Below are 57076 nucleotides of genomic sequence, written 5' to 3' on the forward strand. Positions count from 1 at the left end.
GCGTTCGCGGCGGGGCTGGCGGCCTCGGGGGTCGTCGTCCCTGCCGGCCTGGCGGTGCTGCGCGCCAATCAGAACCCGATCCAGCCGATCACGCCGGGTACCGGGTTACGGGTGATCGTCGGCTACGCGGCGCTGGCCGCGGCCGCGGCCGTGCTGGCCCTGGGCCTCGCCGCGCTGGTCGAGCGGGCCGTCGTCGCCGTCGGGCTGGCCGTCGGGCTGGTCGTCGTGCCCTCCCTACTGGCGACCGCGGGTTCGGCGCCGTGGCTGCTGGCGGCCACTCCCGCCGCCGGGTTCGCGATCACGCAGAGCGTCCCCGCGTTCGCGCACGTGGAGGCGGGTCCGTCGCCGCTGGGGGGCCATTACCCGCTCCCGCCATGGGCGGGCCTCGCCGTGACCTGCGGATACGCCGCTCTCACCCTCGGGGCGGCGATGGCCGTGCACCGCAGGAGAGCGCCGGGCGGGTTCGGCTGACCCGAAGGGGCGGAACCCGTCCTGCGCGTTGGCGGCCGTGCCCCGGAGCACGGCTCGCGCGAGCCGGAGACCCGCCGTCCCGGACCGGCGCCCGGCCGCCGCGCCCGGTGCGGCTCACTGCCGGATCGTCGAGCCGTGCCGCTCCTTCCGGATGTGGAGCCGGGCGGGGATCCGGACACGCAGCTCGCCGACGTGGCTGACGATGCCGACGGCCCGGCCGCCGTCGCGCAGGCCGTCCAGGATGTCGAGGACCCCGTCCAGGGTGTCCTCGTCGAGCGTGCCGAACCCCTCGTCGACGAAGAGCGTGCCGAGCTCCACTCCCCCGGCCTCGGCGGTGACCACGTCGGCCAGGCCGAGGGCGAGCGCCAGCGAGGTGATGAAGCCCTCGCCGCCCGACAGGGTGGCGGGGTCGCGGGCCACCCCGGTCCAGCCGTCCAGGATCCGCAGACCGAGCCCGCCGCCGGACCGGCTGCGGTCGCCCGCCGCGCGCCCGAGGTCGTGGTCGAGGAGGTAGCGCCCGCCCGACATGTGGTCCAGCCGCTCGTTGGCCGAGGCGACGACCTGGCGGAGCCGCTCGCCGAGGACGTAGGACGACAGCCGCATCCGCCACCGGTTGTCGGTGGAGTTGCCACCGGTCAGGGCGGCGAGCCGGTCGGCCAGGCGGTGCCGTTCCGCGGCGGGCGACCAGCGGTCCAGGCAGCCGGCCAGCTCCGCTCGGAGCGCGGCCAGCCGGTCGCGGCGGTCCTCGGCCCGGTTCCGGGTGGCGAGGAAGGCGGCGTGGGCGGACTCGGCGGCGTCCCGGGCCGCCTCCAGCGCGGCCAGGTCGGGTCCGGGCTCCGCCGCGGCGGCGATCAGCTCCGGGTCGGCCAGCGAGGCGTCGACGGCGGCGCGCTCCTGGTCGAGCGCGCGGAGCCGTCCGGCCTTCTCCGCCTGCTCGGCGGCCGGGCGGACCGCCGCACGGGCGTCGTCGAGCCCGAGGAAGCCCGCCTCGGCCACCGCCGCCACGGCCCGTACCTCCGCCGCCTCCAGCTCGGCCTCGGCGGCCCGCTCCTGCCGGGTGGCCTCGACGGCCTCCCCGAGCAGGTCGGCCTCCTCGGCCAGCCGCTCCAGCCGGGCGGCCAGTGTGGGGTCCCCGCCCCGCGCCTCGTCGAGGCGCACGGCCAGCCGGTCGGCGTCGGCGGCGAGCAGCCGGGCGTCCGTACGGCGGGCGGACAGCTCCACCGCGAGCTCGCGCGAGCGCTCCCCGAGCTCCCCGAGCTCGGCGGTGACCTGCTCCATCCGGGCGGTGAGCGCGGGGACCGCGGCGGCCGACTCCCGCAGCGCGGCCAGGACCCGGTCGGCCTCCCGCAGGTCCTCGGCGGCCCGGGCGGCGGTCAGCGCGGGAGGCTCCCGCCCGGCCTCGCCGGTCGCCGGGGCGTCGCCGCCGGCGTCCGCGGCCCGGGCGTCACCGCCGGAGTTCCCCGCGGTGACGCCGTCCGCGCTCCCCGCGAGGCCCTCGTGCCCGCCGCCGCGGGTGTCCCGGTCGATGCCGTGCCGGGTGGCGGCCTCCTCGTGCCGGGCGGCCGCCTCCGCCACCCGGGCGACGGCGGCCAGGGCGTCCGCGAGGGCGGCGGCCTCGGCGGTGAGCCGCTCGCGACGCGCCCCGACGGTGGGGTCGGCTCCGCGCGCCCCGCCGAGGCGGGCCGCCAGCCGCTCCTGTTCGGCCAGCGCGCCGGTGCGGCGGGCGCGGTCCTCGGCCAGGCGGCGGGAGACCTCCCCGGCCTGCTGCCTGGCCGCGTCCAGTTCGGCGGCGACCCGGTCCGCCTCGGCGGCGAGCTCCTGCTCCGTCCCGGCCGCGGCGGTGAGGGCGGCCAGTTCCCGGCCGGCCCCGGCGAGCGCCTCCTCCGCCTCCGCGACGGCGAGGTCGCCGGCGAGGGCGAAGACCTCCTCCAGTTGGGTGGCGAGGGCGGCGACCCCGCTCTCGGCGTCCCGGCGCAGTTCCAGGGCCGTGTCGTAGGCGCGCTGGGCCGCGCGCTCGTCGTCGGCGGTGGGCGCCTCGTCGGCCGGGGCGGCCGGGGCGGGGTGCTCGGGTGAGCCGCAGACCGCGCACGGCTCGCCGGAGACGAGCCCCGCGGCGAGTTCGGCAGCCATCCCGTCGATCCGGGCCTGGCGGAGCTCCTGGAGCCGGTCGCGGAGCTCCTGGGCCCGGTCGACGGCCCCGGCCTGGGCGGCGCGGGCCGTGTCGAGTCCGGCGCGGAGCGCGTCGCGGCGGCGGGCGGCGTCCAGCACGGCGGAGGCGGAGGCGGCCGCCGCCTCGGCGGCCGGGATCCTGGCGGCCTCGGCCCTGGCCGCGGAGAGCCGGGCCGATACCCCGGCGAGAGCGGCGGGCAGCTCGCCCAGGGGTCCGGCGAGCGCGGCCTCCCGCCCTTCCAGATCGCTCAGGCCGGCGTCGAGGGCGGCGAGCTCCGCCTCCAGCTCCGCGAGCCGCGCCTCGTCACCGCGGACCCCTTCCAGGGCGGCGAGCGCGTCGCGGCGCTCGCGCTCGGCGGCGGCCAGCAGTTCCCTGAGCCCGGGCGTACCGGCGGTGAGGCTCCCGCCGGGCGCGGGCGGATCCTGCCCGGTCCCGGCCGGTCCGCCGGCTCCGGGAGTCCCGGAGGGCCGGGAGGGTTCCGGGGGGAGGGCGGAGAGCACGGCCGCCAGTTCCCGGCGGGCGGCGTCCAGCTCGGCTGCGAGGCGGTCGCGCTCCTCGGTGGCCCGGAGCCGGGCGGCGGCCGTCTGCCTGGCCGACTCGGCGGCGGGGATCCGGGCCGAGTCCAGGCGTGCCTCGGTGAGGCGGGCCTCCGCTTCGCCGCGGAGGCCGGGCAGGACCTCCAGGCGGGCGTCGGTCCCGGCCTGTTCCCCGGCCAGCCGCTCGATCTCCCGCTCCGCCTCCGCGCGGTCCTGGAGGATCCGCGTCAGCCGTGCCTCCTCCGACCGCAGCTCGCCCAGCCGGGTGATCTCGTCCCGCCGGTCGCGCTCCAGCGCGGCGAGGCGGTCGGGGCCCCTGAGCAGCGGGAGGGCCCGGGTGAGGGCGTCCGCGGCCAGGCCGCGCGCCTTGGCCGCGGCCTCGGTCCGCTGCCGGACCTCCTTCAGGAGGGGGAGGACCCGGTCGGCCCTGGCCGCCTCGGCGAGGACGGCCTCCAGGTCGGCCCGCTCCTCGGCCCGCTCCTCCAGCGCCCGGCTCCGGGCCAGGGCCTCGGCGTGACGGCGCTGCCGGTCGGCCAGCGCCAGGCCGTCCTCCAGTCTCCTGCGGGCCTGCGGCACGGCCGCCTCTCCCTCGGCCCCGCCGCCGGCCACCGCGGCGACCGCCTCGCCGGCCAGTTTCACGAGCGCGTCCGCCCACCCCAGCGGGTCCTCCTCCGCCGGGACCGCCGGGAGGCCCCCGCCGTGGAGGCCGTCCTGCGGCGCGGGGATCACGGCGAGCGCGGGGATCACGGCGAGCGCGGCGAGGAGGCCGGGGCCGGCGGCCTCCTGCAGGCGGTTGACCACGGAGTCGACCTCCCTGCGGAGGGCCTGCTGGTCGCGGAAGGCCTCGGTGCGGCGGTCGGCCAGCCAGGACTCGGCGGCGGCGTAGATCCTGACGGAGAACAGGCGCTCCAGGACCTTGCGGCGCTCCTCGCCGTCGGCGCGCAGGAACCGGGCGAAGTCGCCCTGGGGCAGCATGGCGACCTGGCAGAACTGGGCGGCGTTCATGCCGAGCAGCCCGCCGACCAGCTCCCCCGCCTCGTCGGCGCGGGTGCTCAGGCCGGTCCACTCGCCGGAGGCGAGCAGCTCCTCGACGACGACCTTGGCCTTCTCCTCCGTGGTGCCGGTCCCGCGCTGCTTGGGGCGCTGCCAGGCGGGCGAGCGGGTGATCCTGAAGCGGCGGCCCCGGATCGTGACCTCCAGGACCACGCGGGGGCCCCGGCCCGGTGGGGCGTGGTCGCAGCGCAGGCTCCTGGCGCTGTCGCGCTGTCCGGGCACACGGCCGTACAGGGCGTAGCAGAGGGCGTCCAGCACCGTGGTCTTGCCCGCGCCGGTGGGGCCGTGGATCAGGAAGAGCCCGGCCTCGGAGAGGGCGTCGAAGTCGACCTCCTCCTCGCCGGGGAACGAGCCGAACGCGGTGATCTGCAGCCGGTGCGGGCGCATCTACGCCATCGCCTCCTTGGTACGGCACTCCTCGATGGCCCTGCGGAGCATGCCGATCTCGTCGGCGTCGGCGGCCTCGCCGCGCACCTCCCGGACGAAGTCGAGCGCGACCTCGATCTCGGGGCGCCCCGCCGCCCGGGGGCGGATCACGGCCTCGGGGCCGCCGCCCTCGGGTTCGAAGGAGAGGGCGAGCGTGTGCGGGAAGCGGGTCCGCAGGCGCTCCATCGCCCCCTTGGGCCGGATCGGGTCGGTCAGCGTCACCTGGAGCCAGCGGTCCTCGTGGCCGGCGTGGGCGGCGGAGGTGAGCAGGTCGTCGAGGCGGCCGGTGAGGCGCCCGAGCCGCCGGGGCACCGGTGCCTCGGCGAACTCGGCCCCGGCGAACCCGTCAGGCCCGATCTCCACCAGCCAGGAGCCCTTCACGTGGTCGGTCTCGGAGAAGGAGTAGGCGATCGGTGATCCGGAGTAGCGCACGGTCTCGGTCATCCGCTGGCGGCCGTGCAGGTGGCCCAGGGCGACATAGCCGGCGCCGTCGAAGGCCGTGACCGGCACGTGCGCGACGCCGCCGACGCTGATGTCGCGCTCGCTGTCGCTGCCCCGCCCCCCGGTCACGAACGCGTGGGCCAGGACGACCGAGCGGGCGCCGCGCTCCGCGATGTCGGCCCTGATCAGGGACATGGCGTGCCCGATCGCGGCGGTGTGGGTGCGCTCGGGCAGTTCCCAGGGCCCGCGGACCAGCTCGGGCTCCAGGTAGGGGATGCCGTAGAACGCCACCTCCCCGGCCCCGTCTCCGGCCAGCACGGGCTCGGCGACCCGGGCGGGGTCGGTGCGCAGGTGCACGCCCGCGGCGTCGATCAGGTCGGCGCCGAAGCCGAGGCGGCGCGCGGAGTCGTGGTTCCCGCTGATCAGGACGGCGCGCGCGCCCTCGGCGACCAGCCGCCGCAGCGCCTGGTTGCACAGCTCCACCGCGTCGACCGAGGGCAGCGCCCGGTCGTAGACGTCGCCGGAGACGACGACCACGTCGACGCGCTCGGACCTGACCGTCTCGATCAGGTGGTCGACGAAGACCCCCTGCGCGGACAGGAGGCTCTCACGGTGGAAGGACCGGCCCAGATGCCAGTCCGATGTGTGCAGCACCCGCATCCGCCTGAAGCTAACAGTCCTCAGCGACAAGTGCTGCCACTCTCTCCACTCCGCTCTCGCCCACGACATATCGGAATGCCGGAAAACCGCCGCTCCGAGTAGGCTTGAAGATCTAGAGAAGCTTTTGAGGAAAACGGACCGAACGGACGACCGGCACAGAGCAGAGCGGCGATCGGGGAGCGGATCGGCATGTGGACGGGCCGTGGCAGGTTGAGCGTGGCCGCCGGTTTGGTCATGGTGGCCCTGGCCACGCTGGGCTACACCCTGCCTCCGCCGTTCGACCCGTCGCCGCTCCGGGCGGACCCGGTCTTCCGGACCCTGCCCGCCCAGCCCGCGGCCGAGGTCAGGCCCGTCGCCGCGACCGGGCGGATCCGCACGGAGGACATCACCGTCCAGGCCCGGGGCACCACCCTGGAGGCGACGGTCCGCGCCCCGCTCGCCCCGGGCAGGCATCCCGCGCTGGTCTTCGTGCAGGGGGCGGGTCCCGGGGTGCGCGACGAGTTCACCACCCAGGCCGAGTGGCTGGCCAGGGCCGGGATCGTCACGCTCGTCTACGACAAGAGGACCTCCGGCTACGACTTCCGCCACCGCGACTTCGGGCTGCTCGCCGACGACGCGCTGCGCGTCCTGGCCGAGCTGCGCAGACGCCCCGACGTGGATCCGGCGCGCGCCGGGCTCTGGGGGGTCAGCGAGGGCAGCTGGGTGGTCCCGATCGCGGCGGCTCGCAGCGGCGACGTCTCCTTCGCCGTGCTGGTCTCCGCGCCGAACGTCTCGCCCATGCGGCAGGTCAGCTGGGCGCTGGGCGAGCAGCTGGACCGGCTGCACGCCCCGGCCGGGGTGCGCGAGCTGCTCATCCGGGCGATGGGCGCCGTCGACATGAACTTCCTGCGCCACGACGCCGAGCCGGCGCTGCGCGGGACGCGGCAGCCGGTGCTGGCCCTGTACGGCACGCGCGACCCGTCGATCCCGTTCGTGGAGAGCAGCCAGGCCCTCACCCGCGCGCTCTCCGAGGGCGGCAACCCCGCGTACACGATCCGCTACCTCGACGGGGCCGACCACGGCATGCGCCTGCACGGCGGGCCGTTCGCCCCCGGGTACCTGGAGACGCTCGCCAACTGGGTCACCGGCCTGCCCGGCACGGCCCGGCCCGCGGTGCCCATCGCGGGCGCCACCCCGGTCCAGCGCTTCGAGGCCAGCGAGGTCCCGGCCGCCCCGTGGTACGCGGGGGGCGCGGTGCTCGGGCTCACGCTCTGCCTGGCCGCGGTCGGCTACGTGGCCGGCCCGGTGGCCGCGATGGTGGTGCGGCTGCGCGGCCGGCACCTGCCGGCCGCGGCCAACGCCCGGCTCTGGCCGCCGATCCGGCTCCGGTTCCGCCGGATGGCCTGGACCGGGCTGGGGCTGCTGGTCTCGGTGCTGGCCTTCATCGTGCTGCTGGTGCTGTTCTCGGTGAACCAGGCGGGGGCCTGGCCCGCGGTGCTGGCCGGCTGGCTGGTGATCAAGGTGCTGGCCGTGCTGATGCTCGTGCAGGAGGTCACGGCCACCGCCGCGGTGGTCGCCGCGCTGCGGGAGGGCTGGCGGCCGAGCCGCCCGCAGCACGTCGCGATCGCCGGGGTGCTCGGCGGCACCGGCCTGCTGCTGGTCGCGGCGGCCTACTACAGCCTGTTCGCCTTCCCCTGGTGACGGGCGCCCGCCTCCGGCGTCACAGCCACCCGTTGTCGCGCGCGAGCTGCGCGGCCTCGATGCGGTTGCGGGTGCGGGTCTTGCCGATGGCCGCCGACAGGTGGTTGCGCACGGTGCTCTCCGACAGGTGGAGACGGGCGGCGATGTCCGCGACGGCGGCGCCGTCGAGGGCCGCGGCGAGCACGTCGCGCTCGCGTCCGGTCAGCGGGCTCGGCCCGGCGGTGAGCGCGGCGGCGGCGAGGGCGGGGTCGACGATCCGCTCGCCCGCCACGACCCTGCGGATCGCGGCGGCCAGTTCCTCGACGGGGCCGTCCTTCACCAGGAATCCCGCCGCGCCCGACTCCATCGCCCTGCGCAGGTAGCCGGGCCTGGCGAAGGTGGTGAGGACGAGCACGGCGACGCCGCCCCGGCGCAGTTCGGCGACGGCGTCCAGGCCGCTGCGCCCCGGCAGCTCGACGTCGAGCAGGGCGATGTCGGGGCGGGCCTCGCGGGCGACGCCCAGGATCGCCTCGCCGTCGCCGGTCTGGGCGACGACCTCGATGTCGTCCTCCATGCCCAGGAGCAGCGCCAGGGCGTCGCGCATCATGCCCTGGTCCTCGGCGATCATCACCCGGATCACGCCGTCCTCCCCGGACGGCCCGCCGCGTCCTCTCCCGCCACGGGCACCGCCACCCTCAGGCGGAACCCCCCTCCGCCGACGGGCCCGGCCTCCAGCAGCGCTCCCGCCGCGGCGGCCCGCTCGGCCAGCCCGTTCAGCCCGTGGCCCCGCTCGCCCCGCCCGCCGGACCCGTCGTTCTCGATCTCCAGTACGACCTCCTCCTCACCGGCCCGGACCCCTATCCGGCACGCGGCGGCCCCGGCGTGGCGGATCACGTTGGTGACCCCCTCCCGTACGGCCCAGCCGAGCAGGGCGTCGGTGTGCGGCGCGAGCCGTACCTCGTCGGCGGTGACGGTCGCGCGCACTCCGGCCTCGCGCAGGGCCGCGCCCGCGGCGGCCAGCTCTCCGGCCAGCCCGCGCCCCCGGTAGCCGGACACGGCCGCGCGCACCTCGGTCAGCGCCCGGCGGCCGATCTCCTCGATCTCGGCGGCCTGGCGGGCGGCCGAGGAGGGGTCGCGGGGGGCCAGCCGGCGCACGGCCTCGGCCTTGACCACCATCAGCGAGAGCGTGTGCCCGAGCAGGTCGTGCAGGTCGCGGGAGAACCGCTCGCGCTCGGCGCCCACCGCGGCCTCGGCCAGCTCCCGCCGTGTCCGGTACAGCTCGAGCGTGACGTGCACGGCGACGCCCGCGGCGGCGGTGCCCCAGGCCACGGCGCCGGCCGCGTCCTGGCCGCCGCCCGTGGCGAAGGCGACCGCCATCGAGGCGGCGGTGACCGCGGAGAGGGCCGCCGGGACGGCCCTGCCGCGCAGCACCAGGACGCAGGCGATGGAGACGAGCGGGCACAGGTAGAGCCAGGTGCCGCCGTAGGCCGTGCAGCCGGCCAGGACGACGCCGGCCAGCCCCGCCAGCGCGACCCGCGCGGCGGGGGCGGCGGCGGGCCGGCCGAAGGCGGCCCGCACGCTCAGCAGGTAGCAGGCGGTGACGGCGGCCAGTGCGGCGGCCTCCGGCCACCGGGGGTCCTCGGCCAGGTCGGCGGCCGGGAAGAAGACCAGCGCCACCCAGAAGGAGAACGCCGCGGGACCTTTCACCCGGTCCACGTTAGTTCCAGAAGTCCAGCCGGTGCCCGGCCGCGTAGTCGACCGGCCGGACCGCGCCGGGGGCCAGCGACTGCACGCCCCCGTCCACGCGCGGCCAGGCGGGCAGGCCGGGGCCGTTGGGATCGCCGGCGCGGGCGAAGTTCGTCCAGTAGGCGATCATCTGCCGCGACAGCTCCCGCTGGCCGGGGTCGAGCCGCGCCGCCTTCTCCGGAAACAGGTACGGCAGGTCGCCCGCGTGGTAGGCGCCCCAGTCGAAGTCCGTCTTCAGCGGCAGGAACATCGGGGCGTCGCGGTCGGCGAACTCGTAGCCGTAGACCGGTGCGTACCGGGCGAGCAGGGTGTTCTGCTCGTGGGTGGCCCGGGCCCACATGCGGTCGGTCAGGACCGTCGCCCAGGCGATGCCCGGGGAGGGGAAGCTCCGGGCCGGATACCGGCGCAGGATCCGCCCGGCGTCCTCGCCGAACGCCTCCGCCACCAGCTCCCGGTACCGCCGCCCGATGAGGGGCCTGCCCTGCGCGTCGTGGTTCATCCCGACGAAGAGGCGGTGCTCGTCCCGGGTCGCGCCGGCCAGGACCGGCACGCGGTGGTGGCGTCCCGCGCGGATCGCCTCCGAGGGGATCTCCGGGAGCACCCTGTTGCCGTAGGCGTACGCCTGGAAGGCGTTCATGATCTGCGGTTCCCGGAGGATCCGCTCCACCGGCAGGGCACGCAGGCAGGCCAGGTCGCGGCAGCCGAGCCGCCCGGCGTAGTGGACGCCCAGCGCCTCGGTCTCGCGCGTGCCGCGCCAGCCCATGGAGGGCTGCGCGGGCAGGCCGGGGACCAGGCTGCCGGCGGGCATGTCCATCATGGTCTCGCCGCTCTGCATGATCGCCCGGTGGAAGAGGCCCTTCGCCCCGGGCGAGGTGAGGTGCCCGCCGATGGACAGCGCGCCGTAGGAGAGGCCGAAGACAGTCACGTTGCCCGGGTCCCCGCCGAAGGCCCGGATGTTGCGCCGTACCCAGGCGAGCGCCGCCTGCTGGTCCTGCAGGCCGTAGGTGCCGGAGTCCTTCAGCCCCGGGTAGCCGAAGGCGCCGAAGACGCCGAGCCGGTAGTTGATCGTGACGACGACCGTCCCCCGCGCGGCGAGCGGGCGGGCGTCGGAGAAGTGCCCCGCCCCGAGCGCGCCGTCGCCGTGCAGCCAGACCATGACCGGCAGCCCGGCGTCCCGCCCGCGCGGCGCGGTGACGTTGAGCACCAGGCAGTCCTCCGCGGTGCTGGCGACGGGGGCGTAGTCGGAGCCGACCTGCGGGCACATGTTCCCGGGCGCAGTGGCGTCCCGCACCCCCGTCCAGGGGCCGGCCCGCCGCGGCGACTCCCATCGTCCGGCGGCGGCGTACGGAATGCCGTGGAAGGTCCGGTGCCCGGGGGTCACCGTGCCGCGTACGGCCCCCGTCTCGGTCCTGACGACCGCGGGGTCGGCCTGCGCCGGTGTCCCGGCGCAGGCGGTGAGGAGGAGCGCGGCGGGCAGGACGGCCCGCCGGACGGACCGGCGGACGTGCGGGAGAACTCTCATGGGTTCAACGCTGCCGGGACCGGCTCCCGCCCGGAAGGTCCGCCGATCCGGGTTTTCCCATGACAAATGTCCTGGTTCCACGCGGGCCTGTCATGCCGCCTCCCCCCGCCCGAGCAACGATCATGCGTTCGACGTGCGGCCGGGCTCCTTCCCGGTGTGCCCGGTCCGCCCCTTCCGTCAGGCGACCGCCGGCGGACGGGACACCGGTGCGGTGGCGTATCCGCACGTCGCCTCGATGAGGTCGGCCGCCGCCCGGGCCCCGCCGCACTGACGGATCTCCTCGCGCATGGCCGCGATGTTGGCCGCGATGTCCGGGTCCGCGACGACGTCCTCGACCGCCTGCCGCAGGGCGGACCCGTTCGCGCGGTCCCGGGGAAGGTGCCGCCCCAGGCCGAGCAGGTCTATCTGGTCGGCGTTGACCCGCTGCTCGGCCATCTGCGGGATCGCGACCATCGGGACGCCGTGGGCGATCGCCTCCATGGTGCTGCCCATTCCCGCGTGGGTGATGAACGCCCGTGCGTGGGCGAGGACCCGGAGCTGCGGAACGCTGCGATGGACCTCGATGTTCGGCGGGATCGGGGGGAGCGCGCGGAGATCGAGCCCCTCGCCCACGGCCATGACCACCTGCCATGGGCCGTCGGCGAACGCCTCCACGCATTCGGTGAAGAACGCGGGCCGGTTGGTGTAGAGCGACCCGAGGGAGATCAGCAGGACCGGTGCGGCTCCGTCGCGCGGCCTCCAGTCGCCCTGGTGCGGACGCTCGTCGATGACCGGCCCGACGAAGGCGTGCTCATCGCCCAGGCTCTCCGGCCGGCGCTGGAAGCTCCGCGGCAGGAAGACCAGGCTGCGGGTGGCGCGGAGAAGGAAGTCCAGGGCGGGCACTCCGGGCGCGTGCTCGGCCGCGAACGCGCCGAAGGCGGGGAACAGGGCGTGCCGGGTGAGGTCGCTCGTGCCGTGCAGCTCGTCCTGCCATCCCGGGTAGAGGGCGTGGCTGGGGTTGAGCTGGATGGCCGGCCTCCCCCAGCGGCGGGCCAGGACGGGGCCGGCGAAGGCCTGCAGGTCGTGCAGTACGGCGTCGGGCGGCTCACCGTCGAAGGCCGCGGTCAGGCCGGGGAGGGCGAGACGGGCGTCCTGGAGGGCCAGCATCGCTCCTTCGGCGAGACTCTCCGGCGCGTCATCGGCGCGGCAGTGCGCCGACGGGAGGAGGACGGGGGCGGCACCGGCGGCGGTGATCTGCGGAGCGAAGGCCTCCGTGGTGACGTAGCTGACCCGGTGGCCGCGCCCGGTCAGCTCCCCCACGACGCCGAGGGTGGGATTCACGTGCCCGTGCTGCGGCAGGTTGACCACGAGCAGGTGCAGCGGGCACCCACCGGGGTCGTTGACGGTGTGCCGGCTCTGCGGCTGGTGATAGGCGGGCATCTGCGGTCCTTGTTCTCGTCCTCGGCATGTCGGGCCCGGCCCGGTCCGCCGGGATGATCGAGGTCAGGCGGCGGACCCGGCCAATGTCACTTGGAGTAATCATTACACAACTTTCAGTAGCCAGAGGTTGCCGGATCCCCTAGGCTTCCGGGCCATGCCCACCAGCAGTGATCACGCGCTTTCCGTCGGTGCGCAGGCGGCGCGCCTGTCTGCTGCCGCAGCGCAGGCAGCGGATCCCTTCCCGGCCTACCGCAGGTTGCGCGCGCTGGGAGAGGTGATCGAGACGCCGGAGGGCGTGCTCCTGGCCACCTCCCACGCGGCCTGCGGGGAAGTACTCCGCGACGCCGGGCAGTGGCTCGTCCCGAGGCCGCTCCGGGAAAGGGACGTTCCCGCGCACCGGAGGATGGCCTACGGGGTGCAGGAGCTCTACCGGATGATGGTCAGCCTGAACGCCCCGGCGCACGCGGCGCAGCGGCAGCCCGCGGTCCGGCTCATGACCAGGCGGGCGTTGTCGGGGTTCGAGCCGGTCGTCCGGCGACTGGCAGGTGAGCACGTCGACTCCTTCGAAACCGAGATCGGCCTTCGCGGCCGGGGTGACTTCGCGGCGACCGTGGCCTCTCCCATCGCGGGGAAGGCACTGTGCGGTTTCCTCGGCCTGCCGCAGAGCGACGCGGCCGCCCTGGTGGAACCCAGCCGGGCGGCGCTGGCCCTGCAGGAGATCAGCCCCGGCCGCGCCGCGCTCAGCGAGGCGGGTGAGGCCGTCGCCTTCCTCCTGGAGCATCTGCGGCGCCGGCTGGCCGAGCCTTCACCTGCTCCCCGGTTCATCGACGCGCTGGCCCGGGCCGAGACGGAGGGCGGCCTTCCCGGCGGCTACGCGGCCCGCGTCTCGGTGATGCTCCTGGTCGGCGGCACCAGCATCTCGGCCGACCATCTGTCCGGCGCCGTACTCGCCCTGGTCGAACACCCGCAGCAGGCCCGGATCGTCCGCCAGGAGCGCACGCTCACCGACAGCGTGGTCGACGAGCTCCTGCGGTACGCCCCTCCGATCCATGTCCTGCAGCGCCAGGCCGCGCGTGACGGCGTACTGCGCGGACATCCCGTGCGTGCCGGGCAGGTGGTGCGGCTCATGGTCGCAGCCGCGTCCCGCGACCCCGCACTGACCGGTGATCCGGAACGCCTGGACGTGACCCGCCCGCGCCCTCGCCATCTGGTCTTCGGTCTCGGCTCCCACTACTGCCTCGGCGCGGCTCTGGCCCGGATGGAGTCGGCGGTCCTGCTGCCGCGCCTGCTGGCCGGGACGCCCCGGCTCACCCTGGCAGGCGAAGTGGCCTGGCGGCTCGGCTCCGCCCATCGGGGCATCGACCGCCTTCCACTGGCCGCGGGGCCGCCCGGACCGCCCGGGCCGCCCGGCCCGCCGAGCGACGTCGTCCTGGCGGGCGGCATCACCGCGCCAGGCGCGGAGGCACGGCGATGACCGCCGCATGCGACGGCGTTCTCCGAGGTCGCGTCGACGCCGCGGGAACCAGGTTCGCGGCGCTGCTCGCCGGCCCGCCGCCGCAGCAGCACCGGCGCGGCACCGTGATCTTCGTCAACGGCCTCTTCGGCTCGAAGGAGGACTTCGAGCCTCTGCTCACGGTGCCGGCCCTGCGCGGCTACCGGCTCTGCTCCTACGATCAGCGAGGACAGCACGAGACGCCCGGACCCGACGAAGCGGCGGCCTACACGCTCCAGTCCCTGTCGTCCGATCTGCTCGCCGTCACCGCCGCGGTCGGTGACGGCCGGCCCACGCACCTGGTGGGGCACTGCGCGGGCGGGATCATCGCGAGTCAGGCGGTCCTTTCCGCTCCCGGTGCCGTCACCAGCCTGGCGCTCCTCGGCTGCCCGCTGCGCGTCCCGCGCGATGCCGCCGCCGATCTGGTGAACGCCGCAGAGATGATCGACCGGCTCGGGATGCGGGCACTGGAGCCGATCGTGAGCCAGTGGGCGCGTGCCGAGCCCGAGCGCCGCCCGCTGCTGGAGACCCGGATGCGCACCACACGGGCCGCGCACCTGTCCGGCTTGGCCCGCGCCCTGGCGGCCGGAACCGGCGACCTGGTCGCCCCCCTGATCCGCACCGGGACTCCGACGCTCGTCGTGCACGGCGCGGGCGACGGCCGCACCGCCTCCCGCGAAGAGTTCCGGCAACTGGCAGAGCGCTTCGGGCGATCGGCGGTGCGCGTCCCGGGCGCCCGGCACAACGTCCAGGTCGACCGGCCGGACGCGACGGCCGCCGCACTCACTGCCTTCTGGGCGGAGTGCGGATCAGCGGGCCACACGCCCCCTGCGCCCGCCTGACGATCGCCCTGCCCGTCCTCCCGCCGCTGATCGACCGGCCGCCGCCCGCCTGCCGTGGACGGTACGGCAGGCCACCGGATCCAGACCTCTCCGGCCACCGGACCAACAGAAGGATCGGAAATGCACGCCGCACACAACACCGCGGGAACGACCGGGCGCACCCCGGTGCTCCGCGTCGACGACGTCCACACGTCCTACGGCCGGCACCCCGTGCTCCGCGGAGCCTCCCTGTCGCTCGCCGCGGGTCACCTCGGCGGCGTGGTCGGAGAGAACGGATCGGGCAAGTCCACGCTGCTGCAGTTGCTCGCCGGCCGGCTCGCACCCGACCGCGGCGCGATCCGCCGCCCCGCGGACTTCGGCTACTGCCCCCAGCGCACGATCCTCCACCCGGCTTTCACCGTCCAGCAGCACCTGCGCTTCTTCCAGGTCGCCTACGGCCTGCGGAATCTCGACCGCGCCGACCACCTCATGGACGTCCTCGGCTTCGCCGGCCATCGGCACCGGCAGGTCTCCACCCTGAGCGGAGGAACACAGCAGAAGCTCAACCTCACCCTGGCGCTCATGCACGATCCGCCGCTGCTTCTCCTGGATGAGCCCTACCAGGGGTTCGACTGGGAGACCTACGAACGTTTCTGGGAACTGGCGTCCGACCTCAAAGAACGCGGCAGCTCCGTCCTGATCGTCTCCCACCTCGCCTTCGACCTCACCCGCTTCGATCAGCTGTGGCGGCTGAGAGGCGGGCGGCTGCTCGACGACACGCGCGCGGAGCGCACCGCCGCGAACGGGGAGAGCCGGTGACCCGGACCCGGGCCTCCTCCGCCCACTACCTCACCGCCACGCGCTTCGCCCTCCTGGAACACCTCCGCAACCGCTTCGCCATGGTCCTGGCCGTCCTCTTCATCCCCGGCTGGACATCGCTGGTGTACCGGATCGTCAGCGAGCGCGATGTCACCTTCCTGCTGCGGGCGTCCGGTGAATGGGTGACCGCACCCGGTGACCGGCTCAGCTTCCTTCCCGCCGCGCTCAACACCGTCACGGCCATCATCGGCTTCATGATGTTCACCGTCACCTTCCGGTCCAGCCGGTTCGACCAGCGGTTGACGATGGCGGGCTATCCGCGCGGCGCGCTGATCGCGGCCAAGCTCACTGCGCTCCTGGTCGTCGCCGCCTTGATCTGCGCCTACACCACGGCCCTGATCTGCCTGCACTGGACGCCGAAGCAGCCGATCGCCCTGTGGCTCTCCCTTTTCTGCGCCGCCATGGCGTACGGAGGAATCGGCGTCATGCTCGGGGCGGTGCTCCGCGGAGAGCTGGAAGGCATGTTCTCCATGATCATGATCAGCATCGTCGACACCACGCTGCAGAGTCCTTTCGTCAACCCCGCCGGCGACAACGATCTCATCCGCTACCTGCCGTCGTACGGCACCATGCAGTCCGGCATGAGCGCGGCGTTCCTCTCCTCCTCCCCCCTGCCGCACCTCCTCCTGGAAGCGCTGTGGTTCATCGGTGCGATCACGGCGGCCGGAGTCGCCTTCAAGATCAACACTCGGGACCGCAGCGGGGCGCGGGTGGGACCGGTCCGAACCAGGTTCGGAACCACCGCGGGAGACCGTACCCGACGAGCGTGAAGAGGCGGTCCTTCGAGGAGCCCGCGCGTCGGCGTCCGGTCGGTGCGGCGCCGGAAGCCGAGCCGTGCGAAGGGCCGCTCGCCCACGGCCGGCCCGGCGGACGCCCGCCACCGTCGACCCGCTCGGGCCGCCTCGGGGCCGAGACCGCGGGACTCACCCGGCGGCGGGCGGGAGGTGGCAGGCCAGCCAGCGGTCCATCTCGGCGAAGACCTGCTTGCGCGCGGGCTCGGGCGAGAGCACCAGGTCGTGCATGCCGCCGGGCACCCGCACGCACGTGACGTGCCGGCCGACCCTGGTCGACCAGCGGGCGATCTGCTCGGGGTCGAGCACGGTGTCGGCGCCCTGCGCCTCGGGGGCGAAGTCGCGCAGCTGCAGGCCCTTCTCCGCGCAGAGCACCAGGACGGGCGCGTCCACCCGGAGGCCGCCGTGCAGGCGCCGCTGGGCGCGGCGGACGGCGGCCAGCCAGACCGCGTGCACCGGGAAGCCTCCGACCGGCTTCCACTCCAGGTCGAAGTCCCACTCGCCGTGGTGCTCGCGGTGCAGGCTGGTGCCGTACGCGGTGGACAGGCCCAGGGGCAGTACGGCGCGCGCCGGCAGCCGGGAGAGCGGGCCGTGCAGGAGGTCGGCGGCGAGCCGGAGCCCGGCGGGGACGTTGAGGTCGAAGAAGGGGCTGTTGAGCACCAGGCCCTGCACGAGGCCCCGGCCGCGGACCCGGTCGGCCCAGAGGGCGGCGATGAGGCCGCCGGTGGAGTGGGCGTTGAGGACCACCGTGTCGTGGCCGTCGCGTTCCCGGATGATCCGGACGGCCTCGTCGATCTCCGGGAAGTACTCGGTCACGCTGCGCACGAACCCGCGGGTCTGGTGCGGCAGCAGCGACCGGCCGTACTTGCGCAGGTCGAGGCCGTAGAAGTCGATCCCCTGGGCGGCGAAGTGGTCGGCCAGATGGGTCTGGAAGAAGTAGTCGGTGAAGCCGTGCACGTAGAGCACGGCCCTGCCGGTCGCCGGGATGTCGGCGCGGCGCCGTACGAGGGAGGCGATGACCTTGCCCTCGTAGTCGTCGGCCATGGGCAGGACCGTGAGCTCGTAGCCGGGCCCGAGGAGGTCTGACACACCGAGAACGTCTGACATGGGGTTCAGGGTAGTTCGTAGGGGTTGACGGGCCAGGAGGGGATCGCCTCGGGGAGGTCCTGGCTCACCTTCATGGGGAAGTTCGCCGGGCGCTTCTCCAGGAAGGAGGTGACGCCCTCGGCCGCGTCGGGGGCGGCGCCGAGGGCGTGCATCAGCTTGGAGTCGGCGCGGTGGGCCTCCCAGGGGGAGGCCGCCGACAGTCCGGACCACATGAGCCGGCGGATCGCGGCGACCGAGACGGCGGAGGTGTTGTCGGCGATCTCCCGGGCCAGCGCGCGGGCGGCCGGGAGCAGGTCCCCGGGGGCGAGGACCCTGGAGACCAGGCGGCCTTCGAGCGCCTCGGCGGCGGGGAAGACGCGGCCCGTCGCGGCCCACTCCATCGCCTGCGAGATGCCGACGATGCGGGGCAGGAACCAGCTGGAGGCGGCCTCGGTGACGATGCCGCGGCGGGCGAAGACGAAACCGAACTTCGCGGTGTCGGAGGCGAGCCTGACGTCCATCGGGAGCGTCATGGTCACCCCGACGCCGACGGCCGGGCCGTTGATCGCGCCGATGACCGGCTTGAGCGAGCGGGCGATGCGCAGCACGACCGTGCCGCCGCCGTCGCGCGGCGAGCCGTCGACGGTGTCGGCGCCGCCGAACATCTCCTCGGACCTGCGGTGGTTGAAGGTGTCGCCGCCGCCGCCGAGGTCGGCTCCGGCGCAGAAGGCGCGGCCCTGCCCGGTGACGATCACCGCGCGGACGTCGTCGTCGGCGTCGGCGAGGTCGAACGCCTCGATCAGCTCGGCGCGCATCACGTAGGTGAAGGCGTTGAGGCGCTCGGGCCGGTTGAGCGTGATGGTGGCGACGCCGTCGGCCACGCCGTACTGGATCTCCGCGAAAGACATGACCGAATCTTATTCCAGTACGGCGGGCCCGGAACACCCGGGAAGCTTTTCCCAAGTTGTTCACGCGCATGTCGCTTCCCTGTCCGAACGATCGCCTTACCATCACCCTCTGTGACGCACAAGTGGGTATGAAGGCTCGCAAGCGTGGGGAAACGGGGAAAAGGTGCGGAACACGTCAAAACCGTCCGGAGTCGGGGCGGTCATCGGATGGACGGCCCTGTCGGCCGTCGCGCCCGGCGCCGCCCATCTGCGGGCCGGCTGGCGCCGTACCGGACTGGCGCTGCTCTCGGTCTACGCCGTGGCGCTGCTCGCCCTGCTCTGGGTGGGGCTCACCTCCGACCTGGCCGCGCTCATCGGGCAGCTGCTGGCCCCCTCCTGGCTGACCGCCGTCACCGTCGGCTCCCTCGCGCTCGGCACCGCCTGGTTCGCCCTGGTCGTGCACTCCTTCACGGTGCTGAACCCCCGCACGCTGCCCGCCGCCGGGCAGGCCGCCACCGGGACCTTCGCGGGCATGCTCGCGGTGGCCGTGCTGCTCCCGTTCGGGCTGGTCGGCCAGTACGCCGCGATCTCCCAGACCGCCCTGGACGACGTCTTCACCGCCCCGGCCACGCCGCTGCCCACCGAGCACGAGCAGGACCCGTGGGCGGGACGGAGCCGGGTGAACATCCTGCTGCTCGGCGGCGACGCCGACGACCACCGGCCCGGCGTGCGGACCGACAGCATCAACGTGGCCAGCATCGACGTCAGGACCGGCAACACCGTCCTGCTCAGCCTCCCCCGCAACCTGGAGAACGTGCGGTTCCCGCCCGGCACCCCGATGGCCAGGCGCTTCCCCGGCGGCTTCCGGCTCCCCACCGGCCCGGGCGGCGGCCGCGACGACCTGCTCTTCGGGGTCTGGGAGTACGCCGACGCCCACCCGGAGATCTTCGCCGGCAAGCGGGAGCAGGGCGCCCGGGCCCTGATCGACGCCGTCGGCTACACCCTCGGCCTGAAGATCGACTGGTACGCCCTGGTGAACATGTGGGGCTTCGCCCGCCTCATCGACGCCATCGGCGGGGTCACGGTGACCGTGCCGCAGGACGTGGTCTTCGGTAAATACGACGAGGGCCTGGTCAAGGCGGGAACCCGCCGACTGGGCGGCGCCGACGCGATGTGGTTCGCCCGCTCGCGCACCAACAGCGACGACTACACCCGGATGGGCCGCCAGCGCTGCGTCCTGGGCGCCCTGCTCCAGCAGGCCGACCCGGCGACCGTGCTCTCCCGCTTCAACCGGGTCGCGCTGGCGGCCAAGGAGCTCATCAGGACCGACATCCCGCGTCCGATGCTGGAGCACCTGGTCCCGCTGGCGCTGAAGGTGAAGGGCGCCCAGGTGACCAGCGTGCAGTTCGTCCCGCCGCTGATCAACACCGGCTACCCCGACTGGACGAAGATCCGCACCATCACCGCCAGGGCCATCCGCGCCTCGGTCGCCGCGCCCCCGCAGGCCGCCGCCTCCCCCCGGCCGTCCGCCACCCCGACCGCCGTGACCGCGCAGGCGGCCGTGAAGGACAGGCCCGACCCCTCCGCGCCCAAGGAGATCACCGAAGGCTGCGGCTGACCGCCGGGCCGACCGTCACCGGCCGCGGGCTCCCGGAGCCGGACGTCCCGGTCACGCCCGGTAGGAGTCCTTGGCGAGCCGGCGGACCCGGTCCTCGTCGATGCCGTGGCCGAGACCGGGCTGGGTGAGCGGGACGGCCACGACGCCGCCGGTGGCGCCGACCGGCGGGGTGACGATCTGGGCGCTGCGCGGCGGCTCGGCCACGTCGCACGGGAGCGTGCAGCCGGGCAGGCTGGCGGCGGCGACGGTGGCCGCCCTGGCCAGGCCGGTCCCCTGCCCCCCGGAGCAGGCGATCTCCCAGCCCGCCGCCGCGGCGCTGTCGTGCGCCCGCCGCACCTCTCGCAGGGAGCCCAGCACGGCCGGGCGGAGCAGCAGCGCGCGGCCCGCGCCCGCGGCGATCGCCTCGTCCAGCTCCGCCACCGAGGCCACCTCCAGCAGGACCGGCGCGGCGACGCGCTCCTGCAGATCGGCGTGGTCGGCCAGGCCGCCGGAGCCGGCGAACGGGCGCTCGATGGCGGACGGGGCGTAGGCGTCCAGCGCCTCCAGGGCCTCGATGTCGGTGTAGGCACCGCGGGCGTCCAGGCCGATGCCGAGCGCCGGGTAGGCCTGCCGGACGGCGCGCAGCGGCTCGACGTCCCAGCCGGGGTGCACGTCCATGGTGACGTGCGCGTATCCGGCGCAGACGTGCCGGTTCACCCGGGCGACCAGGCTGTCCAGGTTGCGCTCGGCGCCGATGCGCACGGTGGCCATCAGCGAGGTGCGGCTCCCGCCGAGGGCGTGCGCGAGCGGGACGCCGCGCATCCGGGCCCACAGGTCCCAGCAGGCCATGTCGGCGGCCGGGCCGCCGGGAACGGCGCCCAGCTCGTCGGGGTGCTCCCAGTCGACGCCGATCAGCGCCTGGGCGAGCCGCTCCTGCAGGATCGACCACGTCTTGGGATCGGGGTCGACGACCTCGCCCCAGCCGGTCATGCCCCCGTAGTCGGTGAGCCTGACGAGGATGCTCTCCGGCCGCCTGCCGTACGGAAGAACCAGCCGGGACACCTCGAGCCCGCACACACGCGGCATGAACTCCCCTTGATCTCTATCACCCCGTGAAAGCGCGAATCCCGCCCGGAGGCGGGACCCACCCCTGAACGCGCCCGAGGGGTGCACTGCTTCCCCCATGGTGCCACGGCCGGCGGGGGACCGAGGTCAGACCCTCACCCGGCCCGCCACCGGCGCACCCGCGGCCGCCACCAGCGCGGTCAGCGCGAAGCACGCCAGGTAGACCGGGCCGGTGGCGCCGAAGGCCGCGACGACCGCTCCGACGGCGACGACCGTCGTCACCGTGAACACCGACTCCCCGACGCCCAGCGAGGCGCTGTTCTCGCCCTCCTCCCCCGGGCTCGACAGCTCCAGGACGAGCACCGACAGCAGCGGGTACACCAGGCCGATGCCGAAGCCCATGAGCATCTCGCCCAGGAAGGCCGCGGCCACCGGGACCCCGGGCAGGACGGCCAGGGCCACCAGCAGCAGGCCCCCGGCCATCAGCAGCGGCCCGGTGCGCAGGATCGCCACCCGGTCGTACGGCCTGCGCCCCGCGATCCACGAGGCGAGCGACCACGCCAGCGCGCCGCCGGTGAGAACCAGGCCGGCCTGGGCGGGCGAGAGTCCCCGCTCGGCGCTGAGCATGAGCGGCAGGAACAGTTCCCCGCCGAAGAAGGCGCCGGCCACGATCCCGCGCAGGACGATCACCGAGGGCAGGCCCCTGCGGACCCGGACGGTGCCGGGCGGGAGCAGCCGGGGCAGCGCCGCGGCCAGCACGGCCAGGCCGGCCAGGAGCAGGACCGGGCCGCCGCCGTCGCGGGCCGCGCCGCCGTACTGCATGAGCGCCGCGCCGCCCGCCGTCAGCACCGCCCAGCCGAGCCTGCGCCCGATCGGCGTGCGCCCGGAGGCCGCCCCGCCGGAGGCCGTGTGCTCACCCGGCGGGGTGCGGTCGCCGGAGGAGGTCCCCGCGGCGGCGGTGCGCCCGGCCGCCGAGGCGGCGGCCAGACCGCGCCAGAGCAGCAGCGCGGCGGGGACGACCAGCAGCGGCACGCCGAGGAAGACCCAGCGCCAGCCGGGCCCCTCCACCACGACGCCGGTGATCACCGGCCCGATCATGGACGGCACCACCCAGGCCGCGGCGAAGACCGAGAAGACCTTGGGGTGCAGCCCCGCGGGGTAGACCCGCGAGACGAGCACGTACAGCGCGACCTGGAAGACCCCGCCGCCGAAGCCCTGCACGAACCGGCCCGCGACGAACACGTCCATGGTCGGCGCGGTCCCGCTGACCACCAGGCCCGCCGCGAAGACGGCCACGCCCGCCCAGAGCGGGACGACCGGCCCGTACAGGTCGCCCCAGCGGCCGCCCAGCACGGTGGCGATCATCCCCGCCGCCAGCGCCCCGCTGAAGGCCAGCGCGTACAGGCCCAGCCCGTCGAGCTCCCGCCCGACCACCGGCATGGCGGTCGCCACCGCCAGCGCCTCGAAGGCCACCAGCATGATGAGCGCCACCATGCCGACCGTCAGCGCACGGTGGCGCTGCGCGAATATCCCCGGCGTCTCCCGGGAGGTCTCTGCAACCGTCGTCATGATCGGACCGTACGGCCGCCGCCCCGGCGGGCGCATCGGCCCGGTGGATCAGTCCTTGGACGTAGGACCCGCCTCAGCCGCGTAGGACGCCAGGCCGCGCAGCATCAGGTCGAGCCCGAACGCGAACCGCTCCCGGTCGTCCGCGGCCACCAGGTCGTCCACGTGCGCGACGAGGGTGGGGAAGCGGTCGGCGGGCAGAGCGCGGTAGAAGGCGCCGATCTGGCCGAAGGTCTCCTCCAGGAAGCTCGCCACGTCCTTGCCGCTGGCCCGCTGCCGATTCATGTAGAGCGAGCTCTCGAAGGCGTCGGCGCAGACGTAGAGGCCGAGCCGGTCGACCATCAGTGAGGCGATCTTCGGTGGCACACCGCCCGCGATCATAATGGCGAGCTGGCCCTCGGCGACGCGCAGCGCGTTGGGGGTGGTCGGGATGTTCGCGAGGCCGACCCTGGCGATGTCGGCGTGCGCGCCGAACACCCGGATCGCCTCCAGGAGCAGCTCCCTGAGCTGCTCCAGCCAGCGCTCCGGCTCCGGCTCGGGTATCCGGATCTCGCCGATGACCTCGTCGTAGATCAGGTCGAGCAGTTCCTCCTTGTTCGCCACGTGGGCGTAGAGGGAGGCGGGACCGGTGCCGAGCTCCTGGGCGACCCGGCGCATGCTCAGCGCGTCCAGCCCTTCGGCATCGAGGATCCGCAGCCCCGTGGAGACGATGAGATCCCTGCTCAGGACGGTTCTCGGCGCGCTGGGTCGGCGGGTCTTGCGCCACGGCGGGACGGGGATCTCGGTCATGCGGGGATGGTATACCGCCCGAAATTCTTTCTGCGAACACCGTACCGGCGACGAACGCCGTACGTCTCACGAACGTCGTACGTCTCACGAACACCGTACTTGACACGAACGTCGTACTTGACGCGAACACTGTTCGTCTATACAACGGTGTTCGTAGACGACGAACGCCGTTCGTCCGGGATGGCGCCTTCCCCTCTCCCCGAGAGCGCAAGGAAACGCGCCGGAACAGCCCCCCAGACCTGAGACCCGGAACGGAGTCCCCATGACCCCCACCGTCGACACCGGCCCTCCGGCCATCACCGCCGAGCCGTACCGGTGGCGCTGGCCCGCGCTCTTCGTGATCCTCGCCGCCGAGGTCATGGACCTGGTCGACGCGGTGATCACCAACATCGCGGCGCCGTCGATCCACGCCGGCCTGGGCGGGTCGACCAGCATGATCCAGTGGCTCGGCGCCGCGTACACCCTGGCGATGGCCGTCGGCCTGCTCACCGGCGGGCGTCTGGGCGACGTCTACGGCCGCAGACGCATGTTCGCGGTCGGCGTGGCCGGCTTCACCGCCGCCTCGCTCCTGTGCGGCCTGGCCGTCTCCCCCGAACTGCTGATCGGCTCGCGGGCGCTGCAGGGCCTGTTCGGGGCCATGATGATCCCCCAGGGACTCGGCCTGATCAAGGAGATGTTCCCGCCGAAGGAGACGGCCGCCGCGTTCGGCGTCTTCGGCCCCGTCATGGCTCTGTCCCTGGTGGGCGGACCGGTGCTCGCGGGCTGGCTGGTCGACGCCGACCTGTTCGGCACCGGCTGGCGCATGATCTTGCTGATCAACCTCCCGGTGGGCCTGCTCGCCCTCGCCGGAGCGGCCTTCCTCCTACCCGGGACGAGGCTCGGGCACGCCTCCCGCCTCGACCTGACGGGCGTGTTCCTGGCCTCGGCCGCCTCCTTCCTGCTGATCTACCCGCTGGTGCAGGGGCGCGACCTCGACTGGCCCGCCTGGACCTTCGCCTCGATGGCGGCCTCCGCCGCGCTCTTCGCGCTCTTCGCCCGCCACCAGGCGGCCAAACGGCGGACGGGCGGCGACCCGCTCCTGGTGACCGGGCTGTTCCGCAAGCGCGCCTTCACCGGCGGTCTGGTGACCGGCCTGGTCTTCTTCACCGCGCTGATCGGCTTCTCGATGGTGCTCGGCCTGTACTTCCAGATCGGCCTGGGCTACGACCCTCTGAAAGCGGGCCTGGCGAACCTGCCCAACGCGATCGGCTCGCTGATCGGCTTCGCCGGCGTCAACGCCGCCGGTCTGGCGCAGAAGGTGGGCCGCAAGCTCATCCACCTCGGTGCGATCGTGATGGCGGCCGGTCTCGCCGGAATCGCCGTCACCCTGAACCTGGCCGGTGCGGACGTCACCCCGTGGCAGCTCGCCCCGGCGCTGTTCGTCACGGGGGCCGGGATGAGCATGATCATGGCGCCCTTCTTCGACATCGTGCTGGCCGGGGTCGAGCCGCACGAGTCGGGCTCGGCCAACGGCACCCTCACCGCCGTCCAGCAGCTCGGCGGCGCGCTCGGCTCCGCCGCGATCGGCACGCTCTTCTTCGGCATGCTGGAGCGCGGCCGGACCTTCTCCGAGACGATGCAGACGACGATCTGGGTCACGGCCGGGTTGATCGCCGTCACCTTCGCCGCCGCCTTCCTCCTCCCGCTCCGCGCCCGTCCCGAGGAGCACGGCGCGGGTCACTGAGCGGCCGCCGCCGCTCTCCTCGCGTCTCCCTCCGTCCCGGCACGGGCGGGCCTCCGTGCCGCCCGCGCCGGGACGCGTCTCAGCCGGCCGGGCGGTCCAGGTGCCGCTCGGCCCACTGGCCGATGTCGCGGCGCTCGATCGCGGCGGCCATCAGGCCGGGGAAGGCGTCGGGGGTGCAGGCGAAGGCGGGCACCCCCATCGCGGCGAGCGCGGCGGCGTTCTCCCGGTCGTAGAAGGGCGCGCCCTCGTCCGACAGCGCGAGCAGCACGATCACCTGCACCCCGGCCGCGGTCATCTGGGCCACCCGGCGGAGCATCTCCTGCCGGACCCCGCCCTCGTACAGGTCGCTGATCAGGATGAAGATGGAGTCGCCTGGCCGGGTGATGAGGCCCTGACCGTAGGCGATGGCCCGGTTGATGTCGGTGCCGCCGCCGAGCTGGGTGCCGAACAGCAGCTCCACCGGGTCGTGGAGCCGGTCGGTGAGGTCGACGACCGCGGTGTCGAAGACCACCAGCGACGTCTTCAGCGAGCGCATCGAGGCGAGCACCGCGCCGAAGACGCTGGAGTAGACGACGGAGGCGGCCATCGAGCCGCTCTGGTCGATGCAGAGCACCACCTCGCGCTGGACCGCCCGCTGGCGCCTGCCGTACCCGACCAGCCGGGAGGGGATCACGGTGTTCTTCTCGGGCAGGTAGTTCTTCAGATTGGCGCGGATCGTCCGGTCCCAGTCGATGTCGGCGACCCGCTTGGGGCGGTGGGTGCGCGCCGAGCGGTCGAGCGCGCCGGTCACCGCGGCCTTGGTCTTCTGGACCAGCCGCCGCTCCAGCTCGGCGACGACCTTGCGGACCAGCGCGCGCGCCGACTCCCTGGCCTTCTCCGGCATCACCCGGTTGAGCGACAGGAGCGTGCCGACCATGTGCACGTCGGGCTCGACCGCCTCGAGCATCTCCGGCTCCAGCAGCAGCCGGGTCAGGTTCAGCCGCTCGACGGCGTCCTTCTGCATCACCTGGACCACGGTCGAGGGGAAGTAGGACCTGATGTCGCCCAGCCAGCGCGCCACCCGCGGCGCGGACGCGCCGAGCCCGGCGCTCCGCTCACCCGACGGCCTGCCGCCGTCCCCGCCGCCGTTGTAGAGCGCGGCCAGCGCACCGTCCATCCGGGCGTCGGTCCCGCCCAGCGCGCACCCGGTGCCGTCGGCGTCCCCGCCGAGCACCAGCCGCCAGCGGCGCAGCCGCTCGCCGCCGTCCGCGGCTCCGGTCGCGGTCCCCGTCACGCTGTCCGTCACGACGCCCTCCCCAGGATCTCCAGCACGGTCCGTACGGCCGCCGCCGCACGCTGATCGTCGATGTCGTCGGCCGCCGCGGCGGCGGTCGTCGCGCCGGTGCCGAGCGAGCGGGCCCGCTCGCCGATCGCGCGGCGCTCCGGAGCGGCGAAGGCGCCGAAGGTCCGCCGCAGCAGCGGCAGCACGTCCACGAACGCCTCCGGGGTCAGCCCGGTCAGCCATCCGTCGATGAGCCCGAGCAGCCGGGCGTCGTGCACCAGCAGCAGCCCGCCGCCGGAGACGAACCCCTCGACCCAGGCCGCCGCCCTGGCCGGCGGGTGCCCGGACGACATCGCCCGCGACATCCGGAGCTCGGCGCGGCCGGCGTCGAGCTCCCCGGTGTCCAGCAGGATCCGGACGATCCGCCCCTCGATCAGCCCGTGCAGGTCCGACCGCCCCGACACCGCGCGCAGCGCGCCCAGCCAGCGCCCCTTCGGCGGCTCGTCGCCCGCGGAGTCGAGCAGCCCGACGGCCGCGTGCACCGCGTCCACGTGGCCGAGCAGGCCGCGGGCGGCGTCGTCGTCCAGGCCGGTGACCGCCCCGCCCAGCCCGACGCAGACCCGGGTGAGCAGCGCGTCGACGATCGAGGCCAGCCCGGCGGCGGGCGTGCCGCGCACGTCGCCGTAGCGCTGCGCCCGGACCATCGCCGGCAGCGCCGCCATCAGGTGCGTCACGTCGCTGTCCAGCGCCGCCCGCGCCGACAGCGCCTCCAGCACGTACGGCAGCGCGTCCGGCAGGTCGGCGAGCAGGCACCGCTCCACCAGCCCCGTGAGGTCGGCGAGCGAGACCCCGCCGCCGGAGCCCGCGGATCCGCCCGCCCCCGCCGTGCCCGGGGCCGGGACTCCGCGGCCCGGTGCTCCCGACCGGCCCCGCCCTGCCGTCCCGCCCCGCGCGAGGTCGCGGACGCGGGCGGCGGCGGCCGACGGGACGGTGGTGCCCCAGGCGCCCGCCTCGATCAGGTCGATGTCGAACTCGGGACGCCAGGCGAGCGTCCACGACTCGCGGAAGGTGCCCTTGCCCCGGCTCTCCTGCGGGCTGCCCCAGTCCACGCCGAGCAGGCGCAGGCGGTGCAGCAGGCGGCTGCGCTCCAGGTCCAGGGGCTTGCGCAGGTCGAGGTCGAGCTCCCGGTCGAGGGCCTCCGGCTTGAGCTTGAGCCGCCGCTGCTCCTCGCGCAGGTGGCGCTGGAGCGGGACCATCGGGGTCGTGTCGGGCACCTGGCCGAGCCGCTCCCCCACGACCATGTGCCGCTGGATCAGCTCCACCGGCAGGTCGTCGCCCTCGCACAGGACCGCCCTGACCGCCTCGGTGACCTCCGCCAGCCCGGCCAGCGGCCGTCCCCGCAGCACCGCCAGGGACTCCGCCAGCCGTACCGCCTCGATGACGTGCGCGGAGGAGACCGGCAGGTCCTCGGCGCGCAGCACCCCGGCGGCCTCGGTCAGCCAGCGCTCCACGGGCCGGTCCGGGGAGGCGAACAGGTGGTGGTACCAGCCCGGGGAGGTGACGCCGGCGCCGTACCCGCTCCAGGCGGCCAGCCGCCCGTAGGTCCACGGCACCCAGGTCAGCTCCACCTTGGCCTTGGGCAGGCCCTTGAGCAGCGCGTCGTCCGCCTTGGCCGGAGGCAGCCCGGCGCCCCAGCCCCGGCGGCCCCGCCCGGCCGGTCCCCCGTCTCCTCCCGATCCCGCCGGATCGGCCGGGTCGGCGAGCGCGGGGACGTGCCAGGCGCCGCAGACCACGGCGACCCGCTCGAACCCGTCCTTGACCGCCTTGCGGACCGTGCGGCGCATGAACGCCTCGCGCCGCGCCTCGTACCCGTCCGGGACGTGGCCCTCGCGGACCGCGGCCATCGCCTCGGCGATCACCTGGAACGGCGTGTCCCCGCGGTGCTCGACCGCGTCCTCCCACCACCGCTCCGGGTCGTCGTATCCGGCGGCGCGGGCGAGCTCCCCGATCGGGTCGATCCGTACGGCCCGCGCCCGCTCCTCCTCCGCCGGGTCGTCCCCGGCCGGCGCCGGACCCGCGTCCCCGTCACCGGCCGCGTCCCCGGGGGAACCGGCCTCCTCGGAGTCCTCCGCCGGGACGGCGAGGCCGTGCGCGGCGGGCAGGTCGCAGAACCGGACCGGCACCCCCGCCCCGACCGCGTAGCGGATCGCCTGCCACTCGGGGGAGAAGACGGCGAACGGCCAGAACGCGGCCCTGGACGGCTCGCCCGGCACGTGCGCCAGCAGCGCCACCGGCGGCTGGAGATCCGGGTCCTGCGCGAGGGCGACGAGCTCGTCGGCCTCGGGCGGGCCCTCGATGAGCACGACGTCCGGCTTGAGCCTTTCCAGCTCCGCGCGCAGGGCCCGCGCCGAGCCGGGCCCGTGGTGCCGGACCCCGAGAACGGACACGCTCATCGCCCGCCTCCTTTCCTGATGCGGCCGGGGACTTCACGGGTACCGCGGGGAGCCGCCCGGCGTTCCCGGGACGGACCGCGGTCGCGGCCGGCACCCGCCCGTCCGGGGCGGACCGCGGCCGGGGAGTGCTCCGGCTCAGCCCGCGTCACGGCAGGCCCGGTAGAAGTCGCGCCAGTCCGCGCGCTCGCGCACCACGGTCTCGAGGTACTCGCGCCAGACGACGCGGTCGGAGACCGGGTCCTGGACCACGGCGCCGACGATCCCGGCGGCCACGTCGGAGGGACGGAGCACCCCGTCGCCGAAGTGCGCGGCCAGCGCGACGCCGTTGGTGATGACGGAGATGGCCTCGGCGGTGCTCAGCGTGCCGCTGGGCGACTTGATCTTGGTGCGGCCGTCCTCGGTCACGCCGGTCCGCAGCTCGCGGAAGACCGTGACGACGCGGCGGATCTCCTCCATCCCGGCCGGGATCTCCGGCAGTTCCAGGGAGCGGCCGAGCTGCTCCACCCGGCGGGAGACGATGTCCACCTCCTCCTCGGGGGTGCCCGGCACCGGGAGCACGACGGTGTTGAACCGGCGGCGCAGCGCGCTGGACAGGTCGTTGACGCCCCGGTCCCGGTCGTTGGCGGTGGCGATGAGGTTGAACCCGCGCGCCGCCTGGACCTCCTCGTTCAGCTCGGGAATCGGCAGCGTCTTCTCCGACAGCACGGTGATCAGCGCGTCCTGCACGTCGGAGGGCATGCGGGTCAGCTCCTCGACCCGGGCGAGGCGGCCCTCGGCCATCGCGCGCATCACCGGGCTCGGGGTCAGCGCCTCCCGGGACGGCCCCTCGGCCAGCAGCCGGGCGTAGTTCCAGCCGTAGCGGACGGCCTCCTCTGCGGTACCCGCCGTGCCCTGCACGAGCAGGGTGGAGTCGCCGCTGACCGCGGCGGCCAGGTGCTCCGACAACCAGGTCTTGGCGGTGCCGGGCACGCCGAGCAGCAGCAGCGCCCGGTCGGTGGCCAGCGTCGCCACGGCCACCTCGACGATGCGGCGGGGGCCGATGTACTTGGGGGTGATCCGGTCGCCGTCGCCCAGGATGTAGGAGGTCACCGCCCACGGGGAGAGCTTCCAGCCCGGCGGCCTGGCCCGGTCGTCGTCCTTGGCCAGGATCGCCAGCTCCTCGGCGTACTGGTCCTCGGCGTGGGCGCGCAGCACCGTCGTCATTGCAGCTCCTTCAGCATGTCGTCACGGAAACGCAGGAGGGCGGCGACCTCCTGGATGGGCGGTTCGAGGGACAGTCGCTCGGCCAGGCCGTACAGACCGGGGTCGATGCGCTCACCGGCCAGCTTGGACAGCTCGCCGAGGTTCCACGGCTGGGTGCCGGCCAGGTCGAGGATCTTGCCGAGCACGGCCCGGGCGAGCTCCGGCCCCCACGGCGCCGCCGCGCCGCCGAGGACCATGATGAGCTGGCCGTCCAGGCCGTGACCGCGGACGAAGGCGGCGGCCAGGGCCTCCTGCTCGTCCCGGGGCAGTACGGCCAGCAGGTCGGCGAGCGGGTCGGAGCCGAACAGCTCCCGCGCCCACTGGGGGTCGCCCTGGAGCACGGCCGCCCTGACCCAGCCGGCCGTGACCTCCCGCCCCCAGTCCACGATCTTCATCCGGACGAGCTCGCGGGGCGGGCGGCCGAGCAGGCCGCTCCAGAGGCCGAGCGGGGTGCGGGCCACGACCTGCTGCAGCCACCAGCTCCGCTCGCCGGTGCCCCGGGGCGGCTTGGCCCGGATGCCGTCGCGCTCCATGGCGGCGTCGCAGGCGTCGGGCGGGTTGACGAGGATCTTGCCGTTCAGCATCGTGAAGCAGCCCGCGGCCCGCTCGGCCATCCGCCGGCCGAGACGCGAACCCGGCAGCCGGGTGAGCAGGTCGGCGGCCTCGTGCCTGACCTCACGGCGGCGGTCGTCGAGCGCGGCCTCCAGGAACGGCTCGTCGTCGAGGGAGAGCCCCTCGGCCAGCAGCTCCAGGAAGGCGGCCCGGTCGTCCGGGCCCTCCTTCTCCCAGGTCGCCGCGAGCAGCTCGCGGGCGGCCGCGGGGTCGGCGGCCCGCAGCGCGCCCAGGTGGGCACGGCGGTCCCCCGAGGTGCCCAGTTCCCACACCTCGGGGCTGGGCCCGGCCACGGTGGCCTCCTCCGCGAGGAAGCCCCAGGCGGGGTTGAGCGCGGCCAGCCAGCGGCCCCGGCGCCCGGCGAGGACGCCGAGGTGCGGCCGGATCGAGCGGTCGCGGGCGGCGTGGTCGAGCAGTTCGGGCAGCAGGTGCGGGGAGAGCCGGTAGCCGCGGTCCGCGGCGGTGCGCAGCCACTCGGCGAGCAGCCTCGGCCGCTCGCCGCCGAGGATCCGGGCCAGCCGGTCGCCCGCGGCGCGCGGGAGCGCGAGCTGCTCCTCGGGCGGAGCCGGCTCCAGCGGCTCACCGGCGCGCAGCCGCTGCCCGGCGCGGGCCCGGACGGTCTGCACGGCGGCCCGTCCGAGCAGCTCCGCCGCGGGGTCGGCGTCACCGGAGGCGCCGGGCAGCGGCCTGCGGTCGGTGCCGACGAGCGCGGTGGAGACGAGGTCCTCCCACGCGGTCGCGGCCTCCGCCGTGGCCGGCGCGGGGGCCTCCACTCCGACCGTCGCGGGGGCCGTCGCGGGGGCCGCCCCCGTGCCCGTTCCGGTGTTCTGCGGAGCGCTGCTCACAGCACCACCACCCGGCCTTCCTCGTCCCAGGTCGACAGGGGGCGCAGGCCCCCGGGGGTCCATTCGGCGGCGACGGTCAGCGGGTGCCCGCCGGAGGCGGCGACCAGCCGCCACGGGGTGCCCGCCGACGGGTGCAGCGGGAGCCCGCCGTCCGCGCCGCCCAGCAGCCACGCGCCGTTCCGCATCGGGACGACCGCGTCGAGGACCACCGGCCAGGAGTCCGTCCACGGGTCCCCCGCCAGGGCCGCCGCGATCTCCCCCAGCACCGCCTCCGGCGTGGAGCCGGGCGGCGGGGCGGCGGGGGCGGCGGCGTGCCGGGCGGCGACCAGGGCGCGCAGCGGGGCCGTACCGGGGTAGAACGCCAGCTCGGCGTCCATGGCGGTGCCGGTGACGAGCGAGGCGTCGAGGGCCTGGCCGGTGGGGGCGAAGGAGAGCACGAGCGCGGCCCGGCCGGTCGTCCTGCCGCGCAGCCAGACCCGGCGCGAGATCAGCCGCTCCTGCTCCTCGTCGCGCCGCCCCAGCACGTCCCACACGTCGCGGACGGTCTCCCCGGCGAGCACCTCCTCCCTGGTGACGGGGAAGCCCACCCGCCCCCGCACGGCCGGCGCCAGCAGCTCGCGGCGGTGGGCGGTGAGCAGGAGGTGGAGGAGGGAGTACTCGGACAGCAGCCGGGCGGGCCAGTCGTCGTCCGCCAGGACGGCGCCCAGGCGGGAGACGGTCCCGGCGACGCCGGGGGCCTGGGCGTCGACGAGGCGCTTGACCAGGCCGTCCCAGTGGTCGTGGCGGCGCGAGCCGGCGATGCCCTGCCGCACCTGGTCGGCCAGCCAGCGCTCCAGCTCCTCCAGCCCGGCCGCGACCCGCTGCTCGCGCTGCTCGGCCCTGCGGGGGTCGGGGGCCGCGCCGGGCTCCGCCGCACGGGGCGCGGCGGCGGGCCTGGCGGCGCGGGCGCGGCGCTGGTCGAGCCACTCGGCCACCCAGTCGGCGGGCTCGTCCGCGCCCGGCACTCCGTCGGCCGACCAGAGCAGCAGCAGGCCGAGCGCGTGCTTGCAGGGGAACTTCCGGCTCGGGCAGCTGCACCGGTAGGCGGGCTCGGACAGGTCCACGCACGCCCGGTAGGGCGTGGAGCCGCTGCCCTTGCACTCTCCCCACACCGCCTCGGCGGCGACACCGGCGTTCGACCACTTGCCGGGAGACGACACTCCTTGGGCCGCTTTCTGGGACGAGGCGTCGGGCGCGAGCGCGAGGACCTGGTCCCGGTTCCACCGTTCGATCACGCGCCGAACGCTAGCCAACCCCGCCGACAAATTCGGGTCATCACCATATATCCCTTATTTCCGCCGCTAGAAGGCCGGGTCCCGGTGCCGGAACGGGCACCGCCCCGGCCCGTGCTCCCGCCGGACCTGATGCGGCCTGCCCTTACCATCGTGCGGTGACCACACCTCCGCGCCCGCCGCTCGCCGAGATCCTGGACCTGCAGCCGCACCCCGAGGGGGGCTGGTTCCGGGAGACCTGGAGGACCTCCCACTCCCTCGCCCCGGACGGGTACGGCGGGGCGCGGGCGACGGCGACCGGGATCTACTTCCTGCTCGGCCCCGGCGAGGAGTCGCGCCCGCACGTGGTCCGCTCCGACGAGGTGTGGCTCTGGCACCGGGGCGGCCCGCTCACCCTGCTCCTGGGCGGCCACGAGGGCCAGCCGGCCCGTGCGGTCACCCTGGGCCCGCTGGTGGAGGAGGGCCAGGTCCCCCAGGCCCTCGTCCCGGCCGGGACCTGGCAGGCGGCCCGCCCCGCCGGGCCCGAGGCCGTACTGGTGAGCTGCGTCGTCTCCCCCGGCTTCGACTTCGCCGACTTCCGCATGATCTGAGAGCCGGAGCCGTCGGCGCGGTGGAGGGACCCGCGGGCCCGCGCCGCGCGGGCGCCCCGACCCGCCCCGCGCCTGACGCGACCTTGTCGCAAGAGCGTGACCTGCGCTGATGTCGAGATGCTGCAATCGGCGCCGTGGGTCATCGTGGGTGGTATGAGCGATCAGCGAGCCGCCGCCGGCCGGACCCCGGAGGGCCGCGGGCACGGCCATGACCACGGGTACGGCCACGGACACGGGCACGACCACGGACATGGGCACGGGCACGGGCACGCGGGTGCGGGGATCCGGGCGAGGCTCGCGCATCTGGTGCGGCCGCATTCGCACGAGGCGGCCGAGAAGGTCGACGCGGCGATGGAGTCCAGCGCCGAGGGCATGCGGGCGCTGTGGATCTCGCTGGGGGCGCTCGGCCTGACCGCGGCCGTCCAGGCCGTCATCGTGGCGCTGTCGGGGTCGGTGGCGCTGCTGGGCGACACCGTGCACAACGCCGCCGACGCGCTGACGGCGGTGCCGCTGGGCATCGCCTTCGTGCTGGGCCGCCGCCCGCCCGACCACCGCTACACCTACGGGTACGGCCGGGCCGAGGATCTGGCCGGGATCGTCATCGTGCTGGCCGTCGCGGCTTCGGCGGTCGCGACCGGCTGGGCGGCGCTGGAGCGGCTGGCCCGTCCGCAGGAGGTCACGCACCTGGGGGCGGTCGCGGCCGCGGGGCTGGCCGGGTTCGCCGGCAACGAGCTGGTGGCCCGCTACCGCATCCGGGTCGGCCGCAGGATCGGGTCGGCGGCGCTGGTCGCCGACGGCCTGCACGCCCGCGCCGACGGGTTCACCTCCCTGGCGGTCCTGGCCGGCGCCGGCGGTGTCGCGGCGGGCTGGGACCGGGCCGACCCGGTGGTCGGCCTGCTGATCACCGCGGCGATCGCGGGCGTGCTGGGGCAGGCGTCCCGGCAGATCTACCACCGGCTGATGGACGCCGTCGATCCCGCCGTGACCGCCCGGGCGCGTGCGGCGCTGCGCGCCACCGGCGGAGTGCTGCAGGTGGGGCGGGTCCGGCTGCGCTGGGTCGGTCACCGGCTGGAGGCCGACTGCCAGATCGTGGTGGACCACACCCTGTCGGTGGTCGCCGCCCACCGGATAGCGGTCGCGGCCGAGCACGCCCTGCTCCATGCCCTGCCCCGGCTGGCCACCGCCACGGTGCACACCGACCCGGGACCGGCCGGCGGCGTCGACCACCACGCCCTCCTCGCCGGCCACCGGCGGACGCCCGCCGGTGGTCCCCCGCACGTCCACGGCGGGGCGGACGCCGTCTGACATGATGCGCCCATGCGCGATCCCCTCAGCGACCTGGCGGCGTTCCGTGCCTCGGCCGCCGTCCGGCTGTCCGCTCACCGGCACACGACGCTGCCCGACGCGCCGGGCGTCCGGCGGGCCGCGGTGGCCCTGTGCGTCGTCGAGCACGCGGGCGCCCCTTCGGTGATCGTCATCAAGCGGGCCCACCGCGGCCGCAACGCGGGCCAGTGGGCGCTGCCGGGCGGGCGCCTGGATCCCGGCGAGACCCCGCTGCAGGCGGCGCTGCGCGAACTGCACGAGGAGATCGGGCTGGCCGCCGCGCCGGGAGCCGTGCTGGGGCGGCTCGACGACTTCCCCGCCGCCTCCAGCTTCACGATCACTCCTCTCGTGGTGGCGGTGACGGATCCGGGACCGCTGGCGCCCAGCGCCGACGAGGTCCACTCGGTGCACCATGTGCCGCTGCGCCGGCTGGCGGCGGAGGACGCGGTGCGGTGGGTGCCGCAGCCGGGCGGCGGACGGCTGCTGCAGATGCGCCTGGGCCCGGAGATGGTGGTGCACGCCCCCACCGGCGCGCTGCTGTGGCAGTTCCGCGAGGTCGTGCTGCTCGGCCGTACCGCACGGGTGGCCGACTTCCTGCAGCCGGAGTGGACGCGGCGCTGACGGCGCCTCGGCGGTGCGGGCATGTGACGGTTCACTGCCGGGCGGAGAGAATGCGGTTACACGCCCTATCTAGGAGGTCAACGGTGACCATCGAGATCGTCTCCGTCATCGGCGGGAAAGAATCGTCCGGCGGCACGGCCTATGACTCGATCAATCCCTCCCGTGTGGACGAGGTCGTCGCACGGGTGCGGCTCGCCGACGCCGCCGCGTTCTCCGCCGCCTGCCGTACGGCCTCCGCCGCCCAGCGCGAGTGGGCGCGGGTCCCGGCTCCGGTGCGCGGGCGGGTGGTCGCCTCGATCGGGCGGCTGGTGGAGGCCAACGCCGAGGCGCTGGCCCGGCTGGTCACCCGGGAGATCGGCAAGCCGTACGCCGAGGCGCTGGGCGAGGTGCGGGAGATCGTCGACACGTGCGACTTCTTCCTCGGCGAGGGGCGGCGGCTGTACGGGCAGACGGTGCCCAGCGAGATGCCGGACAAGAACCTGTTCACCTTCCGGGTGCCGGTCGGCGTGGCGGCGGTGATCACCGCGGGGAACTTCCCGGTCGCGGTGCCGTCGTGGTACCTCGTCCCGGCGCTGCTGTGCGGCAACGCGGTGGTGTGGAAGCCCGCCGAGTACGCCGCGGCCTCCGCGCACGCGCTCTACCGGCTCTTCGCGGCGGCCGGGCTGCCCGAGGGCGTGCTCAACCTGGTGCTCGCCGACGGCCCCGCCACTTCCGCCGGGCTGGAGGAGGCGCTGGGCGAGGGCACGGTGCACAAGGTCGGGTTCACCGGATCCAGCGCGGTCGGCCGGACGGTCGGCGAGCTGTGCGGGCGGCATCTGCAGTCGGCCTGCCTGGAGCTGGGCGGCAAGAACCCGATGGTGGTCATGCCCGACGCCGACCTGGACCTGGCGGTGGAGGGCGCGCTGTTCGCCGGGTTCGGTACGGCGGGGCAGCGCTGCACCTCGCTGGGGACCGTGATCGTGCACGAGAGCGTCCACGGCGAGTTCGTCGCCCGCTACACGCGCGCGGTGGCCGGCGCGGTGATCGGCGACCCGGCGGGCGAGGTGCTCTGCGGCCCGCTGCTGGACCGCAGGTTCGCCGAGCGCTACGAGGAGTACCTCGGCTGGATCGAGCCGCACCACACGGTGGTCTCCGGCCCGACCGGCCGGATCACGGCGGACAACCCCCGGGGCGGGTTCGACGGCGCGGGCGGCCTCTACTACCACCCGGTGGTGGTGGACGGGGTGCGCGGCGGCGACCGGCTGTTCATGGAGGAGACCTTCGGCCCGATCGTGGGCGTGACCGCGTTCGGCACGCTGGAGGAGGCGATCGAGCTGGCGAACCTGCCCGGGTACGGCCTGTCGTCCTCGATCTACACCACCGATCCCAGGGCCGCCTTCCGCTTCCGCGAGGGCATCGGGGCGGGCATGGTCAGCGTCAACAACTCCACCTCCGGCGCCGAGGCGCACCTGCCGTTCGGCGGGAACGGGAAGTCGGGCAACGGCAGCCGCCAGTCGGGGATGTGGGTGCTCGACCAGTTCACCCGCTGGCAGGCGATGAACTGGGACTACTCCGGCCGCCTGCAGAAGGCGCAGATGGACGTGGCCGAGATCGTCCCGGACCTGGGTTACCGGATCTGATCTTTGCCGTCCGGCGGGGTTGCCCGCACCAAGATCGCGGCATCTTCCCCTGCGGGGGCGACCCCGTCCGCGAGGGGGCGCGTGCTGCGGCGCGGCCCCTCGCGGATCCACCGTCCCGGCGGGTCCGCCGTCCCCGATCCGCCGTCCCCGATCCGCCGTCCCCGATCCGCCGTCCCCGATCCGCCGTCCCCGATCCGCCGCCCGGGCGTGCCCGCCGCGGACGGCGCGCCGGGCCCGGCCGGACGCACCGCGCCGCACCGCGGTCAGTAGAGCGGGATGGACGGTCGGGGCTGGACGGGCGAGTACAACCGCTCCACCGGCGGGCGGCCGAGCTCCGCCGCGGGCGCCGGCACGGCCCGGAGCGTGCCGCGCCGCGCGTGCTCGCCCTGGGGGAAGGCGCTCACCCGGTCCACGCCGCAGCCGGGGCAGTTGCTTCCCGCCCACGGGGGCTGGACGGGCACCCCCGACCTCAGCCAGACCACGACGTCGTGGCCGTGCTCGTCGGTCAGACGGCGGACGGTGTACTCCTCCTGCCAGACATGCCTGCAGCCCAGGCACTCCAGCGGCCACGTCTCGCGGACGCTGAACTCCTCGTGCACGAGAACCACCTCCTCGGTGACACCGGCGACCATTCGAGTCTGTTCGCCCTCCACCATGACAACAAGCGGGAAGACGTATTGATTGCGTAATTCTCATATATTAAGACGATCTTTCTCGACTAATGAGACTACTGCTACGGTTCCCCCATCGACCGAAGGAGTGGTCCCGATGACGGCAAAGGACGCCGTGTACACCCATGGCCATCACGAGTCCGTGCTGCGCTCCCACCGGTGGCGCACCGCGGAGAACTCGGCGGCCCACCTCCTGCCGCACCTGGCGCCGGGCATGTCGCTGCTGGACGTGGGGTGCGGTCCGGGCACCATCACCGCCGACCTGGCCGAGCTGGTCGCGCCCGGCGCGGTCACCGCGGCCGAGGTCACCGAGGAGGCGCTCGGGCTGGCCCGCGCGGAGGCGGAGCGGCGGGGGCGGGACGACATCACCTTCGCGGTGGCCGACGTGCACGCGCTGGACTTCCCCGACGACTCCTTCGACGTCGTGCACGCCCACCAGGTGCTGCAGCACGTGGGCGACCCGGTCCTGGCGCTGCGCGAGATGCGGCGGGTCTGCAGGCCGGGCGGGATCGTCGCGGTGCGCGACAGCGACTACGCCGCCTTCACCTGGTTCCCCGAGCCGCCCGGGCTGGACGAGTGGATGGCCCTCTACCAGAAGGTCGCCCGGGCCAACGGCGGCGAGCCGGACGCGGGGCGCCGGCTGCTCTCCTGGGCCCGCGCGGCCGGCTTCTCCGACGTCTCCGCCACCTCCTCGACCTGGTGCTTCGCCACCCCGGAGGACCGGGAGTGGTGGGGCGGGATGTGGGCCGAGCGCATCCTGAAGTCCGACATGGCCCGCCAGGCCCTCGCCTCGGGCGCCGCCACCGAGGAGGAGCTGCACCGCATCTCCGCGGGCTGGCGGGCCTGGGCCGCCGAGCCGGACGGGTGGCTCTCCCTGCTCCACGGCGAGCTGATCTGCCGTGCCTGAGGGCCGCCGCCCGGTCCGGGGCCGGTCCGCCGCGCGGGGTACGGCCGCCGCGCGGCGGCCGTACCCCGCGCGGCGGGTCAGGGCTGCTGGGTGATCTTCACGTCGTCCACCCCGGCCTCGACCAGCGAGGCGCCGGAGGCGTCGGCCGCCTCGATCAGGATGCGGACGCTCTGGCCCGCGAACGCGGAGACGTCCGCCGTGGCCGTGGCCCAGGAGCCGTTGCGGTTGGTGGCCGCGCCGAGCTGCTGGAACACCTGGGTCGTGGTCGAGCCGACGACCTTGACGCGCAGGAAGTCGGCGCTGGAGGAGTTGGAGCCGTGCGCCAGGTACCACGACAGCGACAGGGTCAGCGTCCCGCCCGCCGGCAGGGTGATCGCCGGTGACCGGACGCTGGTGAGGCCGCCGTCGATGTCGTAGGCGCCCGCCGAGGAACCGGCCAGGCGGCCGGTGACCAGGTCGTTGACGCCGCTGACCGTGGTGCCGAGCTGCTTGGCCCCGCTGGAGGAGGTGGCCGCCGGGTCGCCGCGCTCCCACTGCCCGAGGGTGGCGGTGTCGGTGCCGCCCGGGTTCGCCGTCCAGCCGGTCGCCGTCTCGAAGTCGTCGGAGTAGACCGTCACCGGCGGCGTGCCGGTCCCGCAGTACTGCGACTCCTTGCCGATGATCCGGTAGACGCAGTCGGAGTACTCCAGCAAGCGCAGGACCGCCTCCCGGTTGCGGGCGGTCTGCGGGCCGATCTGCTCGTCGGGCGGGTAGAAGCCGGGCGAGCCGGTCGGGTACATCTCGAAGGTGTAGCTGAAGATCTTGTGGACGCCCCACATCCAGTCGTCGATGCTGCCGTCGGTGATGTAGAGGTCGCTGGCCTGCTGCGGGGTGTAGCCGTTGGTCCCGGCCATGTTCTGGCCCAGGGTGGCGTGGGCGTCGCGGTCGTCCTGGGTGAGGCCGGGGGCGGTGTCGTTGTAGGTGTAGCCGTACGGCCACAGGATCAGCTCGCCGTAGGTGTGCCAGTCGATGTGCGCCCTGATCTGCTGCACGCCGCCGACGACCCGGCCGTTGACCCAGTTGGCGACGGCGCTGACCTCGGGCGCCGAGGCGGGCGACGGGCCGCGGTAGGTCTCGCTGGAGGTGGAACCGGAGGAACCGCCGCAGCAGCCCCAGTTGTGGGCCCAGTTCCGGTTCATGTCGGTGCCCACGGCGGAGGAGCCGGGGTTGGGCTGCCGGTTCTTCCGCCAGGAGCGGTAGGAGCCGGTCGCGATGTCGTACTCGCCGCCGTCGGGGTTGAGGTCCGGCATGATCCAGATCTCGCGGCCGTTCACCAGGTTCGTGATGCGGCTGTCGCTCCCGTAGCCGTCGGTGAGGAGGTTCATGATGTACAGGGCCATCTCGACGGTCAGGTGCTCGCGGGCGTGCTGGTGGTGGGTGAACAGCACCTCGGGCTCGTTCTCGTCGGTCGCGGCGTTGTCACTGATCTTGACGGCCATCAGGTCGCGGCCCTCGTAGGAGGTGCCGTAGCTGATCTTCCGGGCGATCGCGGGATGGTCGGCGACGATCTGGTTCACCGCCGCGGTCATCTCCGCGTAGTTGTGGTAGCCGGAGTCGGCGGGCGGGAAGTCGAGGGCGCGGGCGTCGGGGGATAACGATCGGTTGATCTTCGTGACGGTGTAGCCCAGTTTCCTGATGGCCTCGACCTCGGCCTCCGTGGCGGTCACCACGACCGAGGCGGGGTCCACCTGGTCGATCGCGGCGCCCGTGGCCGCGACCGCGCTGCGCTGGCGGGGGTCGCCGGGCCCCTCGACCTTGTACTGGCCGCTGGGCGGCGGCTCGGCCGAGGCTCCCACTCCGGTCATGCCGGTGCACAGCAGCACCAGCACGGCGATTCCGACGATCAGACGGCGTCTCACCGGTGTCCTCCTCAGACGCGTTCTCGGGGGGTCTGTCACGCGTCTGCACTGAGAGTCAGGCACGCCGGTGAATCCGGAAAGGCCCAAATTCCGGTCACCCGTCCCGCACGGAGGGTCCCTGCCGGGCCGTGCTCCGCCCGGCGGGGACCCTCCGCTCAGCGTGCCCGCCCGCCGTCCGGGCCTCCGTCCACGCCCCTGTCGGTGCCACCGGTGCCGCCGCCGTACCCGAGCAGGCGCATGGCGATCTCCGGATCCATCGCGGCGGCCAGCAGCTGGGCCCGCTCCACCGCGTTGTCCCGCTGCGCCTCCGCCCTGGCCCGCGCGGCCTGCACGCCCCGGACCACCGCGAAGGCGATGCCCGCCCCCGCGACGACGGCCACCACGGCCACGAACACCACCAGGAGCGCGCCCTGCCCCGGTGCGCCGGCCGCCCGTCCCCCGGTGAGGGCGAACGCGCCGAGCAGCGTGAACGCGGCCAGCACGACCAGGCTGACGGCGACCGCGGCGACCGTCCGCAGACCTCCCCGCCGCCTCGGCGCGGCGGAGACGGGCTCCACCACGGCCCGGGGAGGCGGCGGCTGGATCACCGGGCCGTTCCCCGTCTCCGGGGGAGGCGGCTGGATCACCGGGCCGTCCTTCGCCCACGACGCGAAGTCGGGGCCGGTGGCGGGAACCGGTTCGAGTACGGCGGAGGCCCCCGCCGGCGCAGCGGCGGGTTTCACCGGAGACGTCACCGTGGGCGTCACGGCGGATATCACGGGGGGCGTCCCGGTGAGGACCGGGGCGCCGTGCCCGTTGCCGGTCACCACCGCGCCCTGGATGACGGCGGCGGGTTCGAGGCGGGGCACGGCCGCCGGAACGGGCAGCTCGCGTGCCACGTGGCTGTGCTCGCGGTGCGCCCTGGCCGCCTCCAGGTGGTACTCCTCGATCTCGGCGTAGAACCCGTCGGAGGCGTAGACCGAGCCGTCGACCAGCGGCCCCTGCCGCCGCTCCAGGACCGCGACCACGTCGTCGCCGTTCAGCGTCTTGTGGGTCTCCAGCGCGTGGGCCAGGCAGAGCACCTCCCGCCGGTGCTCCTTCAGCAGGTCCTCCGTCTCCTTCAGCAGGCGCACCAGGTTGTACTCGATGCGCTCGCCGAGCACGTCGGGCACGGTCGCCTGCCTGCCCGCCCGCGGGGCCGGGCCGCCGGGGCCGCCCGCGCCGGGCATCGACTTGCCGCCGCCCATGATCTCCAGCTCCTGGAGCGCGGGCAGCGAGGTGACCCCGCGCCCCATGCCCCAGTGCGCCTCCATCAGCGCGGTCAGGTAGGTGGCCGAGTAGAGGTCCCCGGAGACGCCGGAGGAGTTGTCCTTGGCGAAGAACATCCGCTCCCCGGCCAGCGAGGCGAGGGAGACCATGATGTCGGCCTCGTGCTCGGACTTCCACCGGGTGAACTGGTCCTCGGGCTTGATGCTGGCGACCATGCCGAGGTAGTCGGCGCCCTTCTCGATCGTGGCGATGTCGATCTCGAGGTGGAAGCGCGTGCGGTAGGCCGCCACCGCGTGGCACGCCTCGTGCACGGCCACCGCGTGCCGCTCGCGCTCGATGTACTCCACGTCCTCGGGCGGGCCGAGCTGCTTGAGCCGCTTGGCGCGGGTCACGTCGGACCAGGTGATGACCTCGCGGCCGTCGCGGATCGCGGTGATCAGCGACTCGTTCACCAGGTCCTTGATCGTGGCGCCGGTGGCGTACGGGGTGATCGTGGCCAGCTTGTCGAGCTGCTCCTCGGTCAGCTCGTGGTTCACCTTGTCGAAGTAGCCCCGGTAGGTGCGGACCCGGCCCGCCTTGGACGGGTAGCCCACCTTGTAGATGCGGTCGATCCGGCCGGGCCGCAGCAGCGCCTCGTCCAGCGAGTTGGGCATGTTGGTGGCCATCATGACCAGGATCCGGTACTTGGGCGGCGGCTTGGGCCGCATGCCGAACAGCCTCCGGACGTGGCGGTTGACGATGCCGCGCGGTTTCTTCAGGCCGGACAGCTCGGTGAGCAGCGCCTGCAGGGTGCCCGGGTCGCCGCCGCCGCCCATGTTCCCGCCCATGAAGAAGCGGTTGCGCGCGGTGTCCGGCCGCTCCCCCGTCCCCGCTCCGCGGGTGAGGAGCCACCGGGAGTCCTCCGACAGGTAGGTGAAGCCGTGGCAGCCGCCGGCGTGCGGGGAGCCGCCGGCGTGCGGGGAGAACCCGGGCCCGCCCCTGGGTCCCTGCTGGGCCAGCGAGCCGCGGCGGCCGAGGGAGTCGGCCTCGTCGAAGAAGACGATCACCCCGCCGTACCGGAGCGCGAGCTTGCGCAGCTTCCGGAAGAGCGACTTGACCTTGAGGATGCCGATGCCCATGAACATGTTGACGAACGCGCCGGGGTCCACGAAGACGTACGGCTTGCCGGTCTCCCCCGCCACGGCCTCGGCCATCAGGGTCTTGCCGGTGCCGGGCGGACCCCACAGCAGCAGTCCGCTGGGGACGTAGCCGCCGCGCTCCTCGATGGCGTCCGGTTTCTCCAGGAAGACGATGTTCTCCTTGACCCGCTCGACCACGTGGTCCTGGCCCCAGACGTCGGTGAAGCGGGTCTTGATGTCGTCGGGGAAGTAGGTCTCGACCCCGCCGCGCGACAGCAGCCAGAACAGGCCGATGAACTGGAAGGCGATGAAGAAGAACGCGAAGGCCAGCTGCGCGACGTACGGCAGCGCCTGCCAGAGCAGCGCCGGCGCCTGGAACAGCGCGAGGGCGGGCGAGGTCTCCAGCACCTGGCCGAGGACCAGCGCGAGCACCGCGATCCAGAACAGCCACTTGATCGCGCGGGCGAGGCGGAAGCGGTTCCAGTCGGAGAAGCGGCGGTGGGTCCAGCGTTCGAAGCCGCCGAACACGCCCCGTGTCCAGAACCCGTGGTACGCGGCGGAGCGCTCGCTGACGAGGAAGTGGATCTGCCGCAGGACCTCGGCACCCAGCAGCCAGAAGATCCAGGGCGCCTCGATCGCGGTGCCGATCATCGCGTCCTGGAAGGAGATGACACCCTCGAAAGATGCCATCTTGTTCCAGACCAGCACGAAGTAGATGATCGTGAGGATGAGGACGAACTTGATCCGGTCCCAGAACGGCATGCGCTTGCGGGTCGACTCGCGCGCGTCGTTCGGGCCGGTGCCCGGCGGGCGGAGGCCCTCGACATGAGGGGGCGGTGGGGGTGACTTCATATGCGGGCCTCTCCTCACCCGATGGGGCGCTTGACCTTCAGGGACTGGGCGATGGTGTCGAACTCCTGCGCACGCTTGCGGTAGCAGGCCGCCGAGCAGCGGATCAGCATCATGGAGAGCCGTTCGCCGTCCGCGTCCAGGTAGGAGGTGAGGTCGAAGGTCTGCGTCCCGGCGCCTTCGACGGCGTAGTTGAACCGCACGCGCACTCCGCGCACCCCGTCGCCGGGATGGAACACCTCGTCGGAGAGCAGTTCGAACCCGGTCAGCGGGTAGCCCGGGATCTGCGCGGTCTGCTCCCGCGTGGCGTCGGTGACGGGGAGGATCGCGTCCCGCATGACGTTCAGGGAGATCATGTCCCGCTGTTCGGGCACCAGCGTGATGACCCGGACGAAGACGAACGGCTCGTCCGCGGTGCCGACGCCGTAGAGATGGCCGACGGAGGGCTCGGCGTGCGCGTCGTACCCGACCGACCAGACGAGTTTCCTGCGCACCTGGGCCGTGGCCGACTCGGGGTCCTGCTCGAAGAAGCCGTCCAGGGCCTGCTGGTCCACCTGGCGCCAGGCCGCCGGGACTTTGAAGTAGGTCTGCCCGCTGTCGTGGCGGACGTAGGTGAACTGCGGGCTCGCGCACCCGGTCAGTCCGGCGGTCATGGCGGTGACGAGCGCCACCGCCACTGCGGTGGGAGCGGTCCCTGGTCGTCTCACGAGGGCTATACCTCCGCTTTACGAGCCAACAGGTGACTTATGCCCCTTTTCCCAGATCTCTCCCCTCACCGAAGAGGGGAATCTTCACCAAATCTTGGCTTTTACTTGTCTGCACTTGTTACAGATCATCAGAACGAATCTGTCAACCCCGTCCGGCCCCCATCGATCCCCGGGCGGAACCGTGGACAGGAGGGGCAGGGAGGGGTTCCGGCGCCGGGGGCCGGCCCCGGCCCGTATGATCTTCGAGGAGCGCGGGAGGGCACGCGGAGGCCCGCCGCCGGAGGACTCCGGAGTGACACCTCCGTACATGTCACGTTTCCTGGGCGAAGAAGCTACGCCGCCCACCGGAACCGGAGAGGATGAAAGGATCGCACCATCCTCGCCGCACTGTGCCGACCGGCAGGCCGACGGACCCGGAGCCGCTTCATGAACGACCACGCGGACGACACCGCTCCCGGCCGCCGAGCCAGGGGATTGGAGATCATGAGACGCGTCAACGGCGGGGCCGGCGCCGGCGACGGCTCCGGAGACTTCTTCGCCATGACCGTCGAGCACCTGTTCGCGGAGGTCTGGTCCCGCGACGGGCTGAGCCTGCGCGACCGCAGGCTGCTCCTGCTCGGCCTGCTCGTCGGCGGGAGCATGCAGGACGAGGTCGCGGTGCAGCTCGACGCCGCGCTACGGACCGGGGAGCTCACCCCCGACGAGCTCCGCGAGGTCGTCGTCTTCCTCACCCACTACGCGGGCTGGCCGCGCGGGTCCAGGCTCAACGCCCAGGTCGAGGAGTTGCTCTCCCGGTTCATGAAGGACTGAGGAGCCCGGGCCCCGCAGGGCCCGGGCGGACGGCTCAGCCCGCGGCCTCCAGGCGGTAGACGGGCCCGCTCAGGCTGAGCGCGTAGAGCTCTCCGTCGTGGTCCTCCCCGAAGGACGACAGCTGCTCCACCCTGCCCAGGTCCTTCCCCTCGCCGGGCCGGTCGGCCGGGGCCGACCTGACCCAGCCCGCGCAGAAGTCGCCGTAGAGGAACCGGCCGGCCAGCGACGGGATCTTCGTGCCCCGGTAGACGTACCCGGCGATGACCGAGCAGGTGCCGTCCTGGCCCAGGGGGTACTCGATGACCGGGTCGACCAGCCCGCCCGCCGCGCCGTTCCCCCGGAACGGATGGCGGCCCTCCCTGAGGTTCCAGCCGTAGTTCCGGCCGCCCTCGCCCTTCGGCTGGTGGTCGACCTCCTCCCACTCGTTCTGGCCGACGTCTCCGATCCACAGGTCGCCGGTCTTCCGGTCGAAGGTGAACCGCCAGGGGTTGCGCAGGCCGTACGCCCAGATCTCGGGTTTCGCGCCCTGCCTGCCGGCGAACGGGTTGTCCTCGGGGACCTTGTACGGCGTGCCGCGCGGGTCGATCCTGAGGATCTTCCCGAGCCAGGTCCCCAGGTTCTGCCCGTTGCCCTGCGGGTCGCCGCCGCTGCCGCCGTCCCCCAGCGCGATGTAGAGGTGGCCGTCCGGCCCGAAGGCGAGCTGCCCTCCGTTGTGGTTGGAGTACGGCTGCGGCTGGGTCAGCACGTCCCTGCGGCCGGTCGCCTCCCTCCCGTCGAAGGCCCACTCCGTGATGTGGGTGGTCCCCTCGCGGTCGGTCCAGTTCAGGTAGAGGAAGTCCTCCTCCGGATGGAACGCCACACCGAGGAGCCCCTGCTCGTTGCCCCGGCTCACCTCGTCCGACAGGTCCACGACGGGATCCTCGGCGACCTTCCCGCCGGAGATCTTCCGCAGCCGCCCGCCCTGCTCGGCGACGTAGAGCGTCTCGTCACCGGGGCGCAGCGCCATCGCCACGGGCATGTCGAGCCGGGCGATCTCGGTGAACTCCGGCCCGGCCCCCGGGTCCGGGGTGCCCGCGGCGGAGGTGGGGGCCGCGGATCCCGTGGCGCCCGGAGCGGTCGCGGCGGAACCGCCGGCGGGCTCACCCGCCGAGCACGCCGCCAGCGCCACGCACAGCAGGGCCGCCCCCGCCCCGGTCCGGTAAGAGATGTGCACGGTCGTCAGCCTCCATCGATCGGTCCTACCCCTTGATGATCCCCTGTACCCGGGTACCGCCGCGAAGGTTCCGGCGTCCTAGACTGCCGTCATGCCTTCCGCACTGATCACGGGCGCGACCGCCGGCATCGGTGCCGCGTTCGCCCGCCGCCTGGCCGCCGACGGCTTCTCCCTCGTCCTCGTCGCCCGCGACGAGAAGCGGCTCGCCTCCCGCGCCGAGGAGCTGCACCTGCGTTACGGGGTCGCGGTCGAGACGCTGCCCGCCGACCTGACCGCCGAGGACGGCCTCGCCGCGGTCGAGGAGCGGCTCCGCGAGGGCGTCGACCTGCTGGTCAACAACGCGGGCTTCGGCCACCCGGGGGCCTTCCTCGACGTGCCGGTCGCCGACGAGCTGCGCATGCTGAAGCTGCACTGCGAGGCGGTGCTGCGGCTGACGCTGGCCGCGCTGCCGGGGATGAGGGAACGCGGCCGGGGCGCGGTGGTCAACGTGGCGTCGGTCGCGGCGTTCTTCACCCGGGGCACCTACAGCGCCTCCAAGGCGTGGGTGGTCAACTTCAGCGAGTCCACGGCCGCCGAGCTGGCCGGGAGCCGCGTACGGATTATGGCGCTCTGCCCGGGGTTCGTCCGGACCGAGTTCCACGACCGCGCCTCGATGGACGTCTCCGGCATCCCCGGCTTCCTGTGGCTGTCGGCCGACTCCGTGGTCGACGAGGCCATGCGCGACCTGGCCCTCGGCAGGCGGGTGAGCGTCCCGGACCTGCGCTACAAGGCCATCGTCGCGGTCGGCAGGCTGATCCCTCGCGGGGTGACCGGCCGGATCTCCCAGCGCCTCGGCCGCCGCTGACGCCGGGCCGCACCCGCCGGATCCCCGGCTCGCCGTACGCCCGGGAGGACTGCGGGCCCGGGAGGACGGCGGGCCCGTACGCGCCGGCGCCGTGCCGTCGCCGCCGTACGGCAGGCGGATACGGAAGGGCCCGCGCCACGGGAGGGGGTCGTGGCGCGGGCCCTACCGGCCTGCGGGGATGGTTCAGACGCGGGCGTTGGCGGCGTGCCCGATCGACAGGCCGGAGGCCGGGTCGAAGAAGTGCAGGTTGTGGGTGTCCACGACCAGCTCGATGTTCTGGCCCGGGCGGACGTGGCTGCGGGAGTTCACGCGGGCGGTCCACAGCGACTTGTCGCCGACCAGCGGGAGGGTGGCGTCCTCGTCGTCACCGGCGTCGGCGGCGGCGACGGTGTCCTGGTGCTGGACCGGCGGGGCGTCGATCAGGAACAGGACGTTGATCTCGGAGCCCAGCTCCTCGGTGACCTCGGCGCGGACCGGCAGGCGGACCCAGCCGCCGGCGTGGCCGTTGGCGGCGACCGAGTCCTCGAAGTCGGAGGGGCGGATGCCCAGGATGATCTTCTTGCCGATGTACTGGTCGAGGCCCGGCTTCTCGGCGAAGGTCGCGTCCGGGACGGGCAGCCGGTAGCCGGCGAAGGCGACGGCGGCGCCGCCTTCGCCGCGGACCAGCTCGGCGTTGACGAAGTTCATCGACGGGGAGCCCATGAAGCCCGCGACGAAGAGGTTGACCGGCTTGTCGAAGAGGTTCTGCGGGGTGTCGACCTGCTGGAGCAGGCCGTCGCGCAGGACGCAGACGCGGTCGCCGAGGGTCATGGCCTCGACCTGGTCGTGGGTGACGTAGACGGTGGTCACGCCGAGGCGCTCGTGCATCGTGTTGAGCGAGGCGCGCATGGAGACGCGGAGCTTGGCGTCCAGGTTGGACAGCGGCTCGTCCATGAGGAAGGCCTGCGGCTCGCGGACGATGGCGCGGCCCATCGCGACACGCTGGCGCTGACCGCCGGAGAGGGCGGCCGGCTTGCGCTTGAGGTACTGCTCCAGGCCGAGCATCTTGGCGGCCTCGCCGACGCGCTTGGAGATCTCCGACTTCGGCATCTTGCGGAGCTTCAGACCGAAGGCGAGGTTCTCCTCGACGGTCATGTGCGGGTAGAGCGCGTAGTTCTGGAAGACCATGGCGATGTCGCGGTCCTTGGGCGGCAGGTGGTTGACCACCTTGTCGCCGATGGCGATCTCGCCCCCGCTGATGTCCTCGAGACCGGCGATCATCCGCAGCGCGGTCGACTTGCCGCAACCGGACGGACCGACCAGCACCATGAACTCGCCGTCCCTGATCTCAAGGTTGAGGCCGTTCACGGCTTTGACGCCACCCGCGTAGATCTTGTCGACGTTGCTGAGAACGATGGATGCCATGGAGGGTCCTTAGCGCTTCGGGCCAACCCCGCGTTCGCCCGATAGTGGATACGTTTTCATGAATCTCACCCGAACCGGACATCCCTGTCAAGAGTTCGGCGAGTTTTCCCTGTCGATTCGGCTCCCGTTACCTCTCCGTGCTGGAGTCGGCACGGAAAGAATGATGGAATCGTTTCCATGAACGCACGCCGGACAACCATCAAGGATGTCGCCGAGGCGGCGGGGGTCGGGGTGGCCACGGTCTCCCGGGTGCTGTCCGGCGGCTCGGCCAGCCCGGAGACCAGGGAGCGGGTGCTGACCGTCGCGGCCCAGCTCGACTACCGGCCCAGCGCGCTCGGGCGCAACCTGCGCCAGCGGCGCTCGGGCGGGATCGGGCTGCTGGTCCCCGACATCACCGACAGCTTCTACGGCCGCCTGGCCGACGGGGTCCTCGCCTGCGCGCGGGCGGCGGGCGAGCCGGTGGTCCTGGGCACGACCGGCGACGACGCCGAGCGCGAGGCGGAGCAGATCGGCATGCTGCTGGAGCAGGGCGTGGACCGGGTGGTGGCGGTTCCCGCGGGAAGTGCGGAGATCTGGGAGCCGACCCTGCGGGCCGGGCTCACCACGGTGTTCGCCCACCGCTCCGCCGCCGGCCGCGACGACGTGCCCGCCGTGCTCGCCGACGACCGGGCGGGCGTGCGGACCGCGGTCGACTACCTGACGGGGCTGGGGCACCGCCGCATCGCCTACCTCGGCGGACCCGGCCAGGAGCAGCGGGTCTCGGTCTTCCGGCAGTCCCTGGGCGCCCTCGTGGACGAGGAGCTCATCGTCTCGGCGCGGGGCAGCCGCGACTCGGCCTACGCGGCGGCGGCCGGGCTCTTCCAGCACCGGCCCGACCTGACCGCCGTGCTGGCCGGCGGGAACCTGCTGGGCGAGGCCGCCGTGCTCGCCGCCGGGGAACTGGACCTGCGGGTGCCCAAGGACCTGTCACTGATCATGTTCGACGACGTGCCCTGGGCCGAGCTGTGCGCTCCCCCGCTGACCGTGATCGCCCAGCCCGCGCAGGACATCGGCTACCGCGCGGCCGAGCTCGTGCTGCGCGGGGGCGGGCGGCGCCCCCGCGGCGTGCTGCTGCCCACCGAGCTGATCGTCCGGGGCAGCTGCGGGCCGCGGCGCACGGCCTGACCCGGCCGGCGCGCACGCCGGGACGGCCGCGCCCACCGGAACGGACCGCCGGGCCGGGGCCGTCCCCCGGCCCCGGCCCGGCGGTCCGGAGTGGCTTCCCGGCTCAGAGTGACTTCTCGATCGCCGCGACGAGGGCGGCGTCCTCGGGCTCGACGTTCGGGCGGAACCGGCCCAGCACCTCGCCGTCCCGGGAGACCAGGAACTTCTCGAAGTTCCACTGCACGTCGCCCGCCTCGCCCCCGGCGTCCGCGGCCCGGGTCAGCTCGGCGTAGAGCGGGTGGCGGCCGGAGCCGTTGACGTCGGTCTTGGCCAGCAGCGGGAAGTCCACGCCGTAGTTGACCGCGCAGAACTCCTGGATCTCCTCGGCGCTGCCCGGCTCCTGACCGAGGAACTGGTTGCAGGGCACGCCGACGACGGTGAACCCGCGTTCGGCGTAGGCCTCCTGGAGGCGGACCAGGCCGGCGTACTGCGGGGTGAGGCCGCAGCGGGAGGCCACGTTCACGATGAGGAGGGTCTTGTCGCCCGCGAGGTCCGCCAGCGTGGTGGGGGCTCCGGCGAGGGTGTCCACGGAGATGTCACGAATGCTCATGAACGGAGCCTAGTAGGCCTTTTCCGGCCCCCGACAGGCCGGGCGGCACGCCGCGCCCGACCGCCACCGGCTCCCGGCCAGACGGCCTGCGCCGGTTCAAACCCCATGGCGGGTCGATCTTTTCACCGGTCCGCCGCCTCGGGGAGCGCGCGACCGTCAGCCCGTCCTCCTCGAACCGCCCGGAAGCCGCGAAGATCCGGTAAACAGCCTTCCTCCCCGTGTCGCAGCCGCCGTCCGGAACTACCCCGGCGTACTAGAAACCGCCTAGAGACACCGCCGCGGCGTCGTACCGGGAACATGCCGGCACGACCACGCGGGCGTCCCCCGTCCGAGCCACGGACGCGGGACCGCCAAGCGGGCGCAGGGCCGCCGTGCCCCTGCCCGCCTCCCGCACGCGGCCCGACGGAAGGATGACGATGAACGGCAACCGCGCACTGCGCACCACGGTCGTGACCGTGCTCGCCGCCTCCACCGTGGCCACGTCCACGGCGGCCTGCCAGGCCGAGGCGACCTCCAGACCGGTAGGGGAAGAACCGGTCCAGGCGGTCCACCGGGGCGAGCGGTCCGCGCAGGCGGTCCGTCCCGCGCAGCCGGCCCACCGGAGCGGGCGGCCCGCCAGGACGGTTCACCGGGGCGTGTGGGCGCCCGAGGCCGAACCCCGGCCCAGGCCCCGCACGCGGACCGCCAAAGGCAGGAACAAGGCGATCGCTTTCCGCCTCGTCTCCCGCCGCGCGTGGTCCGACGACCAGTTCCGCTGCCTGGACCGGCTCTGGACCAGGGAGAGCAACTGGAACCACCGGGCGCACAACCGCTACACCGGTGCCTACGGCATCCCGCAGGCGCTGCCGGGCTCGAAGATGAGCGGCAGCGGCGGCGACTGGCGGTCGAACCCGGCCACGCAGATCCACTGGGGCCTGCGCTACATCACGAGCCGCTACGGGACAGCGTGCGGCGCATGGGGTCACTTCCAGTCGAGGCACTGGTATTGACCCGGCGGGAGTGCCCAGGGGAAGGGAGCACTCCCGGCGAACGCCCGGGGCGTCGGGAGCGCCCCGGGCGTCATCCTCCGCGCCGTTCCCGGCGCACGGCGATGGCCTGGACGAGCAGTTCCACGCCGAACTCGAACTCCGACTCGTGGTCGCAGGAGCCCAATTCCGCGGCGAGGGCGTTGGTCTGCGGGAACAGCACCGGATCCACCTTGGCGACGTCCACCTCGGCGTGGTGGACCGGGGCGAAGGTCGGGGTGACGCCGACCTCCCGCAGCAGCGATCCCACGATGTAGGCGATGAACATGCGCAGGATCCGCACCGCCTCCTCGCCGTCGAATCCGGCGCTGCGCAGCGTGGCGAGCGCCCGCTCGACCGGGAGCAGCCCGGCGGTCGACTGCAGCTGGCGGCTGACCACCACCATCGTGCACCGGGGGTAGTGGTGGGCGATCTGCCGGAACGCCCGCGCCTGCATACGCACCCGGTCGGTCCAGTCGGCGTCCGGGTCGTCGGTGAACTCGATCCCCGACAGCACCGTCTCGGCCACCGCGTCGAGCAGGGCCGCCTTGTTGGGCACGTGGTTGTAGAGCGACATGACCCCCACGCCCAGGTCGGCCGCGATCCTGCGCATGGAGACCGCGTCGGCCCCCTCGCGCTCGATCAGGTCGATGGCCGCGGCGACGATGCGCGGACGGGACAGCGGCTCTGCGGACATGTCTTCATTCTCTCCCGGGCCATTGACGTACGTACACCGTACGTGCCACGCTCCAGGCATACGTACGGTGTACGTCTCTGGAGGTCGCATTGTCGACGCACGATCTGTACACGATCCCGGCCGAGCTCTCCACCTGGGACGTGGAGGCGGCGGGCGCCGCCCGCTTCACCTGGGAGTACGACGACGGCAGGGACCGCATGCTCGCCCTCTACCAGAAGGGCAAGGACAAGCAGTGGGACTCCGTCAAGCGCATCGACTGGGACCTCGAGGTCGATCCGTACAACGTGCTCGGCATCCCCGACAACACCATCGCCATCCACGGCACCCCGCTGTGGGACCGGATGGACGAAAAGCAGCGCCAGGACGTCCGGCTGCACGGCGCGGCCTGGCAGTTCTCCCAGTTCCTGCACGGCGAGCAGGGCGCGATGATCTGCTCGGCCCGGATCGTCGAGTCGGTCCCCGACCTCGACTCCAAGTTCTACGCCGCCACCCAGACCATGGACGAGGCCCGGCACGCCGAGACCTACGCCCGGTTCCTGCAGGAGAAGGTGGGCCTGGCCTACCCCATCAACGAACACCTCAAGGCCCTGCTGGACAGCACCCTGAGCGACTCCCGCTGGGACATGCCCTACCTGGGCATGCAGGTGCTCATCGAGGGACTGGCCCTGGCCGCGTTCGGCGTGATGCGCGACATCACCACCAAGCCGCTGCCCAAGCAGATCCTCGCCTACGTGATGCAGGACGAGGCCCGCCACGTCGCCTTCGGCCGGATGGCGCTGCGCGACTACTACGCCCAGCTCAGCGAGAGCGAGCTGCGCGAGCGCGAGGACTTCGTCATCGAGGGCTGCTACCTGATGCGCGACCGCCTGCGCGGCCGGGAGACCTGGGAGACCATCGGCCTGAACAAGGCCGAGGTCGCCGAGGCCATGGAGGCCGTCGACAACTCCGAGTACCTCAGGCTCTTCCGCTCCCTGCTGTTCAGCCGCATCGTCCCCTGCGTCAAGGACATCGGCCTGTGGAGTCCCCGTCTGCAGCAGGCCTACGCCGACATGGGCGTGCTCGACATGGCCGGGCAGAGCCTGGACGCGCTGATGAGGCAGGACGAGGAGATCGCCGAGAAGGTCGACGCCGAGCGCTTCGCCGCCGAGGAGGCCGAACGCCACGCCGAGGTCGCCGAGACCATCGCCCTCGGCGCCGAGTGACGCCGGTCCCGGGGTGGGCTCCGGAGTGGGCCCCGCCGCGCAGCCGGCCGGCTCACCGGCCCGCGCGGACGCCGCCGGGGCGGCGGGCCGGGGGGATGGCCGGGGGGATGGCGTGGCCGAGGCCGAAGGTGCCGTCCGGGTCGTAGGCGGCCTTCACCTCGGTCAGGCGCCGGTGGTCGGCGGCGGTGTAGGCCGTCGCGGTCCGGGTGGTGTCATGCAGGAAGTTCAGGAACGACCCGCCGGTGGCGTACGGGCGCAGGGCGGCGGCCAGGTCCGGTGCCTCGGCGTCGACGATCACCGACAGGGACGTGTCGCGGTGGCCCGCGGGGCCGGCGCCGGGTCCGGGGGACGCCATCGCACCGCCCCAGTGCCGCACCTCCACCGTCGTCACCGGCTCCGACGGGCCTTCGTGGTCCGCGGCGCGCACCAGCGCGTCGATCACCGGGTCCGGCAGGCGGTGGAACAGGTTCACCTGCCGGGGGGCGGTGCCGCCCATCGACGCCTCGGCGTAGGGCACCGTACGGAGGTCGTCGAGCAGCGCCGGACCGGCGGCCCGCCACAGCGGTGCGAGCGCCCGCAGGGCGGGTCCGGCGTCCCCGGCGTACATCGCCTTGACCATGAGGACACGCCGGCCGCGCACCGCACCGGGCGTCCGCGGGGTGTCCGGCATCCGGGTCAGCAGGACCGCGGTGCTCAGCTCGTCGGGAGCGGTGGCGATCCAGTCGCGGTAGAACGCCAGGGTGTCGGCCGCCCGCTCGACCGGGAAGCAGGCGGTTCCCGCGTGGACCCGGGCGACCGGGTGGAGCCGGAACTCCAGGGAGGTGACCACGCCGAAGGAGCCGCCGCCCCCGCGCAGCGCCCAGAACAGGTCGGGGTGGCTGCCGGGGCTCGCCGTCACGAGCCGGCCGTCGGCGGTGACCACCTCGGCGCGGAGCACGCTGTCGGCGGCGAGGCCGTACCGGCGGGCCAGCCAGCCCAGCCCGCCGCCGAGGGTGTAGCCGGTCACGCCGACGTCCGGTGAGGAGCCCGACAGCGGCGCCAGGCCGAACGGCGCGGCGGCGGCCAGCACCCGGCCCCAGCGGGCGCCGGGGGCGACCCGGGCGGTCCGCCGCTCCGGGTCGACCAGCACGCCGGTCATCTCCGAGGTCTTCAGCAGCAGGCCGCCGTCGCAGGGGGCGTGCGTGCCGTGCCCGGTCGCCTGCACCGCCAGCGGGAGCCCCAGCTCGCGGGCGGCGAGCACCGCGGAACGGACGTCCTCGGCTCCGGCGGCCTCGGCCACCAGGGCGGGCCGCGGGTCGAACGCCGGGAACAGCGGCTGCCGCGCCCTGTCGTAACCGGCCTCTCCGGGCAGGTGCACCGCTCCGGCGAACCGGCCGCCGAGGCGACCGGCGGCACGGATCACGGCGGAAGGCACGGCCGGGGACACAGCGGGAGACACGGCGGGAGACACGGCGGGAGACGCAGTCGCGGACATGGTCGCGGACATGGCCATGGTGGTGGTCCTCTCCAGTGGGATCCGGCGGTCGACGCACTCTCACGATATAGTCATAAATCTTGATAATCAAGGATCGTGACTATATTTTCCGCGAAGTGACCGCGGGGCGGGCGCGAACGGCGCGGCCCGCCCGGGGACGCGGACCGGCCGGCCGCCGCCCCCGTGGAGCAGGAGCCGTCCGGGACCCCGGCCGGGCAGGGCCACCCGCGCGTGCGCTCGCCGTTCCCCCTGGCCGGAGCGGCTCCGGACGGTGTTTACCGGCGGGTTCACCGGATAGGCGCATCCCTCGACAGGAGTGCGGCCGACGGAAGGGGACGACCATGGGAGCGGACGACAAGATCGCGAACAAGGCCGAGGAGATCAAGGGCACGGCCAAGGAGAACCTCGGGGACCTCACCGGTGACGAGGACCTCCGGGCGGAGGGCCGGGCAGACCGGATGGAGGGCAGCGTCAAGCAGGCCGGCGAGAAGGTCAAGGACGCCGGGAAGAAGATCAAGGACGCCTTCACGGACTGATACCGCCCGGGCGGGGTGCCGGGGCCGGCCTTGCGGCGGGCCCCGGCCGCGCCTACCGTCGGATGATGACCGTCGTTCACCGGCCCCGGGTGGCCCTGGAAGGCGCGCGGGCCTTCGTCGCCGCGGCGAGCTCAGAGGTCTACTGGTGGCTCACCGACATGACCGGGACGCATCTCGGCGTCCTGTACCAGCTGCGGCTTGCCGAGACACGGCTGCGCCTGCAGCGCGAGGACGCGGAGTTCACCGAGATCGGCGCCTGGCGGGTGCGGCTGGAGGACCTGCTGCACGAGCGACCGGACCTGGCGCCGTTCCTGCTCCGGCTCACCGGGGAGATCTCCGAGCGCCTGCCGCGCTGACCTCCCGGGACGCGGCGGGACCTCTACCGCGACACGACCGGGACCTCTACCGCAGCACGACGAAGACGAGGGAGCCGGTGACGGCGGCGAGGGTGCCGAGCCAGGCGAGGATCGCGTCGGCCCGCTCGTCGAGCGGGCGCCCCTCGTGCAGGGCGTCCTGGACGCGGTGGTAGCGCACGCCGGTGCGCGCCAGCAGGAGCGCGCCGCACAGCGCGGCCAGCGCGAAGGGGACGGCGGCGAGCGGGTGGACGCCGGCGCGCAGCGCGATCCCGCCGGCGCCCAGGCCGCTGGCGGCCAGCATCGTGGCGGAGCGGACCCAGGCCAGCCGGGTGCGCTCGCTCTGCAGCCCCTCGTCCCAGAGCTCGGTCATCGCCCGGCTCGCAGCCCCGTCACCGGCGCCCCCCGCGCGCCCGCCCCCCGCGCGCCAGGACCGGCCGGCCCGCCGGGATCCACCGGTACGGCGGTGCTCATCGGCCCGTCAGGATGAGGACGAGCGCGAGCAGGGCCACCGCCGCCACGCCGTACCCGAACAGCGGGGCCAGGGCGGGCGGCGGGAGCGGGGAGGCCGTGCGCAGGGCGCGCTGGACGTGGCGCCAGCGGGGGTAGGCCATCGCGGCGGCCAGGGCGGACAGGGAGACCAGGACGACCGCGAGCAGGGTCCGCATCCAGGGCACGAAGACGTCCGGGGAGACGGCCGCCATCGCGACGCCGCCCGCGCTCAGCGCCAGCGAGGTGCTCAGCCAGGTCAGGAACGTGCGTTCGTTGGCGAGCGTGAACCGGGGGTCCGGCTCCCTTCCGCGGGCGTCGGCCGGTTCTCTCGGGGTGTCCATGGAATCGACGCTATTTCAGCGACATTTCCCCTAGAGAACCCGGGATTCGGCAAAAACCCCGGCCCTGGTGGGTCCAGGACCGGGGCGGCATGCCTGTCGCGGAGCGTCCGGCTCCGCGCGGCGGCCGGTCTCGGGCGGCCGGTCTCGGGCGTCCGGGACCGCGGCCGTCAGGCGCAGGCGCCGGTGAGCTCCTCGACCCACTTCACGCCGTCGGTGGCGATCTTCTGCGCCGCGTCGACGGCCTCGTTGGCGTTGTTGACGTTGAAGCCCTCCAGGCTGGCGGCCACGCCGTCGGCGGCCTCCTTCAGGGAGGTGTTGGCGGCCTTGTCGGCGAGGTCGCCGAGCTGGGCGGCGCCGTCGTTCAGCGCCTTCTCCATCGCGGCGGGGTCGTTGATCAGCCCGGCCACCTTCGACATGGTCTCGGTAACGATGCCGGCGGCCTGCAGGCACTGCTGGGCCTTGTCGACGCCCTCGCTCACCTGCTGGATCTCGGAGCAGCCGGTGGTCAGGAGCGCCGCGGCCAGCGCGGAGGCGGCCAGGGCGAGGGTGCGTCGCTGAAGAGGTCGCATGCTTCGACACTACCCAACGGCCCGGTACGGCAGGCGGCATCCGCAAGACCGGTTCACCGCCCGCCGCACCGGATCCCGGCGGGATCAGAGCTTGCCGAAGCAGGGGCCGTCCATGGTGTAGGACTGCGCGGTCGGACCGGTGTAGAAGTCCTTGACGATCGTGACGCCGGTGGGCGCCGCGGTGTCGGGCTTGTTGATCAGCGTCTGCCGGAAGGTCGCGGTGTTCGGGTCCCCGGCGAAGTTGCCCGCCTCGGGCGGGAGCATGCCCTCGTAGTCGACCGTGTTCAGCGACTTGACCGCGGCGAGGAGGCCCTTGCGGCTGACGTCCCCGCTCGCGACCATCTTCTCCA

At 74.0% G+C, this 57076-nt stretch carries 49 protein-coding genes (2 of these 49 cut by a window edge); 20 read left to right on the forward strand and 29 right to left on the reverse strand.

Annotation, left to right across the window (positions count from 1 at the left end; translation table 11 throughout):
• A protein-coding gene (locus FHS22_RS20870; protein WP_184943979.1) for a DUF1349 domain-containing protein crosses the window boundary here: on the forward strand, positions 1–471 show its end. 1062 nt of this gene lie to the left of the window's left edge; 471 of the gene's 1533 nt are visible here — the last part of the coding sequence; its start codon lies off the left edge, out of view; the stop codon is at positions 469–471.
• A gap of 114 nt (positions 472–585) precedes the next feature.
• Here FHS22_RS20870 and FHS22_RS20875 read toward each other — a convergent pair whose 3' ends face one another.
• Together FHS22_RS20875 and FHS22_RS20880 are read right to left on the reverse strand one after the other, a co-directional pair.
• On the reverse strand, positions 586–4617 hold the full coding sequence (locus FHS22_RS20875) for an AAA family ATPase (RefSeq protein WP_184943981.1): 4032 nt from the start codon (positions 4615–4617) through the stop codon (positions 586–588).
• The gene (locus FHS22_RS20880; RefSeq protein ID WP_184943983.1) at positions 4618–5757 is read right to left on the reverse strand and encodes an exonuclease SbcCD subunit D; all 1140 of its coding nucleotides are present in this window, start codon (positions 5755–5757) and stop codon (positions 4618–4620) included. It abuts the gene before it with no gap.
• Between the two features lie 216 nt (positions 5758–5973).
• On the opposite strand from FHS22_RS20880, the gene FHS22_RS20885 reads away from it, so the two are divergent.
• A complete protein-coding gene (locus tag FHS22_RS20885; RefSeq protein WP_338047863.1) occupies positions 5974–7437 on the forward strand; it encodes an alpha/beta hydrolase family protein in 1464 nt (487 codons plus the stop codon).
• A 19-nt stretch (positions 7438–7456) separates the two neighbouring features.
• On the opposite strand, the gene FHS22_RS20890 is transcribed toward FHS22_RS20885, so the two are convergent.
• From FHS22_RS20890 to FHS22_RS20905, 4 genes are all read right to left on the reverse strand, one after another.
• The gene (locus tag FHS22_RS20890; RefSeq protein WP_338047864.1) at positions 7457–8056 is read right to left on the reverse strand and encodes a response regulator transcription factor; all 600 of its coding nucleotides are present in this window, start codon (positions 8054–8056) and stop codon (positions 7457–7459) included.
• Positions 8053–9123: a histidine kinase gene (locus FHS22_RS38225; protein ID WP_184943986.1), complete on the reverse strand. Its 1071-nt coding sequence runs from the start codon at positions 9121–9123 to the stop codon at positions 8053–8055. The genes FHS22_RS20890 and FHS22_RS38225 overlap by 4 nt, the downstream gene beginning before the upstream one ends.
• Before the next feature lie 10 nt (positions 9124–9133).
• Positions 9134–10684 carry a carboxylesterase/lipase family protein gene (locus FHS22_RS20900; RefSeq protein ID WP_184943988.1) on the reverse strand — a complete coding sequence of 517 codons (1551 nt, stop codon included), beginning with the start codon at positions 10682–10684 and terminating at the stop codon, positions 9134–9136.
• A gap of 177 nt (positions 10685–10861) precedes the next feature.
• A complete protein-coding gene (locus tag FHS22_RS20905; RefSeq protein ID WP_184943990.1) occupies positions 10862–12103 on the reverse strand; it encodes a macrolide family glycosyltransferase in 1242 nt (413 codons plus the stop codon).
• 274 nt (positions 12104–12377) lie between these two features.
• Between FHS22_RS20905 and FHS22_RS39310 the strand changes: the two genes are divergently transcribed.
• The 4 genes from FHS22_RS39310 (at position 12378) to FHS22_RS20925 (ending at position 16065) form a co-directional block, all read left to right on the forward strand.
• Positions 12378–13577 (forward strand): cytochrome P450, encoded by a 1200-nt coding sequence (locus FHS22_RS39310; RefSeq protein WP_221473904.1) that lies wholly within the window; start codon positions 12378–12380, stop codon positions 13575–13577.
• Positions 13574–14437: an alpha/beta fold hydrolase gene (locus FHS22_RS20915; RefSeq protein WP_184943993.1), complete on the forward strand. Its 864-nt coding sequence runs from the start codon at positions 13574–13576 to the stop codon at positions 14435–14437. Before FHS22_RS39310 ends, FHS22_RS20915 begins: the two co-directional genes overlap by 4 nt.
• 120 nt (positions 14438–14557) lie before the next feature.
• The gene (locus FHS22_RS20920; RefSeq protein ID WP_184943995.1) at positions 14558–15235 is read left to right on the forward strand and encodes an ATP-binding cassette domain-containing protein; all 678 of its coding nucleotides are present in this window, start codon (positions 14558–14560) and stop codon (positions 15233–15235) included.
• Positions 15232–16065, forward strand: coding sequence for an ABC transporter permease (locus FHS22_RS20925; protein WP_184943997.1), 834 nt, complete (start codon positions 15232–15234; stop codon positions 16063–16065). Before FHS22_RS20920 ends, FHS22_RS20925 begins: the two co-directional genes overlap by 4 nt.
• Before the next feature lie 153 nt (positions 16066–16218).
• Here the strand turns inward: FHS22_RS20925 and FHS22_RS20930 are convergent, their stop codons facing one another.
• Together FHS22_RS20930 and FHS22_RS20935 are read right to left on the reverse strand one after the other, a co-directional pair.
• Positions 16219–17193 (reverse strand): alpha/beta hydrolase, encoded by a 975-nt coding sequence (locus FHS22_RS20930; RefSeq protein WP_221473905.1) that lies wholly within the window; start codon positions 17191–17193, stop codon positions 16219–16221.
• 5 nt (positions 17194–17198) lie between these two features.
• Positions 17199–18080 carry an enoyl-CoA hydratase-related protein gene (locus tag FHS22_RS20935; protein ID WP_184943998.1) on the reverse strand — a complete coding sequence of 294 codons (882 nt, stop codon included), beginning with the start codon at positions 18078–18080 and terminating at the stop codon, positions 17199–17201.
• Positions 18081–18243: 163 nt separating this feature from the next.
• On the opposite strand from FHS22_RS20935, the gene FHS22_RS20940 reads away from it, so the two are divergent.
• Positions 18244–19677 (forward strand): LCP family protein, encoded by a 1434-nt coding sequence (locus tag FHS22_RS20940; protein ID WP_184944000.1) that lies wholly within the window; start codon positions 18244–18246, stop codon positions 19675–19677.
• 51 nt (positions 19678–19728) lie between these two features.
• On the opposite strand, the gene FHS22_RS20945 is transcribed toward FHS22_RS20940, so the two are convergent.
• From FHS22_RS20945 to FHS22_RS20955, 3 genes are all read right to left on the reverse strand, one after another.
• Complete coding sequence (locus tag FHS22_RS20945) at positions 19729–20742, reverse strand: enolase C-terminal domain-like protein (protein ID WP_184944001.1); 1014 nt, start codon at positions 20740–20742, stop codon at positions 19729–19731.
• Between the two features lie 126 nt (positions 20743–20868).
• Entirely contained in the window at positions 20869–22290 is a 1422-nt protein-coding gene (locus tag FHS22_RS20950) for an MFS transporter (protein WP_260408129.1), read from the reverse strand.
• A gap of 48 nt (positions 22291–22338) precedes the next feature.
• The gene (locus FHS22_RS20955) at positions 22339–23076 is read right to left on the reverse strand and encodes a TetR/AcrR family transcriptional regulator C-terminal domain-containing protein (protein WP_184944005.1); all 738 of its coding nucleotides are present in this window, start codon (positions 23074–23076) and stop codon (positions 22339–22341) included.
• 262 nt (positions 23077–23338) lie between these two features.
• On the opposite strand from FHS22_RS20955, the gene FHS22_RS20960 reads away from it, so the two are divergent.
• Positions 23339–24799 (forward strand): MFS transporter, encoded by a 1461-nt coding sequence (locus FHS22_RS20960; RefSeq protein ID WP_184944007.1) that lies wholly within the window; start codon positions 23339–23341, stop codon positions 24797–24799.
• A 79-nt stretch (positions 24800–24878) separates the two neighbouring features.
• On the opposite strand, the gene FHS22_RS20965 is transcribed toward FHS22_RS20960, so the two are convergent.
• From FHS22_RS20965 to FHS22_RS20985, 5 genes are all read right to left on the reverse strand, one after another.
• A complete protein-coding gene (locus FHS22_RS20965) occupies positions 24879–26084 on the reverse strand; it encodes a VWA domain-containing protein (protein WP_184944009.1) in 1206 nt (401 codons plus the stop codon).
• Positions 26081–28513, reverse strand: coding sequence for a DUF5682 family protein (locus tag FHS22_RS20970; RefSeq protein ID WP_184944011.1), 2433 nt, complete (start codon positions 28511–28513; stop codon positions 26081–26083). Before FHS22_RS20970 ends, FHS22_RS20965 begins: the two co-directional genes overlap by 4 nt.
• Positions 28514–28648: 135 nt before the next feature.
• Complete coding sequence (locus tag FHS22_RS20975; protein WP_184944013.1) at positions 28649–29716, reverse strand: ATP-binding protein; 1068 nt, start codon at positions 29714–29716, stop codon at positions 28649–28651.
• The gene (locus FHS22_RS20980; RefSeq protein ID WP_338047866.1) at positions 29713–31212 is read right to left on the reverse strand and encodes a DUF5691 domain-containing protein; all 1500 of its coding nucleotides are present in this window, start codon (positions 31210–31212) and stop codon (positions 29713–29715) included. The genes FHS22_RS20975 and FHS22_RS20980 overlap by 4 nt, the downstream gene beginning before the upstream one ends.
• A complete protein-coding gene (locus FHS22_RS20985) occupies positions 31209–32486 on the reverse strand; it encodes an SWIM zinc finger family protein (RefSeq protein WP_184944014.1) in 1278 nt (425 codons plus the stop codon). Before FHS22_RS20985 ends, FHS22_RS20980 begins: the two co-directional genes overlap by 4 nt.
• A gap of 155 nt (positions 32487–32641) precedes the next feature.
• On the opposite strand from FHS22_RS20985, the gene FHS22_RS20990 reads away from it, so the two are divergent.
• The 4 genes from FHS22_RS20990 to FHS22_RS21005 all read left to right on the forward strand — a co-directional run bounded on the left by FHS22_RS20990 (position 32642) and on the right by FHS22_RS21005 (position 36636).
• Positions 32642–33073 (forward strand): cupin domain-containing protein, encoded by a 432-nt coding sequence (locus tag FHS22_RS20990; protein WP_184944016.1) that lies wholly within the window; start codon positions 32642–32644, stop codon positions 33071–33073.
• Positions 33074–33226: 153 nt separating this feature from the next.
• Positions 33227–34378: a cation diffusion facilitator family transporter gene (locus FHS22_RS20995; protein WP_184944019.1), complete on the forward strand. Its 1152-nt coding sequence runs from the start codon at positions 33227–33229 to the stop codon at positions 34376–34378.
• Positions 34379–34390: 12 nt separating this feature from the next.
• The gene (locus FHS22_RS21000) at positions 34391–35017 is read left to right on the forward strand and encodes an NUDIX hydrolase (protein ID WP_184944020.1); all 627 of its coding nucleotides are present in this window, start codon (positions 34391–34393) and stop codon (positions 35015–35017) included.
• A gap of 83 nt (positions 35018–35100) precedes the next feature.
• Positions 35101–36636 (forward strand): aldehyde dehydrogenase family protein, encoded by a 1536-nt coding sequence (locus FHS22_RS21005; protein WP_184944022.1) that lies wholly within the window; start codon positions 35101–35103, stop codon positions 36634–36636.
• A gap of 263 nt (positions 36637–36899) precedes the next feature.
• Here FHS22_RS21005 and FHS22_RS21010 read toward each other — a convergent pair whose 3' ends face one another.
• Entirely contained in the window at positions 36900–37292 is a 393-nt protein-coding gene (locus tag FHS22_RS21010; protein WP_184944024.1) for a hypothetical protein, read from the reverse strand.
• A gap of 112 nt (positions 37293–37404) precedes the next feature.
• On the opposite strand from FHS22_RS21010, the gene FHS22_RS21015 reads away from it, so the two are divergent.
• Positions 37405–38214: a class I SAM-dependent methyltransferase gene (locus FHS22_RS21015; RefSeq protein WP_221473909.1), complete on the forward strand. Its 810-nt coding sequence runs from the start codon at positions 37405–37407 to the stop codon at positions 38212–38214.
• Positions 38215–38291: 77 nt separating this feature from the next.
• Here FHS22_RS21015 and FHS22_RS21020 read toward each other — a convergent pair whose 3' ends face one another.
• From FHS22_RS21020 to FHS22_RS21030, 3 genes are all read right to left on the reverse strand, one after another.
• Positions 38292–40112, reverse strand: coding sequence for a M14 family metallopeptidase (locus FHS22_RS21020; RefSeq protein ID WP_184944025.1), 1821 nt, complete (start codon positions 40110–40112; stop codon positions 38292–38294).
• A 155-nt stretch (positions 40113–40267) separates the two neighbouring features.
• Positions 40268–43330, reverse strand: a complete 3063-nt coding sequence (locus FHS22_RS21025) for an AAA family ATPase (RefSeq protein WP_184944027.1) — start codon at positions 43328–43330, stop codon at positions 40268–40270.
• Between the two features lie 14 nt (positions 43331–43344).
• The gene (locus FHS22_RS21030) at positions 43345–44034 is read right to left on the reverse strand and encodes a hypothetical protein (protein WP_184944028.1); all 690 of its coding nucleotides are present in this window, start codon (positions 44032–44034) and stop codon (positions 43345–43347) included.
• Positions 44035–44460: 426 nt separating this feature from the next.
• On the opposite strand from FHS22_RS21030, the gene FHS22_RS21035 reads away from it, so the two are divergent.
• Positions 44461–44844 carry a carboxymuconolactone decarboxylase family protein gene (locus tag FHS22_RS21035; RefSeq protein WP_184944030.1) on the forward strand — a complete coding sequence of 128 codons (384 nt, stop codon included), beginning with the start codon at positions 44461–44463 and terminating at the stop codon, positions 44842–44844.
• Positions 44845–44878: 34 nt separating this feature from the next.
• Here FHS22_RS21035 and FHS22_RS21040 read toward each other — a convergent pair whose 3' ends face one another.
• A complete protein-coding gene (locus FHS22_RS21040; protein WP_184944032.1) occupies positions 44879–46057 on the reverse strand; it encodes a PQQ-dependent sugar dehydrogenase in 1179 nt (392 codons plus the stop codon).
• Positions 46058–46148: 91 nt separating this feature from the next.
• On the opposite strand from FHS22_RS21040, the gene FHS22_RS21045 reads away from it, so the two are divergent.
• Positions 46149–46901, forward strand: coding sequence for an SDR family NAD(P)-dependent oxidoreductase (locus tag FHS22_RS21045; protein WP_184944034.1), 753 nt, complete (start codon positions 46149–46151; stop codon positions 46899–46901).
• A 183-nt stretch (positions 46902–47084) separates the two neighbouring features.
• Here FHS22_RS21045 and FHS22_RS21050 read toward each other — a convergent pair whose 3' ends face one another.
• On the reverse strand, positions 47085–48305 hold the full coding sequence (locus tag FHS22_RS21050; protein WP_184944035.1) for an ABC transporter ATP-binding protein: 1221 nt from the start codon (positions 48303–48305) through the stop codon (positions 47085–47087).
• 177 nt (positions 48306–48482) lie between these two features.
• Between FHS22_RS21050 and FHS22_RS21055 the strand changes: the two genes are divergently transcribed.
• Positions 48483–49469: a LacI family DNA-binding transcriptional regulator gene (locus FHS22_RS21055; RefSeq protein ID WP_184944037.1), complete on the forward strand. Its 987-nt coding sequence runs from the start codon at positions 48483–48485 to the stop codon at positions 49467–49469.
• A 103-nt stretch (positions 49470–49572) separates the two neighbouring features.
• Here FHS22_RS21055 and FHS22_RS21060 read toward each other — a convergent pair whose 3' ends face one another.
• Positions 49573–50058, reverse strand: a complete 486-nt coding sequence (locus FHS22_RS21060) for a glutathione peroxidase (protein ID WP_184944039.1) — start codon at positions 50056–50058, stop codon at positions 49573–49575.
• Between the two features lie 416 nt (positions 50059–50474).
• On the opposite strand from FHS22_RS21060, the gene FHS22_RS21065 reads away from it, so the two are divergent.
• Positions 50475–51047: an aggregation-promoting factor C-terminal-like domain-containing protein gene (locus FHS22_RS21065; protein WP_184944041.1), complete on the forward strand. Its 573-nt coding sequence runs from the start codon at positions 50475–50477 to the stop codon at positions 51045–51047.
• 70 nt (positions 51048–51117) lie between these two features.
• On the opposite strand, the gene FHS22_RS21070 is transcribed toward FHS22_RS21065, so the two are convergent.
• Positions 51118–51759, reverse strand: coding sequence for a TetR/AcrR family transcriptional regulator (locus FHS22_RS21070; RefSeq protein ID WP_184944043.1), 642 nt, complete (start codon positions 51757–51759; stop codon positions 51118–51120).
• An 89-nt stretch (positions 51760–51848) separates the two neighbouring features.
• On the opposite strand from FHS22_RS21070, the gene FHS22_RS21075 reads away from it, so the two are divergent.
• The gene (locus tag FHS22_RS21075; protein ID WP_184944045.1) at positions 51849–52961 is read left to right on the forward strand and encodes a ferritin-like domain-containing protein; all 1113 of its coding nucleotides are present in this window, start codon (positions 51849–51851) and stop codon (positions 52959–52961) included.
• A 52-nt stretch (positions 52962–53013) separates the two neighbouring features.
• On the opposite strand, the gene FHS22_RS21080 is transcribed toward FHS22_RS21075, so the two are convergent.
• A complete protein-coding gene (locus FHS22_RS21080) occupies positions 53014–54363 on the reverse strand; it encodes an FAD-binding oxidoreductase (protein WP_338047867.1) in 1350 nt (449 codons plus the stop codon).
• Positions 54364–54776: 413 nt separating this feature from the next.
• Between FHS22_RS21080 and FHS22_RS21085 the strand changes: the two genes are divergently transcribed.
• A complete protein-coding gene (locus FHS22_RS21085) occupies positions 54777–54971 on the forward strand; it encodes a CsbD family protein (RefSeq protein WP_184944048.1) in 195 nt (64 codons plus the stop codon).
• 65 nt (positions 54972–55036) lie between these two features.
• Positions 55037–55327 (forward strand): hypothetical protein, encoded by a 291-nt coding sequence (locus tag FHS22_RS21090; RefSeq protein ID WP_184944049.1) that lies wholly within the window; start codon positions 55037–55039, stop codon positions 55325–55327.
• Positions 55328–55373: 46 nt separating this feature from the next.
• Here the strand turns inward: FHS22_RS21090 and FHS22_RS21095 are convergent, their stop codons facing one another.
• From FHS22_RS21095 to FHS22_RS21110, 4 genes are all read right to left on the reverse strand, one after another.
• Entirely contained in the window at positions 55374–55697 is a 324-nt protein-coding gene (locus tag FHS22_RS21095) for a DUF202 domain-containing protein (protein WP_184944050.1), read from the reverse strand.
• A 97-nt stretch (positions 55698–55794) separates the two neighbouring features.
• Entirely contained in the window at positions 55795–56157 is a 363-nt protein-coding gene (locus FHS22_RS21100; RefSeq protein WP_184944052.1) for a YidH family protein, read from the reverse strand.
• Between the two features lie 167 nt (positions 56158–56324).
• Entirely contained in the window at positions 56325–56726 is a 402-nt protein-coding gene (locus tag FHS22_RS21105) for a hypothetical protein (protein WP_184944054.1), read from the reverse strand.
• Between the two features lie 84 nt (positions 56727–56810).
• Positions 56811–57076: the 3' end of an ABC transporter substrate-binding protein gene (locus FHS22_RS21110; protein ID WP_184944056.1), read on the reverse strand. It continues 1021 nt past the right edge of the window; the window shows 266 of its 1287 coding nt (coding positions 1022–1287); the start codon falls outside the window, past its right edge; it ends in the stop codon at positions 56811–56813.

This window comes from Thiemannella venezuelensis (assembly GCF_014203605.1).
GTDB lineage: Bacteria > Actinomycetota > Actinomycetes > Streptosporangiales > Streptosporangiaceae > Planomonospora_A > Planomonospora_A venezuelensis.

Bases quoted from the DNA above. Each gene is read 5' to 3' on its own strand.
- FHS22_RS20875 (WP_184943981.1), bottom strand. From the start codon at position 4,617: ATGCGCCCGCACCGGCTGCAGATCACCGCGTTCGGCTCGTTCCCCGGC.
- FHS22_RS20880 (WP_184943983.1), bottom strand. From the start codon at position 5,757: ATGCGGGTGCTGCACACATCGGACTGGCATCTGGGCCGGTCCTTCCAC.
- FHS22_RS20900 (WP_184943988.1), bottom strand. From the start codon at position 10,684: ATGAGAGTTCTCCCGCACGTCCGCCGGTCCGTCCGGCGGGCCGTCCTG.
- FHS22_RS20905 (WP_184943990.1), bottom strand. From the start codon at position 12,103: ATGCCCGCCTATCACCAGCCGCAGAGCCGGCACACCGTCAACGACCCC.
- FHS22_RS20915 (WP_184943993.1), top strand. From the start codon at position 13,574: ATGACCGCCGCATGCGACGGCGTTCTCCGAGGTCGCGTCGACGCCGCG.
- FHS22_RS20920 (WP_184943995.1), top strand. From the start codon at position 14,558: ATGCACGCCGCACACAACACCGCGGGAACGACCGGGCGCACCCCGGTG.
- FHS22_RS20930 (WP_221473905.1), bottom strand. From the start codon at position 17,193: ATGTCAGACGTTCTCGGTGTGTCAGACCTCCTCGGGCCCGGCTACGAG.
- FHS22_RS20935 (WP_184943998.1), bottom strand. From the start codon at position 18,080: ATGTCTTTCGCGGAGATCCAGTACGGCGTGGCCGACGGCGTCGCCACC.
- FHS22_RS20945 (WP_184944001.1), bottom strand. From the start codon at position 20,742: ATGCCGCGTGTGTGCGGGCTCGAGGTGTCCCGGCTGGTTCTTCCGTAC.
- FHS22_RS20950 (WP_260408129.1), bottom strand. From the start codon at position 22,290: ATGACGACGGTTGCAGAGACCTCCCGGGAGACGCCGGGGATATTCGCG.
- FHS22_RS20955 (WP_184944005.1), bottom strand. From the start codon at position 23,076: ATGACCGAGATCCCCGTCCCGCCGTGGCGCAAGACCCGCCGACCCAGC.
- FHS22_RS20960 (WP_184944007.1), top strand. From the start codon at position 23,339: ATGACCCCCACCGTCGACACCGGCCCTCCGGCCATCACCGCCGAGCCG.
- FHS22_RS20970 (WP_184944011.1), bottom strand. From the start codon at position 28,513: ATGAGCGTGTCCGTTCTCGGGGTCCGGCACCACGGGCCCGGCTCGGCG.
- FHS22_RS20975 (WP_184944013.1), bottom strand. From the start codon at position 29,716: ATGACGACGGTGCTGCGCGCCCACGCCGAGGACCAGTACGCCGAGGAG.
- FHS22_RS20995 (WP_184944019.1), top strand. From the start codon at position 33,227: ATGAGCGATCAGCGAGCCGCCGCCGGCCGGACCCCGGAGGGCCGCGGG.
- FHS22_RS21000 (WP_184944020.1), top strand. From the start codon at position 34,391: ATGCGCGATCCCCTCAGCGACCTGGCGGCGTTCCGTGCCTCGGCCGCC.
- FHS22_RS21010 (WP_184944024.1), bottom strand. From the start codon at position 37,292: ATGGTGGAGGGCGAACAGACTCGAATGGTCGCCGGTGTCACCGAGGAG.
- FHS22_RS21015 (WP_221473909.1), top strand. From the start codon at position 37,405: ATGACGGCAAAGGACGCCGTGTACACCCATGGCCATCACGAGTCCGTG.
- FHS22_RS21025 (WP_184944027.1), bottom strand. From the start codon at position 43,330: ATGAAGTCACCCCCACCGCCCCCTCATGTCGAGGGCCTCCGCCCGCCG.
- FHS22_RS21035 (WP_184944030.1), top strand. From the start codon at position 44,461: ATGAACGACCACGCGGACGACACCGCTCCCGGCCGCCGAGCCAGGGGA.
- FHS22_RS21045 (WP_184944034.1), top strand. From the start codon at position 46,149: ATGCCTTCCGCACTGATCACGGGCGCGACCGCCGGCATCGGTGCCGCG.
- FHS22_RS21050 (WP_184944035.1), bottom strand. From the start codon at position 48,305: ATGGCATCCATCGTTCTCAGCAACGTCGACAAGATCTACGCGGGTGGC.
- FHS22_RS21055 (WP_184944037.1), top strand. From the start codon at position 48,483: ATGAACGCACGCCGGACAACCATCAAGGATGTCGCCGAGGCGGCGGGG.
- FHS22_RS21060 (WP_184944039.1), bottom strand. From the start codon at position 50,058: ATGAGCATTCGTGACATCTCCGTGGACACCCTCGCCGGAGCCCCCACC.
- FHS22_RS21065 (WP_184944041.1), top strand. From the start codon at position 50,475: ATGAACGGCAACCGCGCACTGCGCACCACGGTCGTGACCGTGCTCGCC.
- FHS22_RS21070 (WP_184944043.1), bottom strand. From the start codon at position 51,759: ATGTCCGCAGAGCCGCTGTCCCGTCCGCGCATCGTCGCCGCGGCCATC.
- FHS22_RS21085 (WP_184944048.1), top strand. From the start codon at position 54,777: ATGGGAGCGGACGACAAGATCGCGAACAAGGCCGAGGAGATCAAGGGC.
- FHS22_RS21090 (WP_184944049.1), top strand. From the start codon at position 55,037: ATGACCGTCGTTCACCGGCCCCGGGTGGCCCTGGAAGGCGCGCGGGCC.
- FHS22_RS21095 (WP_184944050.1), bottom strand. From the start codon at position 55,697: ATGACCGAGCTCTGGGACGAGGGGCTGCAGAGCGAGCGCACCCGGCTG.
- FHS22_RS21100 (WP_184944052.1), bottom strand. From the start codon at position 56,157: ATGGACACCCCGAGAGAACCGGCCGACGCCCGCGGAAGGGAGCCGGAC.
- FHS22_RS21105 (WP_184944054.1), bottom strand. From the start codon at position 56,726: ATGCGACCTCTTCAGCGACGCACCCTCGCCCTGGCCGCCTCCGCGCTG.